The sequence below is a fragment of the Streptacidiphilus sp. MAP5-3 genome (assembly GCF_041262505.1).
Classification (GTDB): Bacteria; Actinomycetota; Actinomycetes; order Streptomycetales; family Streptomycetaceae; genus Streptacidiphilus.
Window position 1 is genome coordinate 1 of sequence record NZ_JBGCCL010000044.1, and the last position, 40,735, is coordinate 40,735.

A 40,735-nucleotide genomic window follows, 5' to 3' on the forward strand; every position below is an offset into this window, starting at 1 on the left:
GGTCGCCCCCCCCGGGGGCCGGGCGCCCCCCCCCCCCCCCCCCCGGCGGCGCCCCCCCCCCCCCCCCCCCCCCGCCCGGGCGCGGGGGGGGCCCCCCCCCCCCCCCCCCCCCCCACTCCCGGGCTGCTACTCGTCGGCGTCACTCTTCTTGCCCTTGGCAGCCTTGCCCTTGGCGTCCTTCGACGAGTCGGAGGAGTCCTCGGCAGAGTCCCCGGCGGCCTCGGCGGACTCGCCGCCGCCGGCCGACGCGCCGCCCGGCTCCGGCTCGGCCACCGCGACCCGCGCCGGACGGATGATCCGGTCGCCGATCTTGTAGCCGGGCTGCAGGATCTGCACGCAGGTGGTCTCCTCCACGTCTGCCGAGTAGCTGTGCATCAGCGCCTCGTGCAGCTGCGGGTCGAAGGTCTCACCCTGCTTGCCGAACTGCTGCAGGCCGAGCTTGGCCACGACCGTCTCCAGCGATTCGCCGACGGACTTGAAGCCGCCCACCAGCTCGTCGTGGTCCCGGGCGCGGCCGATGTCGTCCAGCACCGGCAGCAGGTTCTCCAGGATCGCGGCGACCGCGATCTCACGCACCGTCACCCGGTCGCGCTCGACGCGCTTGCGGTAGTTCTGGTACTCGGCCTGCAGCCGCTGGAGGTCGGCGGTGCGCTCCGCCAGCTGCTTGCGCAGCTCGGCGGCGGACTCGCCCCCGGCCTCCTCCGCCGGGGCCTTGGCGTCCGCGGGCTTGCTGCCCGCGGCGTCACGGCCCTTGGCGGCCTTGCCGGAAGCGGCGCCGGGCTCCTCAGCGTCGCCCCGCGTCTCCTCCGTCGTCACTGGGCACCGCCCTCGCGCTTCTCGTCGTCGACGATCTCGGCGTCGACGACGTCGTCCTCGGCCTGGGCGGCGTGCGGGGCGTCCGAGGGGGCGTCCGTGGCAGCCGCGCCGTCACCGGCGTTGGCGTAGAGGGCCTGGCCCAGCTTCTGGGAGACGGTGGAGAGCTTCTCGGAGGCCTCGCGGATGGCCGCGCTGTCCTCCCCCTTCAGCTTCTCCTTGAGCTCGGCGACAGCGGCGTTGACCTCGTCCTTGACGTCGCCCGGGACCTTGTCCTCGTTGTCCTTGACGAACTTCTCGGTCGTGTAGACGAGCTGCTCGGCGGTGTTGCGGGTCTCGGCGGACTCGCGGCGGCGGTGGTCCTCCTCCGCGAACTGCTCGGCCTCGCGCATCATCCGCTCGATGTCGTCCTTCGGCAGCGCCGAGCCGCCGGTGACGGCCATGCGCTGCTCCTTGCCGGTACCGAGGTCCTTGGCGGAGACGTGCATGATGCCGTTGGCGTCGATGTCGAAGGTGACCTCGATCTGCGGCAGACCACGCGGCGCCGGCGGCAGGCCGGTCAGCTCGAACATGCCGAGCTTCTTGTTGTACGCCGCGATCTCGCGCTCGCCCTGGTAGACCTGGATCTGCACGGACGGCTGGTTGTCCTCGGCCGTCGTGAAGATCTCGGAGCGCTTGGTCGGGATCGTGGTGTTGCGCTCGATCAGCTTGGTCATGATGCCGCCCTTGGTCTCGATGCCGAGGGACAGCGGGGTGACGTCGAGCAGCAGGACGTCCTTGACCTCGCCCTTGAGGACACCGGCCTGGAGGGACGCGCCGATGGCGACGACCTCGTCCGGGTTGACGCCCTTGTTGGGCTCCTTGCCGCCGGTCAGCTCGCGGACGAGCTCGGCGACGGCGGGCATACGGGTCGAGCCGCCGACCATGACCACGTGGTCGATCTCGGACAGCTGGATGCCGGCGTCCTTGATGACGTTGTGGAACGGGTTCTTGCAGCGCTCGAGCAGGTCCGCGGTCAGCTGCTGGAACTGGGAGCGGGTGAGCTTCTCGTCCAGGTGCAGCGGGCCCTCGGCGGACGCCGTGATGTAGGGCAGGTTGATCGTCGTCTCGGCAGCCGAGGACAGCTCGATCTTGGCCTTCTCGGCCGCCTCGCGCAGACGCTGCAGCGCCATCTTGTCCTTGGACAGGTCGACGCCGTGGCCGTTCTGGAACTGCTTGACCAGGTGGTCGACGACGCGCTGGTCCCAGTCGTCACCACCGAGGTGGTTGTCACCGTTGGTGGCCTTCACCTCGACGACGCCGTCGCCGATCTCCAGCAGCGAGACGTCGAAGGTGCCGCCACCGAGGTCGAAGACCAGAATGGTCTGGTCGTCCTTGTCGAGACCGTAGGCCAGGGCGGCGGCGGTCGGCTCGTTGACGATGCGCAGGACGTTGAGGCCCGCGATCTCACCGGCCTCCTTCGTCGCCTGACGCTCGGAGTCGTTGAAGTAGGCGGGGACCGTGATCACCGCGTCGGCGACCTTCTCGCCCAGGTAGGACTCCGCGTCCCGCTTCAGCTTCTGCAGGATGAACGCAGAGATCTGCTGCGGGTTGAAGTCCTTGCCGTCGAGGTTGATCTTCCAGTCGGTCCCCATGTGGCGCTTCACGGACCGGATGGTCCGGTCCACGTTGGTGACCGCCTGACGCTTGGCGACCTCGCCGACCAGCACCTCGCCGTTCTTCGCGAAGGCGACGACGGACGGTGTGGTCCGGGCGCCCTCGGCGTTGGTGATGACGGTGGGCTCACCGCCTTCGAGGACGCTGACGACAGAGTTCGTCGTACCGAGGTCGATTCCGACCGCACGAGCCATCGTGAAACCCTCCCAGAGAGGAAGTTGAGCTGAACAGACTCAACAGTGCCGCATCGGATCGCCTTCGTCAACAGAGCTGAGCGACATCGGCTCAACTTTATGTCGCCTTGACGCCGCAGCCCCCCGGATGACGCATGTCACCTCTGCTTCCGCTGTGGTTTGGGTACGGGAATCGCTACGCTCGGCATGAACTGCGATAAGTTACTGCTGAGTACACCCCAGTCCAGCAGCAGAGTCCGTAGCTCCGTAGGTGCTAGAGGAGCCCCCATGCAAATCGCCGCGATCATCGTGTCGCTGGTCCTGGCCGTGGTCGGCGTCGCGCTCTTCGTGCGCGCGATCCTCCAGATCTACGGCTTCGTCCGGCTCGGCCAGAACGTGCCCGCCGGCCTGCGCACCAACGGCTGGAAGGACCGGACGGTCACCGTCGTCCGGGAGTTCCTCGGCCACACCCGGATGAACAAGTGGGGCATCGTCGGTGTCGCGCACTGGTTCGTCGCCGTCGGCTTCTACACCCTGGTGCTCACCCTGGTGAACGCCTTCGGTCAGGTCTTCGACGCCGACTTCACCTTGCCGATCATCGGCAAGTGGGCACCGTTCGAGGTCTTCACGGAGCTCATCGGCGTGCTGACCACACTCGGCATCCTGGTGCTGATCGTGATCCGGCAGCTGAGCCGCCCGGACAAGCCCGGCCGCAAGTCGCGCTTCGCCGGCTCGAACATCGGCTTCGCCTACTTCATCGAGGCCGTGATCCTGATCATCGGCCTCGCCATCATGACCCTGCGCGGTCTTGAGGGCGTGCTGCGCGGGGTGAACCACTACGAGGTCAACTTCCTCTTCTCCTACCCGCTGACGGTCGCCTTCCGCGGGCTGTCGCTCGACACCGTGAAGAACCTGGTCTACCTGGTCGCGGCGATCAAGATCGCCGTCTCATTCATCTGGATGATCACGGTCTCGCTGCGCACCGACATGGGTGTCGCCTGGCACCGGTTCCTCGGCTTCCCGAACATCTGGTTCAAGCGCAACGCCAAGGGCGAGGTCGCGCTCGGCGCGCTGCTGCCGATGCACAGCAACGGCCAGCCGATCGACTTCGAGGACCCGGCCGACGACGCCGTCTTCGGTGTCTCCCAGGTCGAGGAGTTCTCCTGGAAGGGCATCCTCGACTTCTCCACCTGCACCGAGTGCGGTCGCTGCCAGTCGCAGTGCCCGGCCTGGAACACCGGCAAGCCGCTGTCGCCCAAGCTGCTGATCATGGGCCTGCGCGACCACGCCTACGCCAAGGCCCCCTACCTGCTCGCAGGTGAGGACAAGTCCGGCGTCCCGGCCGCCGCTGTCGCCGAGGCCGAGCGCCCGCTGATCGGCACCGCCGAGGAGAACGGCGTCATCGACCCGGACGTGCTGTGGTCCTGCACCACGTGTGGCGCCTGCGTCGAGCAGTGCCCGGTGGACATCGAGCACATCGACCACATCGTCGACATGCGCCGCTACCAGGTGATGATCGAGAGCAGCTTCCCGACCGAGGCCGGGACGATGCTCAAGAACCTGGAGAACAAGGGCAACCCGTGGGGTCTGGCGACCAAGGCCCGTCTGGACTGGGTCAAGGAGCTCAAGAAGGAGACCGGCATCGAGGTGCCGATCATCGGTCAGGACATCGAGCCCACCGAGGTCGAGTACCTGTACTGGGTCGGCTGCGCCGGCGCTCTTGAGGACCGGGCCAAGAAGACCACCAAGGCCTTCGCCGAGCTGCTGCACACCGCGGGCGTCAAGTTCGCGATCCTGGGCAAGGAGGAGACCTGCACCGGTGACTCCCCGCGCCGCCTGGGCAACGAGTTCCTCTTCCAGATGCTCGGCGCGCAGAACGTCGAGACGCTGAACGCGGCGCTGGAGGACGCTCCCACCAAGCGGATCGTCGCCACCTGCCCGCACTGCTTCAACACCCTGGCGAACGAGTACCCGCAGCTGGGCGGCCACTTCGAGGTCATCCACCACACCCAGCTGCTGCAGCACCTGATCGATACGGGCAAGCTGCTGCCGGTCAACCCGGTCGAGGGTCTGATCACCTATCACGACCCGTGCTACCTGGGCCGTCACAACAAGGTCTACAGCCCGCCGCGCGAGATCATGGACAAGGTCCCCGGTCTGCGTCAGCAGGAGATGCACCGCCACAAGGAGCGCGGCTTCTGCTGCGGCGCCGGTGGCGCGCGGATGTGGATGGAGGAGCGGATCGGCAAGCGCATCAACACCGAGCGCGTGGACGAGGCGCTGTCGCTCAACCCCGACATCGTCTCCACCGCCTGCCCGTTCTGCCTGGTGATGCTCTCCGACTCGGTCAACGGCAAGAAGAACGAGGGCGCCGCCAAGGAGAACCTGCGCGTCGTGGACGTGGCCCAGCTGCTGCTGGAGTCGGTCAAGGCCGACCCGGCCGAGCCGCAGGCCCCGGCCGAGGAGCCCGAGCCGGTCTCGTCCTGAGCCGGTCTCGTCCTGGGCCGCTCCGGCCTGAGCCGCCTCACCGCGTGAGCCACTGACGGCCCGCCTGATCGCCGCCTGCGAAAAGCAGGTGGGGACCGGGCGGGCCGTCGGCGTCGAGTCTCCATACGTTCTCCACTTGGGTGTTCGAATGCTGCGGCTACGATCCGTCCCATGAGTTACGGCGGCGGTTTCCCACCCTCCAACGCTCCGCGTCCCCCGGAGCCGGACTGGGCCGCGCTCGCGGACCGGAACGAGCAGGCGTCGCGCCGCCGCCGGTGGGTGGTGGCCGCCGGAGCGGGAGGCGCGGTCCTGGTGGTCGCGGCGGCCGTCGTCGTGGGTGTACAGGCCCTCGGAGGCAGCGGCAGCAAGGGCAGCGCCCTGGCCGGGTCGTCGGCCTCCCCAGCGGCCTCACAGAGCGCCTCAGCGTCCCCGGTGCCCTCCACCCCGCCGTCCGTCCCGCCCACGCCGGTGGCGGTCCGACTGACGGACGGGCGCGGCGGGGTGCCGCTGACGGTGGCGTCCGGGGCCACGGTCCACCCGGGCAACGGCAGCAAGGTGCTCTGGTTGGACGGTTCGCCGGAGGCCTACGCCGACGCGCCCGGTCCGGTGGTCGACACCGCCCGCAGCTTCACCGTCTCCGCCTGGGTGCTGGACAAGGCGCCGACCGGGGCGGTCATGGCGATCAGCCAGGGCCAGGGGGGCTACTACACCTTCGCGCTGGGACGGGACTACTGGCCCGGCCACGAGAGCTGGGTCTTCAAGGTCCAGTCCGCGGCGGGCGACCAGGACAAGACCACGTATCCCGTCTACGCCAAGTCACCGGCCGCGCTGAACACCTGGGTGCTGCTCACCGGCACCTACGACGCCGCCCACCGCACCATCGCGCTGTACGTGAACGGCAAGCTGCAGCAGCAGGCGAAGGTGCCGGGCATCTGGAGGAACGCCGGGGCGCTGCAGGTCGGCCGGGTCGCCTACAAGGGCCAGTGGACCGACAACTGGAACGGCATCCTCGGCCATGTGCAGGTCTGGAACGCGGCGCTGACGCCCGCTCAGGCCGCAGCGGCGGTCAAGGACAGGTCCGGTGTGGTTCCGGCCCACTCCTGGCTGGTGAGTTGAGTCGAGGGGTCGGCAGCCAGGGATGGGCCGCCGACCCCTCGACGAGTCTCAGTGCGTGAGTTCGGCGACCGGCTCGGCAGCCGGGACGTGCCCGCCGTCCGCGATGACCGCGCCACGCAGGACCGCGCCGTCGGCGACCGTGGCGTTCTCGCCCAGCACGCAGGACTCGACGTCCGCGCCCGCGCCGATCACCACACCGTCCATCACCACGCTGCCGTGGACGCGGGCGTCCTCGCGGACGATCGCCTTGCGGCCGATGGTCGTTCCGCCGGACAGCGTCGCGCCGTCGGCCACCTCGGCGTCGTCGAGGACCAGGGCCTCGCCCGGGGCACCGGGCAGCGCGGGGCTGGGGACCAGGCCGCGGACCAGGTCCGTGGAGCCCTTGACGAAGGCCTGCGGCGTGCCAAGGTCGAGCCAGTAGGACGTGTCGACCACGCCCAGCACCCGGCCGCCGTCGGCCAGCAGCCCGGGGAAGACCTCGCGCTCCACCGAGACCTCGCGTCCGGCCGGGATGCGGTCGATCACCGAGCGGGTGAAGACGTAACAGCCCGCGTTGATCTGGTCGGTGACGATCTCCTCCGGCGTGGTCGGCTTCTCGCGGAAGTCGAGCACCCAGCTGTCCTCGTCGGTCGGCACCAGGCCGAACGCGCGCGGGTCGGCGACGCGGGTGAGGTGCAGCGTCACGTCGGCCCTGGCGTCACGGTGACGCCGCACCAGGTCGGCGATGTCGAGGCCGGAGAGGATGTCGCCGTTGAAGACCAGGACCGGCTCGTCCGGGCCACTGGTCAGCAGTTCGGCCGCGTTGCGGATGGCGCCGCCGGTGCCCAGCGGCGTCTCCTCGGTGATGTAGCTGAGCTCGATGCCGTAGGCCGAGCCGTCGCCGAAGTGCGCCCGGAAGGCGTCCGGCAGGTAGGACGTGGCCAGCACCAGCCGCGTGACGCCCGCCTCGGCGGCGCGACGGACCAGGTGCTCCATGATGGGCACGCCGCCCGCGGGCACCATCGGCTTCGGGCGCGTGAGCGTCAACGGGTGGAGCCGGGTGCCCTTTCCGCCGACGAGCAGAAGCGCCTGGGTCATGTGAATCCCCTTGTGCCAAATCGAATCTCCGCCGGCGTCGTCCCGGACGGACTTCGTTGATACCACGCCAAATCGGCCGTCAGGTGGCCGGGGGGTGACCACCCGAATGTGGACGGCAGGGCCCCGCTTGCCCGCTGCACGCCTGCTCGGACGGGCTGGGGCAGGCCCGGAATATATCGGATGTACAACGATCCACTGGGGGCAAACCGGGCTATTGCCCACCCAACTCTCTTACCCCCCAGTGCCATGTGCGAATATTTTCACTCAATCCACACTGGTGACGTCACGATCGACCGGCGGGCGTCCCATGCCCGACAGCGCGTGCGTCTGATCACCTCTGTCCATGGAGTGGTACGCGTCTCATGAGTGCATCACGAGAAGTCGATCTTGTGGTGATCGGCCTCGGCTATGTCGGCCTGCCCCTGGTACGGGGAGCTACCCGGGCGGGACTGCGGGTGGTGGGACTGGACCGGAGCGACGCGGTCGTGGACGGTCTCAACTCCGGTCGCTCGCACGTCGACGACATCACCGACGCAGATCTGCAGGAGCTGCTCCGCCAGGGGTTCCGGGCGACCGTCGACGGTTCGGTGATCGCCTCTGCCGCCGCGGTGGTGATCTGCGTGCCGACGCCGCTCACCCAGCACGGTGCTCCCGACCTCACGGCGGTCAACAGCGCCGTCGCGACCGTGGCCGCTCATCTGCGGCCGGGAACGTTGGTCGTGCTGGAGTCCACCACCTACCCCGGCACCACGGACGACGTCGTCCGGCCGGCCCTGGAGGCCGGCGGCCTGCGGGTCGGCACCGACGTCCACCTCGCCTTCTCGCCGGAGCGGATCGACCCGGGCAACCCGGTCTTCGGGCTGGAGAACACCCCGAAGGTGGTCGGTGGCTGCACCCCCGCCTGTACCAAGGCCGCGCGACGGCTCTACGAGCGGTTCGTCGACGAGGTGGTGGAGGCGCGGAGCCCGCGTGAGGCCGAGATGGCCAAGCTGCTGGAGAACACCTACCGGCACGTCAACATCGCCCTGGTCAACGAGATGGCGATGTTCTGCCGGGAGATCGGCGTCGACCTGTGGGACGCGATCCGCTGCGCCTCGACCAAGCCCTTCGGCTTCGCGCCGTTCTACCCCGGGCCGGGCGTCGGCGGGCACTGCATACCGATCGACCCCAACTACCTCTCGTACAAGGTCCGTTCTCTGGGCATCCCGTTCCGGTTCGTCGAGTTGGCGCAGGAGATCAACCAGCGGATGCCGCTGCACGTCGTGCAGCGCGCGGTGGACCTGCTGAACACCCGTGCCAAGGCTGTCAACGGCTCGCGGGTGCTGCTGCTCGGCGTCACCTACAAGCCGGACATCTCCGACCAGCGGGAGACGCCCGCGACCGCCGTCGCGGTCGAACTGCTGCGCCGCGGTGCGGACCTGCGGTACTACGACCCCAACGTCCCGGAGTGGAGCGCGGCCGGCACCCCGGTGGCCCGGGTGACGGACTGTCTCGGTGAGGCGGAGACCGCCGACCTGACGATCCTGCTCCAGCCGCACCGTGAGATCGACGTCGAGGCCCTGGCCGACCGCGCCGACCTGCTGTTCGACACCCGCGGCCGGACGGTCGGGCACCCGCGGGCGGTGCAGCTGTGAGCCTGGTCCAGGGCGCGGAGGAGCAGGGCCCGCAGGAGCAGGCCGCCGAGGAGCCCGGCCCGGCGGTGGGGGCGACCGCCTCGGGCAGTGGGCGGGGCGGGCGCAAGCGCCACCGGAGGAAGCGTCACCTCAAGGTGTCGTACTTCGTCTTCGTGGCCCTGTCCGTGGTCATCGCCACCAAGATGCGCGGCTCCTCGGTCCACATCTACTCGATGCTGGCCATCGGCCTGCTGTCGATCAAGATGTTCCTGGCGCTCTTCTACCACCCGCGGCGGGCCACCGCCGCGGAGGCACGGCAGCTCGACGAGAAGTGGGTCACCGCGGTGATGCCCATCTACAACGAGGACCCTGCCATGTTCGAGCAGGGCCTGCGCAGCATCCTGGCCCAGAGCCGCCTCCCCAACGAGGTGCACGTCATCGACGACGCGAGCGCGGACGACGGCGGCCTGCGCACCGCCCGTCGGCTGGCCCGCGAGTTCGAGGCCCGCGACGTGGTGTTCAAGGTCAGCGCGCAGCCCGAGAACAAGGGCAAGCGCGAGGCGCTGGCGCGCGGATTCCTGGACGCGCCCTACACGGACTTCTTCCTCTGCGTCGACTCGGACACGGTGCTCACCCGCGACACGGTGCGCGAGCTCATCGTCCCGCTGTCGGACGACCGGATCATGGCCTCGACCGGCATGGTGCTGGCCCTGAACCACGACCGCAACATCTTCACCCGGCTCCAGGACCTCCGCTACGGCAACTCGTTCCTCTTCGAGCGGGCGGCCTACTCGCAGCTCAAGTCCGTGCTCTGCTGCTGCGGGGCGCTGTCGGTCTACCGCGGCGACCTGGTGCGCAAGTACCTGCCCGACTTCCTCAACCAGCAGTTCCTGGGCAAGCCCGCGGTCTTCGGCGACGACCGCCGGATGACCAACTACGCCCTGATCGAGGGTCAGGTGGTCTTCCAGGAGTCCGCCGTGGGCTACACCGCGGTACCGGAGCGGCTGCCGCACTTCCTGCGGCAGCAGGTGCGCTGGAACAAGTCGTTCTTCCGCGAGTCGCTGTGGGCGCTGCGCAAGCAGAAGAAGACCCGCCCCGCCTTCTGGCTGACCTGCATGGAGCTGTCGCTCTGGCTGGTCTTCGGCACGGCGATGGTCTACTCGCTGGTGGTGAACCCCATCCTGAACCCGCAGGCGTTCCTGCGGCACATCGCCGACTACGGCATGTTCATGGTGCTGATGGGGTACCTGCGCAACGTCCGGTACCTGGACTTCCCGCGCCGCAACATGGGCCTGGTCAAGCGGTTCGGGATGTTCCTGCTGGCTCCGGTGTACGGGGTGATCCAGCTGACCCTGCTGACGCCGCTGCGCTTCTACGCGCTGGCGACGCTCAACCGGGGCAAGTGGGGTACGCGGCAGGCGGGCGTCGAGGTCACCGCCCAGTCGAGCGGCGACGAGGGCGACTACTCCGCGATGTGGGAGGAGGACGAGCCCGGCTTCCCGATCGGGGAGGAACTCGCCCTCCCCGATCAGGTCCGCTGATCAGGCCTGTTGATCGGGTCCGGTGATCGGTCCGCTGATCAGGTCCAGTAGGTCATCGCCTTGGCGATGGTGACGACCGGGATGCCCCGGTCGGCGATGGCCGCCATCACCGAGGCGAAGGCCTGCTGACTGATCTGCGTGCTGGAACCCGGTGCGCCGGTGACCAGTTCGTGGAAGGTCAGGATCAGCCAGTCGCCGTCGTGGGCGCAGCGGTCCAGGCTGCCCCCGAGGCCCAGGACCGCGGACATGGGCTCGCCGGTGGTGTACTGGCCGTCGTTCAGCCCGGTGAGGGCCTTGAGCCGGTAGGGCATGGCCGGCGGCACCGACTCGGTGGTCTCCGAGACGATCGACCGGGCGGTCTTGAAGTACCGGCGCGCGATGCTGTCGACCGGAACGCCGTCCGTGGTCTGCTGGAACGCGCCGTGCGGGTAGGCGAAGTGGTCCGTGGCGAACCGGTGCGCCTCCAGCCAGGAGCGCAGCTGCCGCAGATCGGCGTCCACCTGCTGGGAGTTGAGCTGGTTGTAGCCGAGCGCGTGCGCGGCCGTCCCGTAGGCGTGACCGGCCATCTCCCAGCCGGAGCCGTTCTGCAGGGAGCTCATCTGGTCCGTGGTCAGGAACCGTGAAGTGCCGATCGCCTGGGCGATGTTGTAGATGGTGCCGGTGTAGCCGTGCCGGTCCATCACCGGGCGGGCCAGGTCGTGAACCGAGGCGTAGGAGTCGTCGAAGGTGATCGAGACGGCTCCGCGCGGGAAGACCGAGGCGGTGTCCGGGATCAGTTCGACCGACTGCAGGTGGTAGGTCACCGGCCCGCCGCCGTCGTCGTAGACCGCGAAGGACATGTCGGTGAAGCCGGACGTCTGCGAGGGCACCGAGTAGGGGGAGAGCGCGTACCCGCCCAGGGACTTGGAGACGTCGGCCCACTGCAGGTGGACCGTCACCCACTCGCCCGAACCGACGTAGTTGGCCGTCGTGCGGGAGTGGGTGTGGTACTCCCACACGTAGCCGTTCGCCAGGCGGTCGCTGCCCACGTAGAAGGCGAGCCGGTGCAGGTGCGTGGTGTCGTCGACGCGCAGGACCAGGCGGATCATCTTGCCCGTCAGGTCGAGGGCGGGCATGCCGAGGCGGTGGACGTAGGACTGCTCCCCGTTGCCGTTCGTGGTGACCCGGACCGACTGGTCGCCGGTGGCGAAGAGGGAGTGGTCGTTGAGATCCGCCGAGGACGTGCCCTGCCCGGCCGCGGTCCAGCCGTGGCCGGACTGGAACAGCTCCGACCAACTGGCCCTGGGGCCACCCGGGCTTCCTGACGGACGTCCTGACGCTATGCCGGAAGGGGAGGTGCTGGGCCAGGGCAACGCTCCCGGGATGCGGGGTGCGGGCCCCGAACCGGCCAGCGCGGACCGGATCCCGAGCGTGCCGAGGACGCCGCCGGCGGCGAGCAGCCCGCCGACGCCCGCCATCCGCAGCACGGACCGGCGACCGGCGGGGCGCTGCCCGGCGCCGGAGCGCCGCCCGGCGGTCCCACGCTGCTCGGCGTTGTCACGGTGTTCCGCGTTCCCACGGTGCTCAGCGTTCACAGATGCACTCCAGGAATGTGCGGATCAGTGCTTGGCCATGGTGTCGACGTAATCGGCGCCGCTGTTGGCGTAGCCGTTCACGGTGTTCTCCACTGCGGCGGTCGACATGGCCGCATTGGCGTTGTAGTAGAACCAGTTGACCTTCATGTCCCAGGTCCGGGAACCGAGCAGCGGAAGATCGACGAACCACGTGTTGAAGTTGACCTCCATGCCCTCACGCGGAAAGTACTTGCCGCCGCTGCTGAACAGCTTCTGGCCGTCGAGGGAATAGGTCACCACGCCGTCGGCGGCGGTGATCACGACCGTGTGCCAGCCGGAGAGGCCCTCGTGGTTCCGTCGGGTGGCCCGGTCCCCGTTCACCGCGCTGTACCAGCTGGTGGTGTCCAGGATCGGTCCGGCGGCTCCCCAGCCGCCGTTCGGCATGTACTCGGTGTCCAGCTCGCTGTACTTCGAGTTGTACGACGAGATCGTGTAGAAGGACTCGTTGATGTGGTCGCCGTTGGTGCCGCTGTCGGGCTGGTCGCTGTAGTAGATCCGCGCGGCGTAGGTGCCGGTGGTGAAGGTCGTGGCGATGGTCTGCAGCTCGGCCTGCGAGGTGCCGGACTTGGTGCCGTCGGTGGCCGCCTGCAGTTGGAGCGCCTGGCCGCCGAGCGCGCCCGGCGTGGCGGGGAAGCTGATGCCCTTGCCGGTCCAGGTGTTCCGGACGCCCGGACCGCCGGAGCTGGTGCGGATCAGCCAGCCGTGGTCGAAGAGGGCCGGGTCCTTCGGGCCGCTGTAGTGGAAGTCGTCGAACATCACGCCCGGTCCGACGGCCAGGTGCGGGCTCGGCGAGGCCGAGGGCTGCGCGTCGGCGGAGGCGATGCCGGAGGGCTCGTCCCCCCAGGCCAGCTTGCCGTTGACGTAGGCGGTCACCGAGCTGGACGGCTTGAACGAGGTGTCGGACGCGTCGAAGGAGTGGTCGTCGGCCTGGTTCAGGTCCTTGTGGTCCGTCCGGTAGAACTGCAGGCGCAGCCCCTTGCTGTTCTCCCCGGGGCCCAGCGTCCCGGCCGCGGAGGTGAAGCTGATCTCCAGGTAGTGGTCGGCCTTGTCGGCCGGGGTGGACAGTGCCACGACCCGCCCCTGGACGTTGGAACAACCCATGGGGGCCTCAACGCAGTTGAAGCCGTAGCCGGCGCCGTCGGCGGAGAAGTAGTAGTGCAGCGTCACCTGGTCCAGCGGGATCGCGTGCTTCGAGGAGTTGATCACCTCGAACCACGGCTCCGCCACGGGCGTGACCGTCGGGGTGTTGCTCCGGTACCGGACCGTGAGATCGCTCTGCTTGGGCTGTGCGCCCTTCCACACCGGGTAGAGCGCGGTGCCCGCCGCGACCAGAACGGCCACGACCAGCAGCAGTTTGACGGTGCTCCAGAGGCGTCTGCGCGCAGACGACGGTGCAGAACCCACGGGAAGCTCCAACCGGGTACGGGTGACGCGGCAGCGCGACCCCACATATAAGCGTTTGATCTCGCCAGATGGCCGGGCAATCCTAGCGGCCTTCACGTTCTGCTTCGAGGTCGCACTGCACCCGGAGCAGGGTCAATAAAGCGGCGCCATTTCGGACATGTCGACGATGTGTCGTTCCGGGCGTCCTTCTGAACGACATGTGTCCGGGTATCACCTGCACGTTTGTCAGGCAGAACCGTTACGATCCCGCCATGACTTTTGGGGACCCGATACGGGGCGAGGGCAGCGGACCGGAGCAGGCCGGCTGGCCCGCCATGCCGGGGCAGCAGTCCGGCCAGCAGCTGCCACCGGGCGCGCAGCCTCCCCAGGGCGGGCAGACTCCGCCGGACCGCGGGCCGGCCATGCCGAACTCCGGCTACGGCTATCCGCCCCAGCAGCAGTTCCCGCAGCAGCAGTTCCCGCAACAGGGGGCGCCTCAGCAGCCGTACCCCCCGGCCGGCTCGCAGGAGCCGGACTGGAACGCGCTCGCGGAGCAGAACGAGTCGCGGAGCCGCAACCGGCGTCGCTGGCGGACCACGGCGCTCGTCGTCGGCGCGGTCGTCCTCGTCGGCGGTGCCTGCGCGGGGGCGTTCCTCACGTTGGGCAAGCACAACACCCCGACGCCGGTCGCCACGGGCTCGCCCTCCGCGTCGCCGTCCGCCACCGCGCACCAGCAGCAGCTTTCGGACGCCGAGGGCACCGTCCCGCTGGCCGTCGGTTCCGCCGCGACCCTGGCCCCGGTGGCACCGGAGGCGGGCGGTCAACCGGGCAACGGGACCCAGGCGTTGGCCTTCAACAGCAGGCCGGAGTCCTACGCCGGTTCCACCGGCCCGGTCGTCGACACCCAGAACAGCTTCACCGTCGCCGGCTGGGTGATGAACAGCGCCAAGCAGGACGGCCGCACCGCGATCAGCCAGGGTGACGACGGCTACTACGCCTTCGACCTCGGCCGTGACTTCTGGACCAAGCACAACAAGTGGGTCTTCAAGGTCCAGACCGCCGCCGGGAACCAGGACAAGACCGTGTACGCGGTCTACTCCAAGGCCGACGCGACGCAGAACGCCTGGGTCTTCCTCTCCGGAACCTACGACGCCACCGCGCACACCATCTCGCTCTACGTCAACGGCCAACTCCAGGGCACGACCAAGGTGCCCGGCATCTGGTCGGACACGGGCACCCTGCAGCTGGGTCGACTCCGCTACCAGGGCAGCTGGGTCGACCACTGGAACGGTCAGATCACCGACGTCGAGTGCTGGAACACGGCGCTGACCGCGCCCCAGGTGGCCGGCGCCATGAAGGGGACGGCCACCGCCGCGCCCGACCACGCCTGGCTGGTGCACTGAGCGCTCCCGGACGGTTCCCGCCGGGCGGCTGGTTGGTCCACCTGCGGCGTCCTGACTGTGCTCTTCGTGTCACAGCTGTGTTCCGGGTGACCTCGTGATCACGTGGTCCTGCGGGTGACGGGTACCTTCGGGATGTGCGACTTCGTGGAATGAGGATCGGCGGCAACCGGCAGGCCCAGGGCGTGACGGCCCCGCCCGTGCCGGCTGCCGTCCCGACGGCGGACCCGGCGGACGAGCCGGGCCACACCCGTGCCTTCACCGTGCCCGAGATGCCCGCTGCGGCCTGGTCGGGCGGCCCGGACGGCTACAGCCCGGACGGCTACGGCGCGCCCGGGTACGGCCGTGACGGGTACGACCCGGACGGATACGGCACGGAGCAGGACGCGGGCGGGGACGAGAACGTCACCACTTACCGGGCCGGCCAGCCGCATCCCAAGGTCGGCTCGGGGCGGCTGGACTGGAAGGCGCTGCTGCGCGGCATCGTCGAGCACCCCACCCGGACCTTCGCGCAGATGCGCGCGCACCAGGTCTGGGGCCCGGCGCTGGCCGTCTCCGCGCTCTACGGCGTGCTCGCCACCTTTGCCATCGGCGACACCAGCAGCCAGGTGCTGCACTCCACGTTCACGCTGGCGCTGATGATCGTCGTCTCCAGCGCGGTGGGCTTCGTGCTGGCGGGGTTCATGTTCGGCTCGGTCACCCACGTGCTGGCCCGACGCCTGGGCGGCGACGGCGCCTTCGCGCCGACGGTCGGGCTGTCGATGCTGATCTCCTGGCTGACCGACGTGCCCCGGCTGCTGCTGGCGATCTTCCTGCCCGCCGGCAACGGCGTGGTCCAGCTGCTCGGCTGGGCGACCTGGGCGTACTGCGCCTGGCTGTTCGCGGCGATGCTGCGGCAGCTGCACGACCTGCCCTGGGGCAAGGCGTTGACGGCGGCGGCGCTGCAGTTGCTGATGCTGCTCGTGGTGATCAAACTCCCGACGCTGGGCTGAGCCGCTGGGCTGAGCCGCTGGGTTGAGCCGCTGGGTTGAGCCGCTGGGTTGAGCCGCTGGGCTGAGCCGCAGCGGCGCCCGTGCGGTTGAATGGAGCAGCCGGTCGAACGGTCGGCAAGGACCTGCCGACCTCCCCGACCCTGCTGACCTCCCCGACCTCCCTGATCTGCCGTTCGGAGTCACCCATGACCGCGCCGTCGTCCGCCCTTCCCGCCGCCTCCACGCAGGTGACCTTCCCGGCCGGAGCCGTCGAGGGCCACTCGGTGGTCGTCGGCTGTGTCCCGCTGCCGGACGGTCGCCACGGCGTCGTGGTCGAGCGCACGCCGTTCCACCCGCTCGACCACACCTGGCCCGACCAGCCCGCCGACACCGGCACGCTCGGCGATCAGGCGGTCCTGGACTGCGTCACCGGCGGTCTGAGCCCCGAGGGCGAGCTGCTGCTGGGCGCGGACATCCCGGTCCGGCGCGGCGACGCGGAGTGGTCCTGGCTGGTCGTGCACGTGGTCGCCGAGCCGGTCGCGGTCGGCGAGGAGGTCGACCTGCGCGTCGAGGCCGACCGCCGGGCGGCGCTCAGCGCCTCCCACACCGGCTGCCACCTGCTGGCGCTGGCGCTCAACGGCGCGCTCGCGCCGCGCTGGCGCAAGGACCCGGGCCGCACCGACTCGCTGGGCAGCCCGGACTTCGACTCGCTGGCGATGGACACCTCGCGGATGGACACCGCCGCCAGCTACGACGTCTACCGGATCGGCAAGTCGCTGAAGAAGAAGGGCTTCACCGTCGACGGCCTGGCCGAAGAGCTCCCCGCGATCACCGACGCCGTCAACGCCCGCCTCGCCGCCTGGGTCGCCGCGGACGCAGAGGTCCGGATCGAGGCCCCGAGCCCCGAGCTGACCGCGCGCCGCGAGTGGCACGCGTCGCTCCCGGAGGGCCACGCCTCGATCTTCTGCGGCGGCTCCCACCTGCACCACCTGGGCGAACTGGCCGCGCTCACGGCCGAACTGCGGCTCAACGAGGACGGCACGGAGCTGACCGTCACCACCACGCCCAAGCGGGCGTGAGCTGTTCCGACCCTGCCTAGATCTTGGTCCGGTGGAAGTTCATGTAGGACCGGGACGGCGTCGGGCCGCGCTGGCCGAGGTAGCGGGAGCCGTACTTCTCGGACCCGTACGGGTACTCGGCCGGCGAGCTCAGCCGGAACATGCACAACTGGCCGATCTTCATGCCCGGGTAGAGCTTGATCGGCAGCGTGGCGACGTTCGACAGCTCCAGCGTCACGTGGCCGCTGAAGCCGGGGTCGATGAACCCGGCGGTGGAGTGGGTCAGCAGCCCGAGGCGACCGAGCGAGGACTTGCCCTCCAGCCGCGACGCGAGGTCGTCCGGCAGCGTCACCACCTCGTAGGTGGACGCCAGCGCGAACTCGCCGGGGTGCAGGATGAACGGGTCGTCCCCGTCCGGCTCGACCAGCCGGGTCAGGTCGGGCTGCTCGACCGCGGGGTCGATGTGCGGGTACCTGTGGTTCTCGAAGACCCGGAAGAACCGGTCGAGGCGCACGTCGATGCTGGACGGCTGGATCATCTCCTGGTCGTAGGGGTCGATGACCACGCGACCGGATTCGATCTCGTTCCGGATGTCCTTGTCTGAGAGCAGCACGCGTTGAGGTTACGTGCATGAACAGACCCCCGCCCAATCGGCGCGGGGGTCTGTGCTGCTTTTCCGTACGTCCGGCTCTGTGGCTAGGCCAGGAACTCCATGGCCTCGCGCCGCAGCGCCTTGCTGATCTGCTCCGTCGAGAGCGCCGCCAGATCTGCGGGAACGGCGCTCCGAAGCCGCGCACACTGCGGGCAGCGCATCAGCCGACCAGGGCCGATCCGTCCGTCACGCAGATGCTGCATCGGGAAACTCGCGGTGCTGAACAGGTGCCCTTCGGCACAACGGACGACAGTGCGCTCCATTGCATCCTCTCCCCAACGCCGTAGGCCAGCCCTGCCACATTAGGGGATCTTCCGGACATATCGCCCTCAGGCTCGCCGACTGGGCCTCCGGCCATCCGTGTGCGTCACAGTACGCCCACGGCGCACGGGATCACCACCGCTGCACGTGAGGCGCGCGATGGGGTAGAGTGAAGGTGGAGAGGCCGTCACTGACGGCTGATCAGGCGGGCGTAGTTTAATGGTAGAACATAAGCTTCCCAAGCTTAGAGCGCGAGTTCGATTCTCGTCGCCCGCTCGCTAGTTGAAGGGCCGGAGACCATGTGTCTGCGGCCCTTCTTCGTCTGTCGCGGTTGGCCCGTCTGGCGAGACTGCCGGCGTGGTCAGCTCTGTCAGGGCTGGGTGTCCGCCTGGGTCATGGACGCGACGGCGGCGGAGACGGTGTCCTCGTAGAGGCCGAGCTTCGGCCCCCGCACCGGAGTCCCGGTGGTGAGCGGGAAGTTGACGGTGTCGGCGTCGGGCATGTGGTTCCCGTCCGCCAGGACGTTCAGCTCGTTGATGCCTGGGACGGTGCCGCTGGTCGCGGCGCTGGGGTCGAGGTCGACGACCGCGTAGGCGGTCTCGCCGACATGGACCGGGTAGGCGGGAGCGCCGCCGAGGCCGCTCGGGACCAGCGGCTTGACGGCGTGGCTCTGGTCGGCGGAGGCCGAGTTGTCCAGGTAGACGAGCGGGTAGTAGCTCAGCCCGCAGGCGTGCGAGCCGTTGTTGTGCACCTCGATCACGCGTCGGCTCGCGGTGTTCCCGCCGATCACGTGCACCGAGAGCTGGGACGCGTCGCACGGGTGGGTCCAGGCGTAGCTGTCGCTGTTGCTCCCGGTGCCGCTGCCGCCGGTTCCGCCGGAAGAGCCGGAAGAGCCGGAGGTGCTGCCGGTCGAGCCGGAGGTCCCGGAGGTTGAACCCGAGCCGCCGGTGCTGCCACCGGTCGTCCCGGTCGTCCCGGTCGGTGCGGCGATGGGCGAGGCGCTGGTCCCGGAGGACGGCTGCGAGGCGCTCGTCCCGCTCGCCGCGGCGGTGCCGGACGCTTGGCACGCGGTGAGGGCGAGCGCCCCGAGCGCCAGCATGGCGGCGGTGGAAAGGGTGCGGGTCCGGGACGGGCGGCGGACGGACGTCGGCGAGGTGCTGCGCATGGTGATCGGCCTTTGCTGTGGTCGGGATCGACTGGACGGCATCACCGTCGCCCCCGTTCTGTCCCGAATGCCACAGTCTCGCCACAGCTGGGGACGGTGGAACGATTCCACCCACTCTGACCTGCGATGATGAAGCCTCCTGGAACGCCGCTCCGGGACACGGGGGAGGGTGCGACGACCATGCACGTCAACGAATTCGCCGCGCAGCTGCGGGAGCTCAAGGACCGTTCCGGTCGGAGCTACGGCATGCTCGCCAAGCGACTGCACGTCAGCACGTCCACACTGCACCGCTACTGCAACGGTGCGGCCGTGCCGGGCGACTACGCCCCGGTCGAGCGGTTCGCCCGCGTCTGCGGCGCGACGCCGGAGGAGCTGGTCGAGCTGCACCGGCGCTGGCTCCTCGCCGACGCCGAACGCCGCCACGAGCCCGCACGGGCTTCGAAGGATCCGGCGGACGAGGGCCCGACGGTCGAGAGCCCGGCGGTCGAGCCGCCGCCGGCGCCGTCTGTCGAGCCCGAGTCTTTCGAGTCCGAGCCCGAGTCTGTCGCCGAGCCTACGGAGCGGGATCAACCGGTGGTGGCTGCGGCTGCCTTCCCGGAGCCGCTCCAGCCGCTCCAACCGCGCCGCCCGCGTCGGATGCGCCGGGCGCGGGTGTTGCTGGCGGCACTGGCGGTGGTGGCCGTCGCGGTTCCGGTGGCGCTGACCACCGCGCAGGGCAGCGGTGACACCACAGCCTCGGTCACCTCGCCGAGCCGGAGCACAGCCTCGCACCTGGCCGTCACGGTTCCGGCCACCCCCCGGACGTCCGGCTCGCTCTCGTCCTCGCCGTCGGCACTCACGCCGTCGCAGTCCGGCTCGTCATCGTCGCTGACCTCACCGTCGGCGTCCGGACCGGCGGACGGTTCCGGGGACTCGACCGCCGCGCCCTTCCAGGTCAGCGTCATGTCGGACAACTGGGACACCCAGTGCGACCAGTGGTTCCTGATGTCACAGGCGCCGTCGGAGGTGAAGCCCCCGCCGGCGATCGAGGCGACGGGCCGTTGGGCCTCCGCGCTCGGCGCCGTCCCGGCCGCGCACCTGCGGTTGCAGCTGACCGCGCAGGGTGGCTCGGCGCAGTCCGTGGTGCTGCACGCCCTGTACGTCCACGTGGTCAGCAGCCGACCGGCGCCGAAGGGGTACGGCTACACCGCAGGGTCGGGCTGCGGGGGTGGGCTCACGCCCGCGTCCTTCGTCGTCGAGCTCGACTCGCCCGACCCGCACGCCCGTGCCGTCCCCGGCTACGAGGGCAACAACCCGACACCGGTCATGGACTTCCCGTTCCAGACCTCGGCGAGCGACCCGCAGGTCCTCGACGTCGACGCGCACACCGCCGACCAGGACGTCAGCTGGTACCTCGACCTGCTCTGGAGCTCCGGAGACCGCCAGGGCGTCCTGCGCGTCGACGACCACGGTCAGCCGTTCCGGACGGTCGGTCTGGCCGGAGACCCGACCTACTTCTACAACGGCAGCACCTGGACGCCCACCGCACCGCCGAGTTGAGGACCAGTCGACAGCGATCAGTCGAAGCGGATGTGCCGGAGCCCGATCGCGCTGCGGCGCAGCAGTCCGCGCAGGGCGGAGTCGGTGTCGGGAGTGAGGGTCAGGCCCGCCGACGCGGCGATGCGGTCGGCGACCTGGGCGACCGTCAGGTGGTCGGTCTCGATCCGTTCCGCCGGGACGGTGAACTCCGTGGTGCGCAGGCTTTCCAGACAGCGGTCGAGCTGGGCCACCGCGAAGCTCTCCCGGCGCAGCGGTGCGTCCTTGCCCGCGACGACCTGCAGGACGTGGCCGAAGCCGCGCTCGCGCAACCGCCGCAGCACGGTCTCCCGCTGCGCGAGCAGCGCGAAGTGCCGGACGTCGTGGCCGTGTTCGTCACGCAGTCGGCCCAGGATCCCGTCGATGTAGGCCGGCTCGACGACCGTCATCGGGGCGATGACGACGCCGTCCTGCCCGGTCAGGGCCAGGTCGAGCACCTCGACGACGCCCTCGCGCCAGGCGACCAGGTCCTGGAAGTTGCCGCGCAGCGCGGGCGGGACCATGCGGCGCAGCCCGAAGCCGACGTGCTCCGGATCGCAGACGACGCTGCCCGGCAGGCGGCGGGCGAGCTCGTATGCGGTCTGCGTCTTGCCGCCCCCGAAGGGTCCGTTGATCCACAGAAGCATGCGCCGAGCCTACGCACCGGAGCACCCAGGAGCGTCAGGGGTATCAGGAGCGTCAGGCATGTCAGGAACCGAGGCTCGGCCGGACGGGCGACGCGCGGTTGGCGGGCGGTGCGGTGGCGCGGCCGAGCCCTGGCGTCGACGTAACCTGCGGGAACTTCGCCCCGGAGGCGGGCGCCTGAGGGTCGGTGAGGTGCCGGTGAGCAGGCTCGGACTGAGGGTGTCCCGCTCGGATCGGTCGCGGCGAAGCGCGGGGCGACTGCGAAGCGCAGGGCGACTGCGGCGTGCGGGGAGAACGGCGGCCCTGACGGTCACCGTCGTCGCGGTGTTGACCGGGACCGGACCCGGCGCCGGAGCCGGGGCCCTGACCGGGGCCGTCCCGGACGGACGGCCGGTCAGGACCGCGTCCAACGACGTTGTCTCGGCCCACACTGCCCACACGGCCCGCACGCCACACACCGCCGGGTGGGGGGATCCGGCGAGCCTGGTGGACCCGTTCGTCGGGACAGGCAACGGCGGGCGGTGGGTCGGGCAGGTGGACACCTTCCCCGGGCCCAGCCTGCCCTTCGGGATGCTGCAGTGGAGCCCGGACACGACCTCGCGCCCGGACGGTGGCGGGTACAACTACGCCGACAGCGCGCTCACCGGGTTCAGTCTCACCCACCTCTCCGGCCCCGGCTGCCGCGTCGCCGGGGACGTGCCGTTCCTGCCGCTGGCGGCCGACGCGCCACAGACCGACGCGCCACAGACCGACGCGCCACGGACAGGCGCGCCACAGACCGACGCGCCGCAGACAGACGCGACACGGACCGACGCGCCACGGACAGGCGCGCCACAGACAGGCGCGACGCGCAGATCGGTGCCGTTCAGCCACGAGAGCGAGGTGGCCCGGCCCGGCTACTACGCGGTGACCGCGGGCGGCGTCCGGACCGAGCTCAGCACCACTCTCCGCACCGGCGTCGCGGACTTCACCTTCCCGCCCGGCGGCCCGGCGACCGGCACGCTGCTGGTCAGAGCCGAGCGCAGCGCGACCGCCACCACCGACGTGAACGTCAGCGTCCTCGGCGACCGGGAGATCGTCGGTCAGGTGAGCAGCGGGCGCTTCTGCTCCAGCCACAACCGCTACACCCTCTACTTCGCCGCCCGCTTCGACCGGCCGTTCACCACCGCGCGGCTCTGGCCGCCCGATGCCCATGGACCCACGCCCGGAGCGACCTTGGGCTTCGACCTGGGCCCTGACCGCCGGCTCGGCGCCCAGGTCGCCGTCTCGTACGTCGACCTCGCCGGTGCCGAGGCCAACCTGCAGGCCGAGGCGAACAGTTGGGACGTCGGCCAGGTCGCCGCGCGCGCCTACGACCTGTGGTCGCGGCAGTTGGGGTCGATCACCGTCGCGGGGGGAAGCCAGGAGCATCGGGCGACCTTCTACACCGCGCTCTACCACTCGCTGCTGCACCCCAGCGTCTTCAGCGACGCCGACGGACGCTATCCCGGCTTCGACGGCCGGGTGCACCGGATCCTGCCCGGCCACCCGCACTATGCGAACTTCTCCGGCTGGGACATCTACCGTTGCCAGGTCCCGCTGTTGACGCTGATCGCGCCGGACCGGGCCGACGACATGGCCACCTCGCTGCTCGACGACGCCGACCAGAGCGGCGGCTGGCTGCCGAAGTGGCCCGTCGCCGCCGGGGACACGGACGTGATGAACGGTGATCCGGCGGACGCGATCCTGGCGGACGTCTACGCCTTCGGGGACCACGGCTTCGACGCCGCACGCGCGTTGCGGCTGGCGGTGCACGGCGCGGAGGACAGCCCCACCGCGACCGATCCGCCGGCCCAGGGCTGGTACGTCGAACGCCCGTGGCTGGCCCAGTACCTGAGCCTCGGCTACGTGCCGAACACCCACCGCGACTCCACCGCCCATGTGAACAACGGCGCTTCGGCGACGCTGGAGTACGCCGTGGCCGACTTCGCCGTCTCCCGGCTGGCGGCTGCGCTCGGGCAGGACGACGTGGCGAGCCGGTTCCGGGCTCGGTCGCACTCCTGGGAGCACCTCTTCGACCCCGCTACCGGCTACATCCGCCCGCGTGGGGCGGACGGGGCGTTCCCGCCCAGGCCGCCGGCGGTGGCATGGGACGGCAGCGACCAGGACGGCTTCCAGGAGGGCAACGCGGCGCAGTACACCTGGATGGTGCCGCAGGATCTGCCCGCCCTGGTCTCCGCGCTCGGCGGGCCGGGCGTGGTCAACCCGCGGCTGGACCGCTTCTTCACCGAGCTCAACGCCGGATCGGGCGAGCCGTACGACTGGCAGGGCAACGAGCCGTCCTTCGACATCCCGTGGATCTACGACAGCACCGGCCGTCCCGACCGGACCGAGGCGGTGGTCCGGTCCATCGTCGACCAGCTCTACGGGCTGAGCCCGGGCGGGGAGCCGGGCAACGACGACCTCGGCGCGATGAGCTCCTGGTACGTCTGGGCTGCGCTCGGGCTCTACCCCGAGACCCCGGGCGCTCCCGTGCTGGCCCTCGGCAGTCCGCTCTTCCCCTACGTGGCGGTGCACCGTCCGTCGGGCCCCGACCTCACCATCACCGCGGCCGGGACCGGGCCCTACGTCCGGAAGCTCATCCGTGACGGCGTTCCGTCCTCGGCCACCTGGATCGACCGGACCGCCTCCCAGCTCGTCTTCGTCCTCTCCCCGACGCCGACGACGTGGGGCACCGCTCCGTCCGACGCGCCGCCCGTATTTCCCTGAGCGGTCGGCGGATGCGGTCAAGTCGCCTGCGGCCGAACGGTCGTGCGCCAACGGGGCGGGACTACCCTGGCTCGGGTGCGACTCGACTGTGTGGGGAAGCGGTACGGGCTGCGCGGGCCCTGGGTGGTCCGTGACGTCGGGGTGGAGCTGCCCGAAGGGGCCCTGATCCGGGCCGTCGGCGGCAACGGTAGTGGGAAGTCGACGCTGCTGCGGATCGTCGTGGGCGCCTCGCGGCCCACGCGGGGGCAGGTGGTCGACGCGCCCGAGCGCCGCGCCTACGTACCGGAGCGGTTCGCCCCGGAACTGCCCTTCACCGCGCGCGGCTATCTGGAACACGTGGGACGCCTGCACGGCCTGCGTGGTCCCGAACCAGCCCGTCGGGCTTCGGAGTTGCTGGAGCGCCTCGGTGCGGCAGGCTTCGCCGATCGGCCCGTCGGGGAGCTGTCGAAGGGCAGTTGCCAGAAGGTCGCGGTCGCGCAGGCGTTCCTCGGCGCCCCCGGGCTGCTGGTGCTGGACGAGGCGTGGACGGGCCTGGACCAGGCCGCGCGGGCGACCCTGGACACGCTGGTCGAGGAGCAGTCGGCCCGCGGCACGACGGTGGTCTTCGTCGACCACGACCCGGCCCGGCTGGCCGGACGGGCGGACGCCTGCTGGACCTTCACCGACGGCCGGGTGGTCGAGGAGCGCCTCGGGCGGACGCGTCAGCGGCAGGTCCGGATCACCGTGCGCGGTCGTGCGGCGGGCGCGAAGGGCCTGACCGAGCTCCGCGGCGTCCAGGAGGCGCGGGAACGCGAGGCCGGACACGACGTCGGGGCTGTCGTGGTGACGGTGGACCAGGACGCGTCCGACGAGGTGCTGCGGTCGCTGCTCGGCGAAGCGGACGTCCATGTCGAGGAGGTGCGGCCGGTATGAGCGCCGTGCTGCCGCTGCTGCGGTACCAAATCTCCTTCCTGCTCCGCTCGCAGCGCTGGCTGCCGCCTGTGCTGCTCTACGCGTTCCTGCTCGCCGCCGGGTGGTTCGGCGGGCAGCAGTACGGCGACTCGCTCGGCTGGTGCGCCGGCATGCTGGTGCCGACCTGCGGCTGGCTGACCCGGACCACGCTCGCCGTGGAGCCCGGCTCCGCACGCGCGGTGGCAGCCGCCGCCACGACCGGGGGCATGCGGACGGTGCGGGCGACGGGGCTCGCGGTCGCGCTCGGGGGCGGGCTGGTGCTGGGCGCACTGGGCGGGCTCTTCGAGGTGGCGACCAGCTCCGCGCCGACGGGACCTCATGCGTCGCTCGCGTCGATCGTCGCGCACGGACTGGTCGCAGTGCTGGTCGGCGTGCTGGCCGGGACGGCCGTGGGCGCGCTGCCCATCCCGGGCCGCGCGGCGGGCACGCTGACGCTGACCGCGACCTCGCTGCTGCTCCTGGTCCTCCCGGCCTCGCCGGTCAACGCCGCGATCCGACAGACCTTCACCTCCGACCGCGCCTACGCCGCCGCCTCCCTGCCGTGGCTCCCCTTGCTCGGGTCGCTCGTCCTGCTCGCCCTCTGTTCGCTGCTCGCCGTACGCGAGGAGTAGGCGCAAGGCGTCCTCCACGGAAACTCCCACGGCAATGGCAATCGACCCGCAATCGCCACGCCAACGGAAAGGCCAACGTCAACTCGCGGCCAAACACTCACTCTCTGAGGTGACGGGCAGCGGAGGGATTGCGCCGCGAATGAGGTGGTATCGGCCGGTCTGACGGGTAGGCAGAAAACTCGTCCACGAAATATCCGGCCGAATGTCCTCCGGACATCTGCGGATACCGCCGTTTCTGTCCCGACGTAGCCACCCCGATCAGGGGTGGTGCACCTCCGGTTGGGGGTAGCGCAACCTGTGAGTCATAGGCGAGCATCATCGACACCTGTTGCGGTCCTGGCGATGCCGCGTCGCGCGGGACCCGGGGGTCGGGGGGACTGTTCAGTCATGCCCAGCCGCGCCCTTTCTGCGGGTTCTCCGCGTGTGCGCTCCGACAGACGACCGCACGGCCGATGCCTTCCGTCCGTCAGTCCGTGTGCGCTCGCGCACATATGAGCATGAGGAGAACCATGGGTCGCTCCCTCGCCCGTTCCCGCTCCGTCAAGGCTGCGGCCACGGTGACCGCAGGCGCCGCGGCGCTGCTCGCCTTCTCGGCCGGCGCCCCGGCGACCGCCACCGCCTCCGCGGCGCCCGCCGCGCTGCCCGCCCCCGTGCCGGCGAGCGCCGGGCACGCCATGGCCGCAGGCATGCACTCGGTGCTGCCGACCAGCCAGTGCCTCACCCAGATGAAGATCCGCTGCTACACGCCGCTCCAGTACCAGAAGGCGTACAACCTGGCCCCGCTCTACAAGAGCGGTGTCACGGGCAAGGGCCGCACGATCGTGATCGTCGACTCCTTCGGGTCGCCGACCATCCAGAGCGACCTGAACACCTTCGACAAGCAGTTCGGTCTGCCCAACACCCACGTCAACGTGGTCCGCTGGGGCAACGTACCGAAGTTCAACAACACCGACCCGACGCAGCTCGGTTGGGCCGGTGAGACCACCCTCGACGTCGAGTACGCGCACTCGATCGCGCCCGGCGCCCGGATCGTCCTGATCGAGACCGGCGTCGCCGAGACCGAGGGCACCACCGGCTTCCCGCAGATGATCGCCGCCGAGAAGTACGCGGTCGACCACAACTGGGGCGACGTCATCTCCCAGAGCTTCGGCGCGACCGAGCAGACCTTCCCGGGCTACGGCAAGGGCGGCACCCAGTCGGTGCAGCAGCTGCGCTACGCCTACGCCGACGCGTACTGGAAGCACGTCACCGTGCTCGCCGCCGCCGGTGACAACGGCGCGACCGACTCGGAGGCGTCCGGCAGCGCCATGTACCCGTACAAGGTGGACTCCTGGCCGTCCACCGACCCGCTGGTCACCTCGGTCGGCGGCACCCAGCTGACCCTGAACGACCAGGGCGTCCGCACCGCTCCCGACCAGGTCTGGAACGACGGTTACGGCGCGGGTGGTGGCGGCGTCTCCGGCATCTTCGCCCGTCCCGGCTACCAGCAGGCAGTTGCCGGCGTCACCGGCGCCCACCGCGGCACCCCGGACATCTCGATGACCGCCGCGGTCAACGGCGCCGCCTGGGTCTACTCCACCTTCGACTCCAACCCGAAGAACAACGGCTGGGGCCTGGTGGGCGGCACCAGCGAGGCCACCCCGATCTTCTCCGGCATAGTCGCGCTCGCCGACCAGAAGGCGGGCCACCGCATCGGCTTCCTCAACAACAAGCTGTACGCGCTGGCCGAGCACGACGCGACCGGCCACGGCATCGTGGACGTGACCAAGGGAAACAACTCGTTCGGGGGCGTCACCGGCTACAACGCCGCCAAGGGCTACGACCTGGCCTCCGGCTGGGGCACCATCAACGGCACGCTCTTCGTGGACGCGCTCGCTCGTCGGTGAACCGCTGGTCGGTGAACCGCACCGTGCAGTACCTGATGTGACGCACAGTCAGGAAGATCCGCTGCACCGCTGAACTGACGGGGCGCGAGGGTGAGACGGTACCCCTCGCGCCCTGTCGCTTTTTCTCCCGCTTTTCTCCTGCTTTTCCTGTGGTGACTTCCTTGGAACGGCCGGTCAGCCCAGCTGGTCGCCGAAGCCGGTCCGCCACGACGTCCGCACGGGACGCCAGCCACGGCTGCGCGCCAAGGCGTTGGACGCACCGCGTTCCCACGGCGCGGGCTCGGGCACGGCGGTGGAAGCCGGCGCCGTGTCGACGCCGAGGGCGGAGGCCAGCACCGGAAGCCACTGCGCCGCAGTCGCGGGCTCGTCGTCGACGATGTTGACCTCTCCGGCGGGCCAGTCCAGGGCCGCGATCACCGCCGTCGCCGCGTCGTCCACATGGACGAAGGAGCTCACGCCCGCACTCGCGGTCAGCGACCCGAGGAAGGGCCCGGTCGGGTCGCCCGCCAGCGCGGCGGCGACGGGACCGCCGGGCGCGTACCAGGTGCCGGGTCCGTAGAAGAGGCCGTTGCGCAGCACGACCGCATCCGGCAGCTCGGCCGCGATCCGTTCCAGTTCGGCGACCGCGCCCACCATGCCGCCGCGCGGCAGCGGCGCGTCCAGGTCCAGCGGCACGCTCTCGTCCGCCGGGCCCTCCCCGCCGGCGTAGGCCCAGCAGATCGACTGGGCCACGATCCGGGTGACCCCGGCGGCCTTCGCCGCGTCGACCAGATTGCGTGTGCCCTCGCGACGCAGTCGGCTGTTGGCCGCGCCGTCGGCGCCGGAGAGGTCGGTCAGCTGATGCAGCACCGCGTCCGGCGCGGCGGCGACCACGACGTCCCGCAGCGCCGCGGCGTCCATGACGTCCACCCGTACCGCCTGGACGGCGTCCGTGCCGATCGCCCGCAGCCGGGCCACGCCCTCCTCGCTGCGCGAGGTGCCCACCACCTGGTGTCCCGCGTCCAGCAGCAGCGGCACCAGCCGCCGTCCCAGCGCACCAGTCGCCCCTGCAAGAAACACACGCACGGTCTTGCCCCCCGATCATCCGCCGACGAACATCGATCATGCCGAGCCTAGAGCCCGACGGGCCCGACGGGCCCGACGGGCCTGAGGGGCCTGAGGGGCCCGCCCGGCCTGCCGCGCCTCCGGAGCGAAAGCGGGCACGGCACGCAGACTGGTCGGGAGCGGTGCGCGCGATCGGACGAAGGGACGGATCTCCGGATGGGAGCGATCGTCAACTGGCTGAGCGGTCTGTCCGGCCCGCTGGTCTACGCGGTGGTCGGCGCCCTGGTCTTCTTCGAGGACGCGCTCTTCGTCGGCTTCGTTCTGCCCGGCGAGACGGCCGTGGTCCTGGCCGGCGTGCTGGCGAACCAGGGGCACGTCTCGCTCTGGGGTGTGATGTCGGTGGTGGTCTTCGCGGCGATCGTGGGCGACAGTGTCGGGTACGCGATCGGCAACCACTTCGGCGACCGGATCCTCGACGTCAAACCGCTGCGCAGGCACCAGGAGAACCTCGGCAAGGCCAAGGCCATGATGCGCGACCGTGGCGCCGCTGCCGTCTTCTTCGGGCGGTTCATCGCCTTCTTCCGGGCGGTGATGCCCGCTCTGGCGGGGATCTCGCACATGCCCTACCGCAAGTTCCTGCTGTTCAACGCGCTGGGCGGGCTGGTCTGGGGCGTCGGCTACACGCTGCTCGGCTACTTCGCCGGGCAGGCGTACAAGCGGGTCGAGGCGCAGGCGGGGAAGTGGGTGGCGATCGCGATCGCGGTGATCGTGGTGGCCGTGATCGGGGTCTTCGCCTGGCGTCGCCACCGCCGCGAGCGCGACGGCTGAGACCGCCGCGCGACTATGGTGGATAGCTGAGGGGGGACGCCCTCCGGAGGTCAGCATGGCCACTCGGCACCACTACCACCTCGACATCGACGGCCACTCCGTCTCGCTCGACCTGCGCACCGGTTACACCTGGCGCACCGAGGACATCCTTCTCCTGGTCGACGGCAAGGAGGTCGGCTACCACCACCAGCGCGGCCCCGGCACCACCGTCCTGGAGGCGGAGCTGGCCGGCGAACCGCCGACGCCGATCAGCGTCCGGATCGACCACCCGCACCACGGCGGCCACCACGCGCACACGCCCATCTGCACCCTGCTGATGGAAGGCCTTCGGCTGCCGATGCCGGAGAGCGTGCCCGCCTGATCCGGGGACCGCCCGGCAGCCTCGCCCAGGGGTGTCAACAACCCGTCAAGAACACATGTCCGACCGTCAAAAGGGCGTCAGGATGTGCCCTGCCGTGTGCCGCCCCGCAGGAGAGTGAGGCCCGAGGTCGAGAGGCCGAATCGGGAAGAAGGCTCAGGCGGGGATGACTACGGTCGGGGAACGGGCTCCGGAGGCCGCATCGGTCGGCGCGGCAAGCGCCGGAGGATCGGGGGAAGCAGGGGGGACGCGGGCGTCGGGGGGCTCCGCAGCGCCCGCAGGGCCGGGCCGAGCCGTCCGGCCGTCCCGGCGCGGGCCCGGCGGCAGGCCGCTGACGGTCCCGGCGCGCCTGCGCTGGGCCACGGCGGGCTGCGCGACGCTGGCTGTGCTGCTCGGAGCGGTGCTGCTGGGGTCGGTCTCCGGCGCGGCGAGCACCTGGAGCGACATCACCGGCCACGAGGCCCCGCAGGTCACCGACGCGGGCGGGCTCTACCAGGCGCTGACCGACATGGACGGCCAGGCGGCCAACCAGCTGGCGTTCGGCAGCACCGCGCAGCTGTCCAAGAACCTCGCCACCGCCCGCACCCTCTACACCCAGGACCGGGTCGTCGCCGACCACGACCTGCAGGCCGCCACCCTCGACGCGGCGGGCAACGCGGCCGCGCAGAAGGCGCTCGGCCAGGTCCTCGACAACCTGGGCAGCTACCAGGACCTGGCGGCCCGCGCGCTGGAGCTCAACACGAACGCCGGCTCCCCGGCCGGCCACCCGGACCCGGCGGCGCTCACCGAGTACCGCCAGGCCACCGACCTGATGCGGACTCAGCTGCTGCCCGCGGCCGAGAGCCTGATCCAGGCCAACGACACCGCGTTCGAGCAGAGTTACCGTGCCGAGAGCTCCGCGCTCGGCACGGCCGGACTGTGGCTGGTGCTGCTCGGCGGAGCGCTGCTGCTGGCCATGGTGGCCACCCAGATCTGGCTGACCCGCAGCTTCCGCCGGGTCCTCAGCCCGGCGATGACGGCGGCGACGGTACTGACCGCGGTGCTGCTCGGCCTGGCCGGCTCGCTCTTCTCCACCGAGCGGAACGACCTGACCACCGCCCGCATCTCCGCGTACGACTCGGTCGTCGCCCTCACCCACGCCCGCGCGGTCATCTACGACTCCAACGCCGACGAGAGCCGCTACCTCTTGGACGCCGGCCGGGCCGCGCAGTACCAGCAGGCCTTCCAGCAGGACTCCGACGACATAGCCGACGTCGACAACGCCGGGATGTTCCAGTACGACGCGGCGCTGGCCTCGGCGATCAGCGCGTACCAGCAGAACCACGCGAACGTCGGGTTCACCGGGTACTACGGCGACGAGTTCCGCAACATCACCTTCCCGGGGGAGCGGGCGGCGGCGGAGAAGACGCTGCTGGCGTACCAGGCGTACGAACGCGACGACCGCAAGATCCGCGCGCTGGTCCAGGCGGGCCACCTGGAGCAGGCCATCGCCTACTGCACGAGCCTCGCGCCCGGCGGCTCGAACGCGGACTTCAACGCCCATGACGCCGCGCTGCAGGCGTTGATCGGGATCAACGAGAGCGCGTACGAGTCCGTGTCGAAGTCCGGCGCGGACAGCGCGGGCGCCGACGAGTGGATCCTCGTCGGCGGGATGGCCGTGGTGGTCCTGCTGCTGGGCGCGGGCGCTTGGCCCCGGCTCAAGGAATTCCGTTGAGGTCGTCTGCTGTTGGTCACCCGTTCGTCTTCCCCCGGCTGCGCTTACTGGACCCGCCTGTTTGAGTGGCTTGGGGGAACGGGGCATGCGCTCAGAGGAGACACGCGGTGGCGGGTCAGGGAGGGTTCCCGTCGAACGGGGGTGAGCCGGGGTCCGGGTCGTGGTGGCGGGTGGGGAACCGTTGGGTGGACTTGGTCGTCGCCGCTGCGATCGTCGCCCTGCTCTACGGGCTGCTGCGTCTCGCGCCCGGTCTCAACGCGCCGTTCCTGCCGAGCACCGCGCCGACGCAGGTGTCCACCGATCCGGCGAACCTCCCCTACTACGCGGTCCGTTCGCTGCTCCGGATGTTCGTCGCGCTGATCCTCTCGGTGCTCTTCACCTTCGTCTACGCCACCGCCGCAGCGCGGATGCGCCGGATCGAGAAGGTGCTGCTGCCGATCCTGGACATCCTCCAGTCCGTTCCCGTCCTGGGCTTCCTCTCGGTCACCGTCACCGCGTTCATCAACCTCTTCCCGGGCTCCGAGCTCGGCCTCGAATGCGCGTCGATCTTCGCGATCTTCACCGCGATGGCCTGGAACATGACCTTCGCCTTCTACTACGCCCTCGTCTCCCAGCCCCGCGAGCTCGACGAAGCGGCGCGCGTCATGCGGCTGACCAAGTGGCAGCGGTTCTGGCGGCTGGACGTGCCGTCCGGGATGATCCCGCTGATCTGGAACGGGATGATGAGCTTCGGCGGCGCCTGGTTCTTCCTCGCCGCGTCCGAGTCGATCAGCGTGCTCAACCACCGGTACGCGCTGCCCGGCATCGGCTCCTACGCCGCCGCCGCGATCGCCGACGGGAACCTGAGCCAGGTCGGCATCGCCATCGCCGTCATGGTCGTGATGGTGATCGGCGTCAACACGTTCTTCTGGCGGCCGATGACCGCCTGGTCGGAGCGGTTCCGGGTGGAGGAGTCGGGCGCGGCCGAGCGGCCCCGCAGCCTCATGCTGGACCTGCTGCGGCGCAGCAGCGTGCCGCGGCTGATCGGGACGCCGCTCAGGCCCGTCGGCCGGGCGCTCGACCGGGCCGCCCGCCCCTTCGGTCTGGCCGAGCACCCGCTGGCGCGGCCCGCCGTCCGCGAGCGGACCGGTGACGTCTTCTTCGCGGGCGCGGTCACCGTGCTGTCCGCCTGGGGTGCCTGGCAGGCGCTCAGCTACGTCCACTCGACGATCGGGCTCGGGGAGTTCTGGCACGCGTTCTTGCTGGGCGCGGCGACCTTCAGCCGTGTCGTCGTGCTGCTCGTGTTCGCGACGGTGATCTGGGTGCCGGTCGGGGTGTGGATCGGGATGAACCCCAAGGTCATCCGGTTCGCCCAGCCGGTCGTGCAGGTGCTGGCCAGCTTCCCGGCGAACTTCATCTTCCCCTTCGCGACCGCCGCGTTCGTGGCCCTCGGGATCTCGCTCAACATCGGGTCGATCCTGCTGATGGCGCTGGGTGCGCAGTGGTACATCCTCTTCAACGTGATCGCCGGGGCGTCCGCGATCCCGTCCGACCTGCGCGAGGCGATGACCGGCTTCGGGGTGCACGGTTGGCTGCGCTGGAGCAGGTTCATCCTGCCGGCGATCTTCCCCTACTACGTCACCGGCGGGATCACCGCCGCAGGCGGGGCGTGGAACGCGTCGATCGTCGCCGAGGTCGTCAGCTACGGCAACCACCACCTGGAGGCCACCGGCCTCGGCGCGTACATCGCCCAGGCGACGGGGGACGGCGAGTTCCCCAAGATCCTGGTGGGTATCTGCGTGATGAGCATCTACGTCGTCGGCGTGAACCGACTGTTCTGGCGGCGTATGTACCGCCTGGCCGAGACCCGCTACGCCCTGTGAGAGCTGGAGGAGGAGAGAAGCGATGACCACCACCGGGCCGCGAACCGTCATCGTGGAGGCGGAGGACGTCACCAAGACCTTCACCACGCCCGACGGCCGTGCCCTCCCGGTGCTGGAGAGCGTCGGGCTGACCCTGGTCGAGGGCGAGATCGTGGCGCTGCTCGGCAAGTCCGGCTCCGGCAAGTCGACGCTGCTGCGCTGCCTGGCCGGGCTGATCGCGCCGTCGCAGGGGACGGTCCGCTACCGGGGCGAGCTGCTCAACGGGGCCAATCCGGGCGTGGCCATGGTCTTCCAGTCCTTCGCGCTGCTGCCGTGGCTGACCGTGCAGCAGAACGTCGAGCTCAGCCTGCAGGCGCGCGGCGTCCCCGACGAGGAACGGGCCGAGCGGGCGCTCAAGGCGATCGACCTGATCGGCCTGGACGGCTTCGAGGGCGCGTACCCGAAGGAACTCAGCGGCGGCATGCGCCAGCGTGTCGGCTTCGCCCGCGCGCTGGTGGTCGAGCCGGACGCGCTCTTCATGGACGAGCCCTTCTCCGCGCTGGACGTGCTGACGGCGGAGAACCTGCGTGGTGAGCTGGTCGGCCTGTGGGAGGGACGCGAGGCGCCGGTCAAGTCGATCCTGATCGTCACCCACAACATCGAGGAGGCGGTGCTGCTCGCCGACCGCATCCTGGTGCTCTCCTCCAACCCCGGCCGGATCAAGGCCGAGCTCCACGTCAACCTGGCGCGTCCGCGCGACCGGCAGACCGACGGGTTCGAGGAGCTGGTCGACACCGTCTACGGCATCCTCACCGGCCGGGACGAACCCCCGTCCGCGCCGTCCGCGCCCGAGCGCCCGGCCCCCACGCCGACGCCGGTCACCGTCCCGCTGCCGGACGTCAGCGTCGGCGGGATGGCCGGTCTGCTGGAGATCCTGATCGCCCGCGGCGGCGAGGACGGCCTGGCCGAGATCGCCGACGAGCTGAGCTTCGAGGTCGACGACCTGCTCCCGCTGGTCGACGCGGTGACGATGCTCGGCCTGGCCCGCACCAGCGGCCCGCGCATCGCGGTCACCGACGCGGGCCGTGAGTTCACCGCGGCGGACATCCTCACCAGCAAGCAGCTCTTCGCGCGCTACGCGGAGGAGCACGCACCGCTGGTCCGCACCATCGTCACGGCCCTCACCCGCACCGAGGACCACACCCTGCGGGAGGGGTTCTTCCTCGACCTGCTCCGCAGCGGCTTCTCCGACGAGGAGGCGCGCAGCCAGCTGGAGACGGCGATCGACTGGGGCCGTTACGGCGAGCTCTACGAGTACGACCGCGACGACGGCCGCTTCACGCTGGAAGCGGCCGAGGTCCGGGGCTGACCGGCATCCGGCCGGTGTGGCTGCCGCGCCTCAGAGCGCCAGGGCGACGCCGCGACCGCGGTCGCGGCGGTAGATCCCCAGGCGGGTGAGGACGCCCGGGTGGGCCGGGGCGGTGAAGACCTCGTCGTGCGCACCGGTGGCGGTCGCGGCCACGGCGTCGGCCAAGCTCTCGGCGCGGACGGCGACCGGTGTGACCGTGATCGGGAGCTGCTCGTCGGCGGGGGTCTCGACCGTCAGGGTCTGGGCGACGACGTCGTCCAGCTTGGCGCAGGCGCGAAGCTCCCACTCGTGGGCCAGCTCCGGGCAGGGGCGCGTGCGGTAGAGGTGCTCGCCGCCCGCCGGGGACCAGGCGAGGACCGGGACCAGGACCGCCTGCTGCCGACGGGCCTCCGCGGCGGCGCGGCGCAGCTGCGCGCGTCCCTTGGCGGAGTCGCGGACACCGACGATGACGCGTGCGGTCACTGCTGCGGTGGCGGTCTCGGACATGGCGTATCGGTTCTTTCCGTGAATCGCAGGCCCTGGCGGCCTGTCTGCCTTCACATTACCTGCTCCATAGCGCTCCTTGCATAATTTTTGACGGGATCCATGCGCTTTTCGCCTAAGGATCGACGGACGTAACAGTCGAGTCGGTCGAAGGTCACGAAGCGGACGCCTCGGCGTAAAGAAGCCGTATGGGAAGTACGGACGGCCGCAAGGGAGGCATTAAGGCTCCCTGACGCCGCACATACGTGCGCTTACCTGGGTCGGGTCGCCGCGTCATCCGTCCGGCGGAACAGATCTCGCGTCAGTAGGTGCATCCACATGTCCGACGTGCTCTTCGTAGGGCTGACGGTCGCGGTGTTCGTGATCCTCGCCCTGATCGTCAAGGGGGTCGAGCGGCTGTGAACGCCGACAACATCATCGGGCTGGTCGTGTCGATCGCCCTTATCGCCTACCTTGTCGCGGCCCTGATCCGTCCGGAGAAGTTCTAACCGATGAACCCGACCCTCGCCGGCTTCCTGCAAGCCCTCGCGCTCGTCGCCGCACTGGCTCTCTCCTACCGGCCGCTCGGCGACTACCTGGCCTACGTGCTCACCACTCGCAAGCATCTGCGGATCGAGCGCGGCATCTACAAACTGATCGGCGTCGACGGCGACGCGGAGCAGACCTGGGCGTCCTATCTGCGCTCGGTGCTCGCGTTCTCCGCCGTCTCCGTCCTCTTCCTCTACGCGTTCCAGCGGCTGCAGGAGCACCTGTGGCTCTCGCTGGGCTTCCCGGCGGTCTCGCCGGCGATGGCGTGGAACACCGCGATCTCCTTCGTCACCAACACCAACTGGCAGTCGTACTCGGGTGAGTCGACCATGGGCCACCTGGTGCAGATGGGCGGCCTCGCGGTCCAGAACTTCCTCTCGGCCGCCGTCGGCATCGCCGTCGTCGCCGCGCTGATCCGGGGCTTCACCCGCGAGAAGTCGGACGTGCTGGGCAACTTCTGGGTCGACCTGACCCGCATCGTGCTCCGCGTGCTGCTGCCGATCTCGGTCGTCTTCGCGATCGTGCTGGTCGCGAGCGGTGTGGTGGAGAACCTGCACGCCGCGCAGATCGTCCACACGCTGAGCGGTACCGCGCAGTCGATCCCGGGCGGTCCGGTGGCCTCGCAGGAGGCCATCAAGGAGCTGGGCACCAACGGCGGCGGCTTCTACAACGCCAACTCGGCCCACCCGTTCGAGAACCCGAACCCGTTCAGCAACCTGGTGGAGATCTACCTCCTGCTGGTGATCTCGTTCGCGCTGTGCCGCACCTTCGGCACGATGGTGAAGTCGCAGAAGCAGGGCTACGCGATCGTCTCGGTCATGGGCCTGTACTGGGCCGCGTCCGCCGCGCTGATCACGTTCTTCGAGAACCAGCACTCGGGCATCGCCGCCCACATCGCCGGTGCGGCGATGGAGGGCAAGGAAGTCCGCTTCGGCATCCCGGGCAGCTCGCTGTTCGCCGCCTCGACCACGCTGACCTCGACCGGTGCGGTCAACGCCGCGCACGACTCGCTGACGCCGCTCGGTGGTGGCGTGACGATCCTGAACATGATGTTCGGTGAGATCGCGCCCGGCGGTACCGGCTCGGGCCTCTACGGCATCCTGGTGCTGGCGATCGTGACGGTCTTCGTCGCGGGTCTGATGGTCGGCCGCACGCCGGAGTACCTGGGCAAGAAGCTCGGCGCCCGCGAGATGAAGTTCGCCTCGCTCTACATCCTGGCGACCCCGGCCATCGTGCTGGTCGGCACCGGCGTGGCGATGTCGCTGAAGGCCGGTCACGGCGGCGGTATGAACAACACCGGCCCGCACGGCTTCTCCGAGGTCCTCTACGCGTTCACCTCGGCCGCCAACAACAACGGCTCGGCCTTCGCCGGACTGACCGTCACCAGCACGCACTGGCAGGAGGCCCTGGGCCTCGCCATGGTCTTCGGCCGGTTCCTGCCGATGGTGTTCGTGCTGGCGCTCGCCGGTTCGCTGGCCAAGCAGCAGCACGTGCCGGAGTCGACCGGCACCCTCAAGACCCACAGCCCGCTCTTCGTCGGCATGTTGTCCGGCGTGATCCTGATCGTCGTCGGGCTCACCTACTTCCCGGCCCTGGCGCTCGGGCCGCTCGCGGAAGGCCTCCACTGATGTCCACACCCACTACCCAGGAAGAGATCCAGCCGACGGCTGTGGCCGACGCGGCAGCCGCGCCGGTCGCGGAGACCGAACGCCGCATCGGCGGAGGCCTGCTTGACCCCAAGCAGCTGCTCAAGTCGTTCCCGGACGCGTGCAAGAAGCTCGACCCGCGGGTGATGTTCAAGAACCCGGTCATGTTCGTCGTCGAGGTGGGCTCGCTGCTCACCACGCTGTCCGCAATCGAGAAGCCCAGCGTCTTCGCCTGGGTGATCACCGTCTGGCTCTGGCTGACCGTCGTCTTCGCCAACCTGGCCGAGGCCGTCGCCGAGGGCCGTGGCAAGGCGCAGGCCGACACCCTGCGCAAGACCAAGACCGACACCGTCGCCCGCCGCGTCGTCGGCGACTGGACGCCGGGCACGCCCGCGTCCGAGGTGCGCGAGGAGGAGGTCGCGGCCACCGAGCTGCGCCTCGGCGACCACGTGCTGGTCGAGGCCGGTCAGGTCATTCCCGGTGACGGTGACGTGGTCGAGGGTGTCGCCTCGGTGGACGAGTCGGCGATCACGGGTGAGTCGGCTCCGGTCATCCGTGAGTCGGGCGGTGACCGCTCCGCGGTGACCGGTGGTACGAAGGTGCTATCGGACCGGGTCGTCGTGAAGATCACGTCGGAGCCGGGCAAGACCTTCATCGACCGGATGATCGCGCTGGTCGAGGGCGCCGCTCGGCAGAAGACGCCGAACGAGATCGCCCTGAACATCCTGCTGGCGTCGCTGACCATCGTCTTCCTGCTGGCAGTTGTCACGTTGCAGCCGATGGCGAAGTACGCCGGTGCGCCGCAGACGATCGTCGTGCTGGTGTCGCTGCTGGTCGCGCTGATCCCGACGACGATCGGTGCGCTGCTCTCCGCGATCGGCATCGCCGGTATGGACCGGCTGGTGCAGCGCAACGTGCTGGCGATGTCCGGTCGCGCCGTCGAGGCCGCCGGTGACGTCTCCACGCTGCTGCTGGACAAGACCGGCACCATCACCTTCGGCAACCGCCAGGCCGCCGAGTTCGTGACCGTCGGCGACGTGGACCAGCAGGCGCTGGCCAGTGCCGCGCAGCTCTCCTCCCTCGCGGACGAGACGCCCGAGGGCCGATCCATCGTGGTGCTGGCCAAGGAGAAGTACGGTCTGCGCGAGCGTGCGCAGGGCGAGTTGGCCCACGCGGAGTGGATCGAGTTCACGGCTCAGACCCGGATGTCCGGCGTCGACGTCGACGGCGAGTCCATCCGCAAGGGCGCGGCCGCGGCCGTGGCCTCGTGGGTGCTGGAGCACGGTGGCCGGACCAGCAACGAGCTGGACGTCGCCGTGGAGCGGATCTCCAACCTCGGTGGTACGCCGCTGGTGGTCGCGGAGAAGCAGGGCTCCGAGCCCGCTCGTGTCCTCGGTGTGATCTACCTGAAGGACGTCGTCAAGCCCGGCATCAAGGAGCGCTTCGCGGAGATGCGCGCCATGGGCATCAAGACGGTCATGATCACGGGTGACAACCCGCTGACGGCCGCCGCGATCGCCGAGGAGGCGGGCGTGGACGACTTCCTCGCGGAGGCGACTCCCGAGGACAAGATGGCCCTGATCAAGAAGGAGCAGGAGGGCGGCCGTCTGGTCGCCATGACCGGTGACGGCACCAACGACGCTCCCGCGCTCGCGCAGGCGGACGTCGGCGTGGCCATGAACACCGGCACCTCGGCCGCCAAGGAGGCCGGGAACATGGTGGACCTGGACTCCAACCCGACCAAGCTGATCGAGATCGTCGAGATCGGCAAGCAGCTCCTGATCACCCGCGGTGCGCTGACCACCTTCTCCATCGCCAACGACGTCGCGAAGTACTTCGCGATCATCCCGGCCATGTTCGCGGTGGTCTATCCGGGGCTGAACAAGCTCAACATCATGCACCTGCACAGCCCGATGTCGGCGATCACCTCGGCGATCATCTTCAACGCGCTGATCATCATCGGCCTGATCCCGCTCGCGCTGCGTGGCGTGACGTACAAGCCGTCCTCGTCCCAGTCGCTGCTCCGCCGCAACCTGGGGATCTACGGCGTCGGCGGCCTGATCCTGCCGTTCGTCGGCATCAAGCTGATCGACCTGGTCGTCCAGTTCATCCCCGGCCTGCACTGAGCAGTCCCGACTCGAGTGAAGTGACCTTTCATGGCTAAGCCCCTTCCCACCTCGGTGCGGAACCACCTCACGGGCCTGCGGATCCTGCTCCTGTTCACGGTGCTCTGCGGCCTGCTCTACCCCCTGGTGATCACCGGGGTGTCCCAGGCGGCCTTCTCCAAGCAGGCCAACGGCTCGCTGGTGAAGGACTCGAAGGGACAGGTCGTCGGCTCCTCGCTGATCGGCCAGAACTTCACCGTCCTCTCCAAGGACGGCAAGTCCCAGACGCCGGACCCGAAGTACTTCCAGTCCCGTCCGTCGGCGGCCGGCGCGCTCGGCTACGACCCGACCGCGTCCGGCGCCACCAACAAGGGCACCAACGACGCCGGTCTGGCCGCGACCTACACGCAGCTCAAGGCGGCGATCGCGAAGTTCGACGGCGTTCCGGAGAGCCAGGTCCCGGCGGACGCGATCACCTCGTCCGGTTCGGGTCTCGACCCGGACATCAGCCCTGCGGACGCGGCCATCCAGGTCAACCGGGTCGCCAAGGCGCGCGGTGTCTCGGCCGCCCAGGTCGAGGCGCTCGTCAAGAAGTACACCCAGGACCGTACGCTGGGCTTCCTGGGTGAGCCCCGCGTCGACGTTCTCCAGCTCAACCTGGCCCTGAACCAGCTCGGTTGATCCACAGATCCTGTTCCGCACCGATCCGGTGATCTGCTGACCGACCGCACGGCGGTCGGTCAGCGGATCCACGGGTCCCTGCGGAACAGGTCAGGCACCGGCAGTCGTCGAGCGGGCGGCGAAGGAGGCGCGGCGACAATGGCGGTAACCACCGGCACCGGTAGGGGAAGGCTGAAGGTCTTCCTCGGCTCGGCGCCCGGCGTGGGCAAGACCTACAAGATGCTGGACGAGGCGCACCGCCGTTCCCAGCGTGGTCAGGACGTGGTCGTCGCGTTCGTCGAGAGCCACAAACGCCGGCACACCGAGTCCCTCGTGCAGGGCCTCGACGTGATGCCGCGGCTGGAGCGCGACTACCGCGGCGGCCGGTTCGCCGAGATGGACACGGACGCCGTGATCGCCCGCTGCCCGCAGGTGGCGCTCGTCGACGAGCTCGCCCACACCAACATCCCCGGCGGTCGGCACGCCAAGCGCTGGCAGGACGTGCAGGAGTTGCTGGACGCCGGCATCGACGTGCTGACCACGGTCAACGTGCAGCATCTCGAGTCGCTCAACGACGTGGTCCAGAAGATCACGGGGGTGCCGCAGCGGGAGACCGTCCCGGACGAAGTGGTGCGCCGCGCCGACCAGATCGAGCTGGTCGACATGGCCCCCGAGGGCCTGCGCCGACGCATGGCCCACGGCAACGTCTACACCGCCGAGAAGGTCGACGCCGCCCTCTCCAACTACTTCCGCGTCGGCAACCTCACCGCCCTGCGCGAACTGGC

At 70.1% G+C, this 40,735-nt stretch carries 32 protein-coding genes, 1 tRNA gene and 1 pseudogene; 23 read left to right on the forward strand and 11 right to left on the reverse strand.

The genetic code is table 11. The features are described 5' to 3' along the window. Positions 1–126: 126 nt before the first annotated feature. A complete protein-coding gene (gene grpE, locus ABH928_RS34615; RefSeq protein WP_370072694.1) occupies positions 127–816 on the reverse strand; it encodes a nucleotide exchange factor GrpE in 690 nt (229 codons plus the stop codon). Next, entirely contained in the window at positions 813–2,663 is a 1,851-nt protein-coding gene (gene dnaK, locus ABH928_RS34620) for a molecular chaperone DnaK (protein WP_370072695.1), read from the reverse strand. The genes grpE and dnaK overlap by 4 nt, the downstream gene beginning before the upstream one ends. A 267-nt stretch (positions 2,664–2,930) precedes the next feature. Here dnaK and ABH928_RS34625 point away from each other — a divergent pair, with 267 nt between their 5' ends. Both ABH928_RS34625 and ABH928_RS34630 read left to right on the forward strand, forming a co-directional pair. Then, positions 2,931–5,129 carry a (Fe-S)-binding protein gene (locus ABH928_RS34625; RefSeq protein WP_370072696.1) on the forward strand — a complete coding sequence of 733 codons (2,199 nt, stop codon included), beginning with the start codon at positions 2,931–2,933 and terminating at the stop codon, positions 5,127–5,129. 171 nt (positions 5,130–5,300) lie between these two features. Beyond that, entirely contained in the window at positions 5,301–6,245 is a 945-nt protein-coding gene (locus tag ABH928_RS34630) for a LamG domain-containing protein (RefSeq protein ID WP_370072697.1), read from the forward strand. Positions 6,246–6,293: 48 nt separating this feature from the next. Here ABH928_RS34630 and ABH928_RS34635 read toward each other — a convergent pair whose 3' ends face one another. Continuing rightward, positions 6,294–7,322, reverse strand: coding sequence for a sugar phosphate nucleotidyltransferase (locus ABH928_RS34635; RefSeq protein WP_370072698.1), 1,029 nt, complete (start codon positions 7,320–7,322; stop codon positions 6,294–6,296). Between the two features lie 362 nt (positions 7,323–7,684). Here ABH928_RS34635 and ABH928_RS34640 point away from each other — a divergent pair, with 362 nt between their 5' ends. Both ABH928_RS34640 and ABH928_RS34645 read left to right on the forward strand, forming a co-directional pair. Then, entirely contained in the window at positions 7,685–8,956 is a 1,272-nt protein-coding gene (locus ABH928_RS34640; protein WP_370072699.1) for a nucleotide sugar dehydrogenase, read from the forward strand. Beyond that, positions 8,953–10,476, forward strand: coding sequence for a glycosyltransferase (locus ABH928_RS34645; RefSeq protein ID WP_370072700.1), 1,524 nt, complete (start codon positions 8,953–8,955; stop codon positions 10,474–10,476). The genes ABH928_RS34640 and ABH928_RS34645 overlap by 4 nt, the downstream gene beginning before the upstream one ends. 38 nt (positions 10,477–10,514) lie before the next feature. Here the strand turns inward: ABH928_RS34645 and ABH928_RS34650 are convergent, their stop codons facing one another. Next, the gene (locus ABH928_RS34650; protein ID WP_370072701.1) at positions 10,515–12,050 is read right to left on the reverse strand and encodes a polysaccharide deacetylase family protein; all 1,536 of its coding nucleotides are present in this window, start codon (positions 12,048–12,050) and stop codon (positions 10,515–10,517) included. A 24-nt stretch (positions 12,051–12,074) separates the two neighbouring features. Continuing rightward, the gene (locus ABH928_RS34655) at positions 12,075–13,493 is read right to left on the reverse strand and encodes a cellulose binding domain-containing protein (RefSeq protein WP_370072702.1); all 1,419 of its coding nucleotides are present in this window, start codon (positions 13,491–13,493) and stop codon (positions 12,075–12,077) included. A gap of 251 nt (positions 13,494–13,744) precedes the next feature. Between ABH928_RS34655 and ABH928_RS34660 the strand changes: the two genes are divergently transcribed. The 3 genes from ABH928_RS34660 (at position 13,745) to ABH928_RS34670 (ending at position 16,922) form a co-directional block, all read left to right on the forward strand. Further along, the gene (locus ABH928_RS34660; protein WP_370072703.1) at positions 13,745–14,875 is read left to right on the forward strand and encodes a LamG domain-containing protein; all 1,131 of its coding nucleotides are present in this window, start codon (positions 13,745–13,747) and stop codon (positions 14,873–14,875) included. Between the two features lie 134 nt (positions 14,876–15,009). Continuing rightward, positions 15,010–15,864, forward strand: coding sequence for a YIP1 family protein (locus tag ABH928_RS34665; protein WP_370072704.1), 855 nt, complete (start codon positions 15,010–15,012; stop codon positions 15,862–15,864). A 185-nt stretch (positions 15,865–16,049) separates the two neighbouring features. Further along, positions 16,050–16,922 carry a metal-dependent hydrolase gene (locus ABH928_RS34670; RefSeq protein WP_370072705.1) on the forward strand — a complete coding sequence of 291 codons (873 nt, stop codon included), beginning with the start codon at positions 16,050–16,052 and terminating at the stop codon, positions 16,920–16,922. Positions 16,923–16,938: 16 nt separating this feature from the next. Here ABH928_RS34670 and dcd read toward each other — a convergent pair whose 3' ends face one another. Both dcd and ABH928_RS34680 read right to left on the reverse strand, forming a co-directional pair. Further along, positions 16,939–17,514: a dCTP deaminase gene (gene dcd, locus ABH928_RS34675; protein ID WP_370072706.1), complete on the reverse strand. Its 576-nt coding sequence runs from the start codon at positions 17,512–17,514 to the stop codon at positions 16,939–16,941. Between the two features lie 83 nt (positions 17,515–17,597). Beyond that, positions 17,598–17,816: a hypothetical protein gene (locus ABH928_RS34680; protein WP_196193435.1), complete on the reverse strand. Its 219-nt coding sequence runs from the start codon at positions 17,814–17,816 to the stop codon at positions 17,598–17,600. Positions 17,817–18,019: 203 nt separating this feature from the next. Here ABH928_RS34680 and ABH928_RS34685 point away from each other — a divergent pair. Continuing rightward, a tRNA-Gly gene (locus ABH928_RS34685) sits at positions 18,020–18,090 on the forward strand. A gap of 94 nt (positions 18,091–18,184) precedes the next feature. On the opposite strand, the gene ABH928_RS34690 is transcribed toward ABH928_RS34685, so the two are convergent. Then, the gene (locus tag ABH928_RS34690) at positions 18,185–18,979 is read right to left on the reverse strand and encodes a DUF4232 domain-containing protein (RefSeq protein ID WP_370072707.1); all 795 of its coding nucleotides are present in this window, start codon (positions 18,977–18,979) and stop codon (positions 18,185–18,187) included. Positions 18,980–19,159: 180 nt separating this feature from the next. Between ABH928_RS34690 and ABH928_RS34695 the strand changes: the two genes are divergently transcribed. Beyond that, positions 19,160–20,518 (forward strand): helix-turn-helix domain-containing protein, encoded by a 1,359-nt coding sequence (locus ABH928_RS34695; RefSeq protein WP_370072708.1) that lies wholly within the window; start codon positions 19,160–19,162, stop codon positions 20,516–20,518. A 17-nt stretch (positions 20,519–20,535) separates the two neighbouring features. Here the strand turns inward: ABH928_RS34695 and ABH928_RS34700 are convergent, their stop codons facing one another. Continuing rightward, positions 20,536–21,180: an ATP-binding protein gene (locus ABH928_RS34700; protein WP_370072709.1), complete on the reverse strand. Its 645-nt coding sequence runs from the start codon at positions 21,178–21,180 to the stop codon at positions 20,536–20,538. 322 nt (positions 21,181–21,502) lie between these two features. Here ABH928_RS34700 and ABH928_RS34705 point away from each other — a divergent pair, with 322 nt between their 5' ends. The 4 genes from ABH928_RS34705 to ABH928_RS34720 all read left to right on the forward strand — a co-directional run bounded on the left by ABH928_RS34705 (position 21,503) and on the right by ABH928_RS34720 (position 27,374). Beyond that, positions 21,503–23,926, forward strand: coding sequence for a GH92 family glycosyl hydrolase (locus tag ABH928_RS34705; RefSeq protein ID WP_370072710.1), 2,424 nt, complete (start codon positions 21,503–21,505; stop codon positions 23,924–23,926). Between the two features lie 75 nt (positions 23,927–24,001). After that, positions 24,002–24,838: an ATP-binding cassette domain-containing protein gene (locus tag ABH928_RS34710; RefSeq protein WP_370072711.1), complete on the forward strand. Its 837-nt coding sequence runs from the start codon at positions 24,002–24,004 to the stop codon at positions 24,836–24,838. After that, positions 24,835–25,488 carry a hypothetical protein gene (locus ABH928_RS34715; protein WP_370072712.1) on the forward strand — a complete coding sequence of 218 codons (654 nt, stop codon included), beginning with the start codon at positions 24,835–24,837 and terminating at the stop codon, positions 25,486–25,488. Before ABH928_RS34710 ends, ABH928_RS34715 begins: the two co-directional genes overlap by 4 nt. Before the next feature lie 509 nt (positions 25,489–25,997). Further along, a complete protein-coding gene (locus ABH928_RS34720; RefSeq protein WP_370072714.1) occupies positions 25,998–27,374 on the forward strand; it encodes a S8 family serine peptidase in 1,377 nt (458 codons plus the stop codon). Between the two features lie 174 nt (positions 27,375–27,548). Here the strand turns inward: ABH928_RS34720 and ABH928_RS34725 are convergent, their stop codons facing one another. After that, positions 27,549–28,439 (reverse strand): NAD-dependent epimerase/dehydratase family protein, encoded by an 891-nt coding sequence (locus ABH928_RS34725; RefSeq protein ID WP_370072715.1) that lies wholly within the window; start codon positions 28,437–28,439, stop codon positions 27,549–27,551. Between the two features lie 195 nt (positions 28,440–28,634). Between ABH928_RS34725 and ABH928_RS34730 the strand changes: the two genes are divergently transcribed. From ABH928_RS34730 to ABH928_RS34750, 5 genes are all read left to right on the forward strand, one after another. Further along, positions 28,635–29,246 carry a DedA family protein gene (locus ABH928_RS34730; protein WP_370072716.1) on the forward strand — a complete coding sequence of 204 codons (612 nt, stop codon included), beginning with the start codon at positions 28,635–28,637 and terminating at the stop codon, positions 29,244–29,246. A gap of 55 nt (positions 29,247–29,301) precedes the next feature. After that, the gene (locus tag ABH928_RS34735) at positions 29,302–29,607 is read left to right on the forward strand and encodes a hypothetical protein (RefSeq protein ID WP_370072718.1); all 306 of its coding nucleotides are present in this window, start codon (positions 29,302–29,304) and stop codon (positions 29,605–29,607) included. A gap of 163 nt (positions 29,608–29,770) precedes the next feature. Continuing rightward, positions 29,771–31,318 carry a hypothetical protein gene (locus ABH928_RS34740; RefSeq protein WP_370072719.1) on the forward strand — a complete coding sequence of 516 codons (1,548 nt, stop codon included), beginning with the start codon at positions 29,771–29,773 and terminating at the stop codon, positions 31,316–31,318. 185 nt (positions 31,319–31,503) lie between these two features. After that, positions 31,504–33,180 (forward strand): ABC transporter permease, encoded by a 1,677-nt coding sequence (locus tag ABH928_RS34745; RefSeq protein WP_370072720.1) that lies wholly within the window; start codon positions 31,504–31,506, stop codon positions 33,178–33,180. Between the two features lie 22 nt (positions 33,181–33,202). Beyond that, positions 33,203–34,528: a nitrate/sulfonate/bicarbonate ABC transporter ATP-binding protein gene (locus ABH928_RS34750; RefSeq protein ID WP_370072721.1), complete on the forward strand. Its 1,326-nt coding sequence runs from the start codon at positions 33,203–33,205 to the stop codon at positions 34,526–34,528. Between the two features lie 30 nt (positions 34,529–34,558). On the opposite strand, the gene ABH928_RS34755 is transcribed toward ABH928_RS34750, so the two are convergent. Continuing rightward, positions 34,559–35,014, reverse strand: coding sequence for a hypothetical protein (locus ABH928_RS34755; protein ID WP_370072723.1), 456 nt, complete (start codon positions 35,012–35,014; stop codon positions 34,559–34,561). 395 nt (positions 35,015–35,409) lie between these two features. Between ABH928_RS34755 and kdpF the strand changes: the two genes are divergently transcribed. From kdpF to ABH928_RS34780, 5 genes and pseudogenes are all read left to right on the forward strand, one after another. Next, the gene (gene kdpF / locus ABH928_RS34760; protein ID WP_370072724.1) at positions 35,410–35,499 is read left to right on the forward strand and encodes a K(+)-transporting ATPase subunit F; all 90 of its coding nucleotides are present in this window, start codon (positions 35,410–35,412) and stop codon (positions 35,497–35,499) included. 3 nt (positions 35,500–35,502) lie between these two features. Beyond that, positions 35,503–37,167 carry a potassium-transporting ATPase subunit KdpA gene (gene kdpA, locus ABH928_RS34765; RefSeq protein ID WP_370072725.1) on the forward strand — a complete coding sequence of 555 codons (1,665 nt, stop codon included), beginning with the start codon at positions 35,503–35,505 and terminating at the stop codon, positions 37,165–37,167. Then, entirely contained in the window at positions 37,167–39,311 is a 2,145-nt protein-coding gene (kdpB, locus tag ABH928_RS34770) for a potassium-transporting ATPase subunit KdpB (RefSeq protein ID WP_370072726.1), read from the forward strand. Before kdpA ends, kdpB begins: the two co-directional genes overlap by 1 nt. A gap of 30 nt (positions 39,312–39,341) precedes the next feature. After that, entirely contained in the window at positions 39,342–39,971 is a 630-nt protein-coding gene (kdpC, locus tag ABH928_RS34775; protein WP_370072727.1) for a potassium-transporting ATPase subunit KdpC, read from the forward strand. Positions 39,972–40,109: 138 nt separating this feature from the next. Beyond that, positions 40,110–40,735 (forward strand): annotated as a pseudogene (locus ABH928_RS34780) (histidine kinase); the annotation flags it as partial.

Coding starts and splice junctions, on each gene's coding strand:
- dnaK (WP_370072695.1), bottom strand. CDS start 2,663: ATGGCTCGTGCGGTCGGAATCGACCTCGGTACGACGAACTCTGTCGTC.
- ABH928_RS34625 (WP_370072696.1), top strand. CDS start 2,931: ATGCAAATCGCCGCGATCATCGTGTCGCTGGTCCTGGCCGTGGTCGGC.
- ABH928_RS34630 (WP_370072697.1), top strand. CDS start 5,301: ATGAGTTACGGCGGCGGTTTCCCACCCTCCAACGCTCCGCGTCCCCCG.
- ABH928_RS34635 (WP_370072698.1), bottom strand. CDS start 7,322: ATGACCCAGGCGCTTCTGCTCGTCGGCGGAAAGGGCACCCGGCTCCAC.
- ABH928_RS34640 (WP_370072699.1), top strand. CDS start 7,685: ATGAGTGCATCACGAGAAGTCGATCTTGTGGTGATCGGCCTCGGCTAT.
- ABH928_RS34660 (WP_370072703.1), top strand. CDS start 13,745: ATGACTTTTGGGGACCCGATACGGGGCGAGGGCAGCGGACCGGAGCAG.
- ABH928_RS34670 (WP_370072705.1), top strand. CDS start 16,050: ATGACCGCGCCGTCGTCCGCCCTTCCCGCCGCCTCCACGCAGGTGACC.
- ABH928_RS34680 (WP_196193435.1), bottom strand. CDS start 17,816: ATGGAGCGCACTGTCGTCCGTTGTGCCGAAGGGCACCTGTTCAGCACC.
- ABH928_RS34690 (WP_370072707.1), bottom strand. CDS start 18,979: ATGCGCAGCACCTCGCCGACGTCCGTCCGCCGCCCGTCCCGGACCCGC.
- ABH928_RS34695 (WP_370072708.1), top strand. CDS start 19,160: ATGCACGTCAACGAATTCGCCGCGCAGCTGCGGGAGCTCAAGGACCGT.
- ABH928_RS34700 (WP_370072709.1), bottom strand. CDS start 21,180: ATGCTTCTGTGGATCAACGGACCCTTCGGGGGCGGCAAGACGCAGACC.
- ABH928_RS34715 (WP_370072712.1), top strand. CDS start 24,835: ATGAGCGCCGTGCTGCCGCTGCTGCGGTACCAAATCTCCTTCCTGCTC.
- ABH928_RS34720 (WP_370072714.1), top strand. CDS start 25,998: ATGGGTCGCTCCCTCGCCCGTTCCCGCTCCGTCAAGGCTGCGGCCACG.
- ABH928_RS34730 (WP_370072716.1), top strand. CDS start 28,635: ATGGGAGCGATCGTCAACTGGCTGAGCGGTCTGTCCGGCCCGCTGGTC.
- ABH928_RS34735 (WP_370072718.1), top strand. CDS start 29,302: ATGGCCACTCGGCACCACTACCACCTCGACATCGACGGCCACTCCGTC.
- ABH928_RS34740 (WP_370072719.1), top strand. CDS start 29,771: ATGACTACGGTCGGGGAACGGGCTCCGGAGGCCGCATCGGTCGGCGCG.
- ABH928_RS34750 (WP_370072721.1), top strand. CDS start 33,203: ATGACCACCACCGGGCCGCGAACCGTCATCGTGGAGGCGGAGGACGTC.
- ABH928_RS34755 (WP_370072723.1), bottom strand. CDS start 35,014: ATGTCCGAGACCGCCACCGCAGCAGTGACCGCACGCGTCATCGTCGGT.
- kdpA (WP_370072725.1), top strand. CDS start 35,503: ATGAACCCGACCCTCGCCGGCTTCCTGCAAGCCCTCGCGCTCGTCGCC.
- kdpB (WP_370072726.1), top strand. CDS start 37,167: ATGTCCACACCCACTACCCAGGAAGAGATCCAGCCGACGGCTGTGGCC.
- kdpC (WP_370072727.1), top strand. CDS start 39,342: ATGGCTAAGCCCCTTCCCACCTCGGTGCGGAACCACCTCACGGGCCTG.